Genomic DNA, 56,397 nt, shown 5'->3' with positions numbered 1-56,397 from the left:
AGGTGGTCGCCAACGTCGGGGAGCCCGAGGACGCCGAGCGCTGCGCCGAGCAGACCATGTCCCGCCTCGGCAGCCTGGACATCCTGGTCAACAACGCGGCCACCAACCCCTACATGGGCGATCTCCTCGACCTCGACCTGCCGCGCGCGGAGAAGACCGTACGGGTCAACCAGTACGGCATGGTCGCCTGGACCCGGTGCGCCTGGCGGGCGTGGATGCGGGAGCACGGGGGAGCGGTCGTCAACATCGCCTCCGTCGGCGGACTGGTCGTCGACCCCCACATCGGCTGGTACAACGCCACCAAGGCGGCCATGCTGCACATGACCCGGCAACTCGCCTACGAACTCGGACCGCGGGCACGGGTGAACGCCATCGCGCCCGGGCTGATCAAGACCGAGTTGGCCCGGGCCGTCTGGGAGCCGAGGGAGCCGATCCTCACCGCGAGGCTGCCGCTGCGCCGACTCGGGACCGTGGAGGACGTGGCGCACGCGGCCGTCTTCCTGGCGTCGGAGGCCTCGTCCTGGATGACGGGGCAGACGCTGGTCCTGGACGGCGGGGCGACCGTGCTGCCGATCGGGGTGGAGGGGTGACTCCCGTCGAGGAGCTGTTTTCGCTGGTGGGGCGGACCGCCGTAGTCACCGGGGCGTCGTCCGGACTCGGGGCCCGGTTCGCCACCGTGCTTGCCTCCGCCGGCGCCTCGGTTTTCGCCGCCGCCCGGCGCCTGGAGAAGCTGAAGGAACTCGCCGACGAGGATCCGCGCATCCATCCTGTCGTCTGCGACGTCTCGCGGGAGGTGGACCGTGTGCGGTTGATGGAGACGGCGCTCGACGAGAGCGGCCGGATCGACGTCCTCGTCAACAACGCCGGTGCGCCCGGTGCCGTACGCGCCGAGGACGAGAGCGCCGAGGACTTCGCCGGCGTACTGGAGGTGAACCTCGTGGCGCCCTTCCACCTCGCACGGCTTCTTGCCGAGGCCCAGGTGTCCGACCCCGGTCGTATGCGATCGGTCGTGAACGTCTCGTCCGTCCTCGGCCTGGTCTCCGGCGCACCCCTGGGCGGTGCGGCCTACGCCGCCTCCAAGGCCGGGCTCGTCGGGCTGACCCGGGAACTGGCGGGCCAGTGGGGCAGGTCGGGGGTGCGGGTCAACGCGCTCGCCCCCGGCTGGTTCCGCTCGGAGATGACCGACGGGCTGTTCTCCGACGAGCGCGCCCGACGATGGGTCGAGCGCGGCACGATGCTGGGGCGCGGCGGCGAGCACGGAGAACTGGACGGGGCGCTGCTCTATCTGGCCTCGGACGCGTCCTCGTACTGCACCGGGCATGTACTCACCGTCGACGGCGGGTGGACGGCACGATGAGGGTCACGGTCCACATCGACGGCGACGGTCTGGCGCGGGTCGAGATGTGCCGCGGGGCGGGCAACGCGATCGACCTGGCGATGGCCCGGGCGCTGCTGGACGCCGTCCGGGAGTGCGAGAAAGCGCGGGCCCGGGCGGTCCTGCTCACCGGACGAGGGCGGTCCTTCTGCGTCGGCGGTGACCTCAAGAAGTTCGCCGCGCTGCCGGGCGAGCGCCTGGCAGGACATCTCACGGAGGTCACCGACGCGCTCCACGGGGCGCTGAGGATCCTCACCGGGCTGGACGCTCCGCTGGTCGTCGCGAGGTCCGAGTCCGCGCCGCCGGAACCTGCGCGACCCGAACCTGTGCGACCTGGCTCCGCGCGGGCGGACGGCGCATCACGGGTCTGTCGGTTCCGTGTCGGAGGGCGCGGTGCCGGTGGCCGCGAGGTTCGAGTCCGCGCCGCCGGAACCTGCGCGACCCGAACCTGTGCGACCCGGCTCCCCCGGGTGGACGGCACGTGACGGGTCTGTCGGTTCCGTGTCGGAGGGCGCGGCGCCGGTGGTCGAGGGATCCGGGGCCGCGTCGTTTGAGCCGTCGTGACCCGAGCTCGCGAGGCTCGGCCCGGCGGAGTCGGCCCCGCGTGATGAATCCGCCCGATCTTCGATTCGTAGCCGACTTGAACTTGGGTCTACTCTCGGACGACCGGACGGTGATCGGTACCGGCCGTGGAGGAGAGGGAGAGACGATGGCGAGGGCGCGGATCGTGGATCCGGAGGAGGGGCCCAGGTCGAAGCGTGGCGCGATCCTCGTGGCCGCCGTGGAGCGGTTCGGGGAGGACGGCTACGAGAACACCAAGTGGTCGGAGGTGGCCGACCGGGTCGGCATCGGGCAGACCGCCCTGTACCACTACTTCGAGTCCAAGGCCCACTGCCTGCTCACCATCATGCGCCTGGAACTCCAGCGCTCCCACGACCAGTTCGTCGAGGCCACGAAGGACGAGACGGAGCCGGTGGAGGAACTTCGCGCCGCGGTCCGATCCGCCTTCGCGGTCACCGAGCAGGAGATCCGCCAGATGCGCATCCTGCAGGCCAACATGTCCCTGCTCGCCACCCCGCGGAAGTCCAAGCGTGAGGAGACCGAGCGCGTCGCGGCCCGCCAACTGGTGCAGATGGTCGAGCGGGACTGGACGAGCCTGCTGATGCGCGGCATGGCGAAGGGCGCCTTCCCGGTCCGGGACGCGCACACCCTCGGCCTCGCCGTCCTCGGCATGATCGTCAGTGTGTGGCGCTGGTACCGCCCGACCGGGGCGATCCCCCTGACGGAGATCAGCGAGATGATCGAGGGGTGCGTGGTGCGGATGGCCGCGGAATAGCCTCCGGCCCGCCCCTTGTCGGGGGCGGGGCGGTCGTCTTACAGTCAAACTGAACTGAACTCAGCTTGTTTCTGTTTCTCAGGGGAGAGCGATCAGCAATGGTGCTTCGCGCATACATGGCCCGGATGGACGGCCAGGACCCGGAGAAGGCCCTGGACCTGGTGGAGCCCGGTTTTCGTTTCCTCATCGCCCTGCCCGGCGGCCAGCGGAGCGGCACGTCGCGTGAGGAGTTCGCCGCGTACATAGCGGCGCGCCAGGCCGTGGACCGTACCCATGAGATCAAGCGGTACGCGGTCGACGGTGATGTCGAGACGGCGTACGGCTTCGTCGTCGAGCAGGGTGTGACCACGGGGGCGTTCCTCTCCGCCGTACAGGTCTCACCCGCCGGCCTGATGGCCCGCTACCAGTCCTTCTTCACGCCCGACTTCGACCTCGTGGACCGGCCGTGAGCGCGCCGTCCACGTCCGCCGCGCCGTTCCTGACCACCTGGTTCGGGATACTCGACAGCGACGACGCCGACCGGATCCTCGACCTGATCAGCGACGACTTCTCCTTCTCCATCGTGTTCTCCACCGGGGGCGACACCGGCACCGACTTCCACGGCGGCCGGGCCGCGATGGAGGGCTATCTCGCCCAGCGCGAGGTGGGCGTGCGCACCCACCATCTGCTGACCGCGTCCACCGTCGGCCGGGACGAACTGTACCTCGGCGAGGTGCGCAGGTCGGGCGTACCGGAGGCGACCTTCGTGGCCTCGGCCCGGCTGGACGACGAGGGCCGGGTACGGCGTCTGATGATCGGGCGCTCGCCCGCGGTCCTGTTCACCTGACCGGCGGTCCTGTTCCCCTGAGGAGGCGCGATGTACAACCTGGTCCTGCTGGCCGCCCGGCCGCCCGAGTGGACCCACGAACGGTTCATCGACTGGTGGCGCGGCGAACACGCCGAGCTCACCCGGCAGTTGCCCGGACTCAGGTCCTGGCGGCACACCGACATCGACGCGGCGCTCGAACCGCGCTCGGAGGGCTGGGACGGCGTCTCCGTCCTGGGTTTCGACACCGCCGAAGATCTGCGCAAGGCACTGCGGAGCCCGGAGTGGGCTGCGGCCGTCGCCCAGGTCGGCGACATGCGCGGACGCCGGATCGCCGTCATGGGCGGCGAGATGGAGATGTACACGGACTGAGCACACCGGGGCACGAAGCCCCCTTCGCAAAGAGGCGAGGAAGTGGATGCGGCAGACAGTGCGGGAGTTCTACGACCGGTCCGAACAGGCCGACTTCACAGCCGTCGTCGACGACCACGGACGCCACGGCGCGCGCGAGCTTCTGCGGCGGGCGACCGAGCTGGCCGACGTGATGACCCCCGACGGCACACCGGGCGGCACCGTGCTCCTCCAAGCCGACAACTCGTGGCGCACCGTCGCGGCGACCCTGGCCGTGGGGCTGACCGGCGGGGTGCTGGCCCTGGTCAACCGGCACACGACCGCTGCCGAGTTCGCCGCAGCCGTCGAGGACATCCGGCCGGACGTCCTGATCGCCGAACCGTCCGCGATCGAGGAGTGGGGCGGCATCCCGGCCCTCCCGGACGCGCTGACGGCCGAGGCGCTCGACGGCTGGACGGTCCGCGCCGGCCACGGCCCGCGCGATGTCTCCCGCTGGTCCGGCGGCACCCTCATCGGTCTCACCTCCGGCTCCACCGGACGGCCCAAGGGCGTCGTCCAGTCCGAGAGCGCCCTGCGGTACGCGTGCTCCTGCACGATCGACGTCAACGGCCTGCGTGACGGGGACGCGGTGGCCGCCGTCGTCCCGCTCTCCTCCACGGCCGCCTACTGCTTCGGGGTCTGTCTCTCCCTCATGCTGGGCGGACCACTCGTCCTGTCCGGACGGTGGGACCGCGAGGAGGCGCTCGCGCGGATGGCCGCTCATGACGTCCGGTGGACCATGTGCGTGCCCACCATGGCTCTCCAGATGGGCTCGGCCGCGGCCGGTTCCAAGGTCCTCGACGGGGTCCGCTCGATCACCGTCGGCGGCGGCCCCATGGACCGCGGGGCCCTCGCCCGTGCCGAGCGCTCCCTGGGGACGAGGATCCTGCGCGTCTTCGGCATGTCCGAGTGCCTCGGGCACACCTCGCCCCGGCCCGACGACCCCGAGGAGATCCGTCTCGGCCGCGATGGGCGCCCTTTCCAGGGTACGGACATCAGGGCCGTCGCGCCCGACGGCACCGTCCTCGGGCCCGGTGCGACCGGCCGTGCCCAGGTCCGCGGCCCGTCCCTCTTCCTGGGCTACGCCCGCGACGGCAAGGTCGAGCCGCCGGCCCTGACCCCGGACGGCTACTTCCCCACCGGCGACCTGCTGGTGACCGGCGAGGACGGCGCGGTCACCGTCATGGGCCGCGAGAAGGACGTCATCATCCGCGGCGGACGCAACCTCGACATCACCGAGATCGAACGCGCCGTCGCGGCCCATCCGGCCGTGGCCCGCGCCTGCGTGGCCCCTGTACCGGACCCGCTCCTCGGCGAACGTGCCGCCGTGCTGGTCGTGGTCGAGGACGGCAGCGGCGAACTCGCCCTCGACGAGATCACCGCCCACCTCGCCCGCACCGGCCTCTCCAAGGCCAAGTGGCCCGAATTCGCCTTCACCGTGGGCGAGTTGCCGCAGACGACCGTCGGCAAGCTCGACCGGTCGGGAGCCCGCAGGCTCGCCCACGACCTGCACGCGGGACTGACCGCACATCCCGAACGACACCGGCAACACCCCGAACAGCACCGGCAAGGAGATGCATGACCACCCCCACGACCCGCACCACCCGTTTCGACCGCGGCCGTTGGGCGCGGGGCGGACCCGAGACCGTACGACCCGGGGTCCACCGCATCCCGCTCCCGCTGCCGGAGGACGGACTGCGGGCCGTCAACGTCTACGCGCTGGAGGGGCTGACGGAGGGGCTGGTCCTGATCGACGGCGGCTGGTCGATCCCCGAGTCCCGCAAGGCGCTTGAGGACGCCCTGGCCCAACTCGGCCATGATCTGGGCGAGATCAGCCACATCCTGGTCACCCACATCCACCGCGACCACTACACCCAGGCCGTCGAACTGCGCAGGCTGCTGGGCTCCCGGGTCTACCTCGGCGCCGGCGAGCGGCGTGGACTGGAACTGCTGGGGGAGCTGCGCACGGACGAGCCGGTCAGCTCCCTCGAGACCCTGCGCCGGGCCGGGGCCCACGAACTCGCCGAGCGTGTCGCCGCGATGTACGACGGCGGCTTCGACCCCACCGTCTGGGAGGCACCGGACCGATGGCTGCGAGCGGAGGAACTCCGTTTCGGTGACGCGCGGTTGACGGTCGTCCCGACACCCGGTCACACGCAAGGGCATGTCGTCTACTTCGACCGGGCGAGGGGGCTGATGTTCTCCGGAGACCATGTCCTGCCGCACATCACGCCGTCCATCGGCTTCGAACTCGGGGGCCCCGCACTGCCGTTGGGCGAATACCTGGACTCACTGCACCTGATGACCACGCTCGCCGACGCACAGCTGCTTCCCGCGCACGGTCCGGTCGGCGACAGTGTCCATGCCCGGGTCGGAGAGCTCCTGGCCCACCACGACGACCGGCTGGCCGAGGCGCTGGCCGCCCTCGGCGACCGTACGCGCACCGCGCACGACGTGGCGGGGGAGTTGGGGTGGACCCGGCGCAAGGTGCCGTTCACGGACCTCGGCGCCTTCGACCAGATGCTCGCCGTCAACGAGACGGCGGCGCACCTGGACGTCCTGGTGGCCCGAGGACGGGCCCGGTGCGCGTGGACCGACGGGGTCAACGGCTATACGGCCACCCCGGGTTAGGGCTCTGGGCCCCGGCCCGGCTCAACGCGCCGTCCACCCGCCGTCGACGTACAGCTCGGCCCCGGTCATGAAGCTCGCGTCGTCGGAGGCGAGGAAGGCCACGGCCGCCGCCACCTCCTCGGGCGTGCCGAGCCGGCCGAGCGGCGTCCCCTCCAGCATCGCGGTCAACCTGGGTGTGTCGCGCCACAGTTCGCTTGAGCGGGGCGTCTCGATGAAACCGGGGTGCAGGGAGTTCACCCGGACACCGCGCTTCGCCCAGTGCAGCGCGGCGTTCTTGGTCATCAGACGTACGGCGCCCTTGGCCGCGTGGTACGAGAACTGGCTGCCGAAGCCGCCGACCGTGCCGAAGATCGAGGCGATGTTGACGATCGAGCCGCCGCCGGAGCGTTCGACGGACGGGCCGGCGTGCTTCATACCGAGCCAGACTCCGGTCTGCGTCACGCCGAGGACCCGCTCCCAGGAGTCCATGGTCTCGGTCTCGACCGTGTGCATCGCGGCGATGCCCGCGTTGTTGACGAGCACGGACAGCTCGCCCAGTTCTGCGGTCGCCGTGGCGACGACCTCGCGCCAGGCCGACTCGTCCGAGACGTCCAGGGCCAGCCCCAGTGCGCCGCCTCCGACCTCCTCGGCGAGCTTCTCGCAGCGATCGGCGTCGAGGTCGGTGACCACGACCGCCGCGCCCTCGGCCGCGAGCCGTCGTACGACGGCGTCGCCGATGCCTCCCGTGGCACCGGTGACCAGTGCCGTCCTCCCGGCCAGCCTCGACTGCATCGGAGTCCCTCATTTCTCGTCGGTCCGCGGTTGCTTCGTGGTGGTCCTCAGTCCCGTACGCCGAGCCAGGCGAGGGCGCCGCCGTCGATCACGTACGACGATCCCGTGATGAACGCGGCGTCGTCGGAGGCCAGGAAGCACGCCAACTTGGCGACCTCCTCCGGGCGTCCGAGCCGCTCCACCAACTGCGGTGCGGTCAGCTCACGTTCCAGGGCGTCACGGTCCTCGGCGGCGGCGAAGTACTCGCGGGCGAGGGGCGTTTCGATGACACCGGGACAGAAGCAGTTGCAGCGCACCGGGGCCAGGTCGACGGCGGTGACCTTGGTCAGATGGATGACGCCGGCCTTGGTGACGCCGTAGGCGGGGGCGTTGGGGAAGCCGGTGAGGCCGGAGACGGAGGCGGTGTTGACGATGGCGGGCCCGCGCGGCGAGCGGCGCAGATACGGTGCGGCGAACTTGGTCGTCAGCCACACCGCCTTGAGGTTGACCTCGTAGACCGCGTCCCAGACCTCCTCGGACAGCGAGTCGACGCCGCGGGCCGGTTCGGCCGTGAAGGCCGTCTCGATCACCCCGGCGTTGTTGACCAGGACGTCCAGGCCGTCGAAGCGCTCCACGGTACGCGTCACCATCTCGGCGATGCTGTCGCGGACGCGTAGATCACAGACGACCGGCTCGGCCTGCGCTCCGGCGACGCGCACCAGCTCCGCGGTCTCGGCGGCGGTCTCCTCGTTCCGGTCGGCGACGGCCACCGCGGCCGCGCCCTGCCGGGCCATCTCCACCGCGATCGCCCTGCCGATCCCCTGCCCCGCACCGGTGACGAGTCCGATCCTGCCGTCCAAGGAACCCCTCATGAGTCTGCTCCCGAGCACCCCACCGCTGACCTGAACTGAATTAGCTTCACTTGGGGAGAGTCTAGAGACGCGGAGCGGGAGCGACAAGGCTCGGGACGGGTCCTCCGAGGGGCGGGGGTGAGGCGGATTCGGGTGGGGTCGGTGGGTTCTGGCCGGGTGAGCGGATCGTGTCGTCAGCGCGCCGGTAGTTCGGAGGCCGTGAAGCGCTCGAAGCCCGCGTGGAAGGCCGTGCCCCGGGGGTCGGTCGCGCTGTAGTGGAAGGCGGCCACACCGCAGCCGCGCTCGTCGAAGGCGGCTCCGGTGTAGGAGGCGACCAGGGTGCCGTCCACGGCCAGCTGCACCCTGATCCGGCCCCGGCCGGCCGACGAACAGGTCATCGACATGTCGACCTGCTGCCGGCTCTCCACCTTCAGGCCGAGGTCCGCGAGGTCGACCTCGACGACCCGGTCGTGCTGGAACGCTCCCTTGTACCGGAACTCGCGCACGATCAGGGCCTCCTGACCCGTGGTCAGGTAGGTCGCCCAGCGCGAGCCCTTGCGGTAGTCCCCCGAGCCGTCGCACCACAGGCCGACCCCGCCCTCGCCCCCGTACCACTCCGTCTGGGTGCTCAGCTCCACCGCGAACGAGGACGGCTCGAAGGGCGCCTGCGGCCATACCTCCAGCTCGGTCCTGGGATCCACCAGCATGGTCCCGCCCTTGTGCGTGATCTTCGCCAGGGTCGGGTCCTTGTGCGACCAGTCGCCCGAGTCGGTCAAGTCATCGGTGTAGGAGAGGGGTTGCGAGCCCGCGGAGTTCGTGGATCTCCCGGACGACAACACGGAGGCCGAGCCATGGGCCTGGGGGCCGCCCTCCGTCGCCGAACCCCCCGAGGTGGTGCTGAGCACGATGGCAAGCAGCACTGCCACGGCGGCGCTCCCGGCTGCGAGCCCCCACAGCCGCAGCTGCTTGGAGCTCGTGCCGGGGCGGCCGCCACCGTTCCCGCGTCCGGGCGATTGCGCCGGCTGTGGCTGTGGCTGTGGCTGTGGCTGTGGCGTCCCCGACTCTGCTCGCCCGCCCTCCGTCCACCCCGTCGGCTCGCCCGCGCCCGCGAGCCGGGCGACGAGCTGGGCGGCGGTGGGGCGTTCCGCCGGGTTCTTGCGCAGACAGTCGGCGATGACCGAACGGACCGGCTCCGGTACCCGCGTGAGATCGGCGTCGCGGGTGCACACGGCGACGAGCACCTCGTAGTCGCTCTCCCCGTCGAAGGGATGGCGCCCCGTGGCGGCGAAGTACAGCGTGCCGCCGAGGGAGAACACGTCGGAGGCGGCGGTGACCCCGCGCGACTGGACCTGCTCGGGCGACATGTACGCGGGCGAGCCGAGCACACTGCCCGGTGTGGTGAGCGCCGACTCGAGCAACCCGTCGTCACGGGCGATACCGAAGTCGATGATCCGCGGGCCGTCCGGAGACAGCAGGATGTTGGACGGCTTGATGTCCCGGTGCACCACGCTCACCCGGTGCACCTGCGCCAACGCATGCGCGACGGCCAGCGCCAGGGACTGGAGCCGCCCGGACGGCAGCGGGCCGTTGGCGGCCACATGCTGGTGGATCGTGGGTCCCGGCACGAACTCGCTGACGATGTACGGGTGTCGCCCCGACAGGTCGGCGTCCAGGACCCGCGCCGTGGCCAGCTCACCGACCCGGCTCGCGGCGCCGAACTCCCGGCGTACGCGGGCGAGCGCGACCTCGTCGTACTCCTTGCCCGGCAGCAGGAACTTCACCACGACCTGTCGCCCCGTCCGGTCCCGGGCGAGCCACACCACACCCTGCCCGCCCCGGCCGAGCTCGCGCTCGCAGACGTATCCCCCCACCGACAACTGCATCCGCGGATCCATGCCCCCGCCCCCGCCCCCCAGCCCGCCCCCGGTCCATGGCCGCTCTCCAGCGTATCGGCTCCGCGGAGCCGCGACAGGCCTGTTGGCCGGGTCTCCTGCGGCCAGGACGAGGTGCGCCGCGTCGGTCAGAAGCACGAGGCACCGCATGAGCCGCTGCCGCCACAGTCACGGCCCCTCGGAGATCTCGGCGAACAGCCCCTGGCTGCCCTTCGTGGCGGACACGCTGTCCTACGCTCGGACGATTTGGGGGAGTGCGGCGGACTCGGCCAATTGTGCCGTCACCGTGGCCAGTTCGAACACGGCCCCGGCCGGGAGGTGGCACAGCATGAAGTCCCGGCTGCGCCACGGTGACCGTGCTCTCCGGTCCATTCAAGCTAGGCGGCGACCAGGACGGGCGCGGCCATGGGCGCGTGCTGCTTCTGAAGCGGTGCCGGCACCGGTCGCACGGTCCGGTCGCGGCGGGCGGCGAAGACGTAGAGGCGCAGCACGACGAAGCGGGCTGTGCCGGCCAGGCCGGAGGCGCCGAGGTAGACGATCTGCTCGGTCGGCATGCCGGGGGAGGGCTGGACCATGTGCAGGACCAGCACCGCGGCGCTGGTCGCCAGGTAGGCGGCCGTGGCCGAGCCCGCGGACTGCCAGTGCTCACGCCATCCGGCGCTGCGCCCCTTGCCGAAGGTGAAGCGGGCGTGGAGTTCCGTGCACAGCAGGGTGGAGGCGACGGTGATGACCGCGTTGGACAAAGCCCAGGGCATCGTCATGGCCAGCAGCGGCACCGCGAAGCTGCACAGGACGCCGACACCGCCGCCGAAGACCACGAACCGGACGAAGGACGCCACGGGGCCGGGGGCGGCAGGTGTCGCCACTTCGGGCTTCTTGGTGAGCGACGTCATGGGGCTTCCCTCCGCAGACCGACAGCGCTGTGCCCGCCAACGGGCTCGTTGCTTGACTTACTCAAGCATAACTTGGATTGCTTGAGTTACGCAACTTATTCGGATGGGGCGGTCAGGCGGTCTTGCTGTCGTTGTCCAGAGCGGGTGCGAGGAGATGGCAGAGCGCGTCCGCCAGTAGACGCAGAGGGTCGTCGGTGTCCAGCGGCAGGCCGACGGCGATCCAGGCGGAGAAGAAGGACTCGGTCTGGAGTACGGCCATCAGTGCGCGTTGGCGGGCCTCCGCCGGGTCGATGCCCCGCCAGCGTTCGGGGTGGCCGACGAGGAGGCCGACATAGCGCTCATGCGCCTCGACGTACTGGGTGCGGCCGTCGCCGATGCTGCGCAGGGCCGCCGGAGCCGCCGCGTTGGCGATGCGGCGGATCGGGGCCATCTCCCGCCAGCGGACCTCGGCGTCGTCCAGCCATGCCCGGATGGCGTGCCGGGTCCACCGCGGAAGTGCGGCCAGGTCGGCGTACGCCTCTTCCATCAGGCCGTACACACGCTCCACGAGCGCGTCGACGATGTCGGCCTTGCCCGGGAAGTGGGCGTAGACCGTCACCCGTGTCACCCCGGCGGCCTGGGCGATGTCCTCCATCCTCGCGTCGAGGAAGGACTTCTCGGCGAACACCGTGACGGCCGCGTCGAGCAGTCGGCGATGCGTGAGGATCTTCTGCTCTTCGCGCAGGTTCCTGCGGGGTGTGGACTCCATCGGCACAGTCTCCGCTACACCACGGGGCATGAGTTCACTATACGCGGTGTATGGTGAGTCGCCGTACGTCGTGTAAAGCGAACCTCGCCGTTCTGGCTCGGAGGCCGGTTGATGAGCACCGCAGGGAACGGGGCGGACCCCACGGACACGCCCCTCACCAACCGTGGCCAGGTGCTGAAGGCCCTCAGCGGCCTTCTCCTCGCCCTGTTCGTCTCGACCCTCAGCAGCACAGTCGTCTCCAGTGCGCTGCCGAAGATCATCGGAGCCGTGCACGGGTCGCAGACCCAGTACACCTGGGTCGTCACCGCGACCCTCCTCACCACCACGGCGACCACTCCCCTCTGGGGCAAGCTCGCCGACCTGTTCAGCAAGAAGACCCTCGTGCAGGCCTCCATCGCCGTCTTCGTACTGGGCGCCCTCGCCTCCGGGGCAAGCCGCACCGCGGGGCAGCTCATAGCCGCGCGAGCCCTGCAGGGCGTCGGCGTGGGCGGTGTGCAGGCGCTCGTCCAGATCACCCTCGCGGCCATGATCCCGCCGAGGGAGCGCGGCCGGTACAGCGGCTATCTGAGCAGCGTCACGGCGACCTCGACCATCGGCGGGCCGTTGCTCGGCGGCGTCATCGTCGACACGTCCTGGCTGGGCTGGCGCTGGTGCTTCTTCATAGGTGTGCCGGTCGCCGCCGTGGCCCTGTTCCTGCTGCAGCGGACGCTGAACCTTCCCGTCGTCCGCCGCGACAACGTGAGGATCGACTACGTGGGGGCCACCCTGATCGCCGCGGGCGTCAGCGTGCTGCTCATCTGGGTGTCGTTCGTCGACGACTCCTTCGCCTGGGCCTCCTGGCAGACGGCCGCCATGGTGGCCGGCGGACTGGCCCTGCTCGTCGTGGCGGTGTGGGTGGAGTCGCGGGCCGCCGAGCCCGTCGTCCCGCTCGCCATCGTGCGGCAGCGGACCACCGCCCTGGCGATTCTCGGCAGCCTCTCGGTCGGTACGGCCATGTTCGGTGCCGCGGTCTTCCTCAGCCAGTACTTCCAGCTGAGCCGGGGTCACACCCCCACCGAGGCCGGTCTGCTGACGATCCCCATGATGGCCGGCATCCTGATCGCCTCCACCGTCGCCGGCCGGCTGATCAGCCGGACCGGGAAGATCAAACCGTTCGTCATCACCGGTGCCGGCCTGCTCACGGTGGGCTTCGCGGGGCTCGGCACGATCGACTACAAGACGCCCATGGTCTTCCTGGGCGCTGCGATGCTGTGCGTCGGCATGGGCGTCGGCATGACCCTGCAGAACTTCGTGCTCGCCGTGCAGAACACCGTGGCGCTCAAGGACATCGGGGCGGCCAGCTCCACGGTCTCCTTCTTCCGCTCCCTCGGCGGCACGATCGGTGTCTCGGTGCTCGGCGCCGTGCTGGCCCGCCAGGTCCATGACCAGGTCGCGGACGGCCTGGCCTCGGCCGGGCTGCCGAGCGGCGGGAGCGGCAGCGCCGACGTCGGCGCCCTGCCGCCCGCCGTCCGGCAGATCGTCCGCGCCGCCTACGGCGACGCCACGGCGCAGATCTTCCTCCTCTCGGCCGCCGCGGCCGTGCTCGCCGTCATCGCCGCCGTCCTGCTCAAGCCGGTCGGCCTGCGCAGCAGCCTCGACCTGCCGGGAGAGAAGCCGGAGAGGACGGAGGGGGCGGTGGCCGCCACGGAGGGCGCATGAAGCGGCGAGGGCGGACCTGGGGCCGCGCGCCCGCGCAGGCGTTGCCGTAGGCGCCGTAAACGCCGTGCCGGTCGGCGCCGTTGACGTGATCAGGCGGGAGCAGGGCCAGGCGCGGTGTCGGTGACCCCGACGGGGAGCGTGCGGCGGGGGCGGCCGCCGCCGGGGTCACGGCGGCCGCCGGCACGAACGCGGCGGCCAGGGTCGCTGTCGCCGCGCGCGGATGATTCGGAAGTCCCAGGCACCATGACGCTGGGCCGCACTCGTCTCCCGATCACTCCGGCCCGCTCCCGAGGCCAACTTGGGCCAGCCCCAACGCCGTTGACAGGGCCGGCCCCCGCGCGCGGGAGGACCGACTACGCCGGCGCGGTCTCCCGGAGGCGGGGGAAGAGCGGTTGTGAGAGCGGCAGGACTCCGTCCACCGGGGTCACTTGCTCCGAGATCCGTGCGGCGGCGCCGGGGATGAGGGGCTGCACCTCGTCCGCGAGGACACGGCAGGCCGTGACCAGCGCGGCGAGCACCGCGTCGAGGCGTTCGCCGGCACTGGTGTTGCCCTGCCGTTCCGCCCTGGCCAACTCCCAGGGGCGGGTGGCGTCGACGCAGCGGTTGGCCTCCTCGACGATGCTCCAGGCTGCGTCGGCGGCACCGCGGAAGTCGTAGTCGGCCAGCGCGACGTCGATCAGGCCGGGTGTCCGCTCGCACACGTCGAGCAGGGGCGCCACGGCGAACCGGTCGGTGCCGAGCGAGGGCACCACCCCACCGCGGTAGCGATGGACCATCGTCACGACCCGGTGGACGAGGTTGCCGAGCCCTCCGGCGAAGTCCGTGTCGGCGCGCGCGACGAGCCGGTCGGTGGTGAAGTCGGCGTCCCCGACGCGCGGCACCTCGCGCAGCAGCCACCAGCGCACCGCGTCCGTGCCGTACGCGTTGGCCAGGGCGACCGGATCGACGGTGGTCCCGCCGGACTTGCTGAGCTTGCGGCCGTCGACCGTGAGGTAGTCGTGGACCAGGACGTCGGTGGGCAGCGGCAGCCCGGCCGACAGCAGGATGGCCGGCCAGTACACGGCGTGGAAGCGCACCACGCCCTTGCCGACCAGGTGGACGCGACGATCGCCGGCCACCCACCACCGCTCGTACGCGGGGTCGTCGGTCCCGTAGCCGAGGCTGGTGACGTAGTTGCCGAGCGCGTCCCACCACACGTAGACGACCTGGGACGGGTCGTCGGGCACGGGAATGCCCCAGCCGCGGGCGCGGGTGTGCGAGCGGGAGACGGAGAAGTCGTGCAGCCCGCCGGCGATCAGGGCGAGGACCTCGTTGCGACGGGCGGCGGGCTCGACGCGCAGGGTCCCGTCGCTGATCAGCTCGTGGAGATGGCCGGCGTAGCGGGACAGCCGGAAGAACCAGTTCTCCTCCCGGACCGTTTCGGGTGCGGTTCCGTGCTCGGCGCACCGGCCGTCGACCAGTTCGTCCTCGGTGTAGAACTGCTCGCAGCCGACGCAGTACAGGCCCTCGTACCCCTTGATGTACAGGTCGCCCGCCGCGGCGCACCGCCGCCACAGCCGCTCCACGCCGACGCGGTGGCGGGGGTCGCTGCTGGTGCGGATGAAGTCGTCGTACGACAGCGCCAGCGGGTCCCGGAGCGCGGCGAAGGCCTCGGCGTTGCGGTCGACCAGCGCCCGTACGTCGACGCCCTCGGCCTCCGCGGCCAGCACGTTCTTGAGGGAGTTGTCGTCGGTTCCGCTGAGCAGCCGCACCTGGTCGCCTCGTCGGCGTCGGTGCCGGGCCAGCGTGTCGGCCTGCACCAGCTCCAGGGCGAAGCCCAGATGCGGGCGTGCGTTGACGTATGGAATGGTCGTGGTGATGAAGTGGCGTCGTGCGGTCATCGGTCCTCCCAGCCGGGCGGCGAGGCCGGGTCCGCACAACGCGTCGAGGCCCCGTCCCGGGGCCTCGGATTCGGTACGCGTCCGTGCTCAGCAGCCCCGTGAGCGGGGCATCATCCGGTGCTGAGGCGAAGGCGTGATCATGGCGTCGAGGGTAGCAAGGAGGAGGCGGACCGAGCAGGTGGTTTTCCCGCGCTGTCACTCCGTGAGGGTGAGTACGAGCGCTCCGCTGTAGGTGGTTCCGGGAGTGAGGGCGGTGGCGGTGCCGTCGACCGTGAAGGTGAGCGCCTCGCCGGACGCCGCCCGGACCTGCGCGTTCTTGTCGACGACCAGCTTCGTCAGGTACGACGTCCCGGTCACCGTCCACACCGATCCGGCGCCCAGCCTCACGATCACGCCGTTGTTGATCGCGGGCTGCGGGGTGTTGGTGACGTGGTTGATCTGCCGCCACTCGGCCGAGGAGATGGTGGAGACGGCGTGCCGGGAGGCCGAGGAGGAGATGACGCCCTCGACGTGGCTGCGCAGGAAGGTGGCGATCAGGTTCTTGCCGGCGCGCATCGCGTTGTAGAAGTCGCCCGTCAGCGCGATGTCGGTGAAGGAGGCGGTGGCGTCTGCGGTGTGCCGGGCGGTGGTGTCGAAGGCGGTGTCCCTGGCCGGGTCGCCGGTGGGCTCGGTGTAGACGCCCGTCATGGAGCCGGGGTCGTCCGTCTCCATGATCTGTACGAGGACGCCGTTGCCGGCGTGGAGTTGGGCGCCCTGCGAGCCGTCCACGACGATCGACATCTGTCTCCCCTTGTCGAGGAACATCGTCTCGGCGGTGGTGAAGCGGGTGCCGCCGCTGATCTCCACCTTGCCGCCGTCGCCGCTGTGCCACATCACCCCGAAACCGCGGGAGTCGACGACCGAGGGCCTGGGCTCGATCGCGGCCAGTTCCTGCTCGGTCAGTTCCAGTGTGAGGTAGCTGTTGAGCGTGGCCACGGCGTCGCGGGTGCTGTCGGTGAAGTTGACGGAGCCGCCGGTGGAGATGGCGGCGAAGGTGGCCACGTCGAAGTGGGTGCCGAGGAAGATGTCCTGCTGGGTGCCGCCGTCGGCGTAGGTGCCGTAGCCGGAGTCGCCGGTGATGGTGACGGTGGAGTTGATCGCGGCCAGCAGTGAGTTGCGGACCGAGTCGGTGGACAGGACACCCCAGGACTCGGAGGAGACACTGGAGTTGACGTAGGTGGCCGTGGTGTTGTCGCCGAGGACGTTGGTGGCGCGCACGTTGCCGGACAGGCCCAGCATCCACGGCACCGTCATCATGTTCGCGCCGAAGCCGGGCTCGTAGTCGCCGGGCAGTACGCCGTCGCGGGTGCGGATGCCGGAGTTCTTGACGATCACGTTGGCGCCGTCGCGGGCGATGACGCCGGTGCGCACCACACCTCGGTTGTCGATGTCCGCGCCGTCCACGACCAGCCGGGTGCCCGTCCCCGCGCCGGTGACGGCGGCGCCGTAACCGGCGAAGTCCAGACGGCCGTTGCCGTCGAAGGCGATCTCCGGACCGTCGAGGGTGTACGAGGCGCCGTCGGCCACGAAGAAGCCGTTGAAGGCCTCGCCGGTGGAGCCGAGCGAGACGCCCCTTGCGTAGGCGTCGGTGAGGGTGCCGCCCCGCACGCTCGACAGCACCGAGTTCGCGGTGACGACCCCGTCGGCGCCGACGTAGACGCCTTGGCGCAGATGGAAGGTGGCACCCGCGAAGGACACGAGATGCTCGGCGGCCGGGGTCACGACGACGTCTCCACTGTAGGTGCCGGCGGCGATCAGGGTCGTCCAGCCGTACGTGCCGTCCAGGACGGAACCCGTCTCCACCCCGTCCACGGTCAGCGACAGGATGTACCCGTCCGGGGCGGTGAGCACGGCGCCGTCCTCCACGACGAGTTCGTCGAGCCGGGTGATCTCGGTGACCTCCCAGGTCTCGCCGGAGGCGACGGTCTTCCGCAGCCCGGTCGCCGCACGGGCGGCGGTCGGCATGAGCAGCGTGGGCGCCGCGACGAGGCTTCCGACGGCGAGCAGCGCGCGCACCCGCGACCGCATGGTCACTCCGCGCTGTGCGAGCGCCTGTTCCTTGGTGTGGGGGGTGACCTCGGACATGCACAACTCCCTTGTTCGCCACGGCCGTTCGTGGGGTGATCGGCGCAAGTGGTGTGGGAGGGAGTGAAGCAGTGACCGTGGGGCACGCAGAAGGGCGCGACCCCTGTGAATCGGCCTACGGGGCATGGGCGTTGGGGATACGAGCCATGACGAGGTCGGCGTGGAGGCGACGGTCAGGGGCCGATGCGGGGATCCACATGGATCTTGGGGCCGGGTCCGGCGTCGGCCGGTCGTTCACCGGCGAGCACCGGACCGACCTCGTCCAGGCCCACCGTGGCGGCGACGAGAGGGCGGGGGTCGACGGCTCCGTCGGCGTACGCCCGGATCGTGGCCTCCAGGCCCGGGGAGGCGGACAGGATGCCCACCGCCGTCACGTCCCTCAGGACGAGCGCGCGGGTGTCGAGCCGGCTCGGCTCACCGGCCAGCCCGATGTACACCACTCGACCGGCCGGTTCGACCATCTCCAGGGCCCTGCCTGGCAGATGGGCCGCGTTCGAGGCGTCGACGACCGCGTCGAAGGGCAGGTCGGGGACGGAGCCCTCCGGCCACACATGCCGGAAGCCCAGATCGCGGGCGAAGGACGGGGAGGCGTCGGTGGGGCCCATGAGATGGACCTCCGCACCGGCCGCACGCAGGAACATCGCCACCAGCAGCCCTATCGTCCCCGAACCGAGGACCAGGGTGCGGTCACCGGGATTCGGCGCGGCGGCCCGGGCGGCGCGCAGCGCGTTGCCGCCCGGCTCCACCAGGGCACCCAGCGCGGCGTCGACGGAGTCGGGCAGGGCGTGCAACGAGGAGGCCGGTACGGCCAGTTGCTCCGCCAGAGCACCGGCCCGCGCCCCGCGGATGCCGACCTCCTGCCGTTTCTCGCACACGTGCTGGTGGCCTCGCAGACAGCGGCGGCAGCTGCCGCAGCCGAGCATCGTGTCCCCCATGACACGTCGGCCGATCCAGGCCGGGTCGACGCCCTCGCCGACCGCCGCCACCCGGCCGGCCCACTCGTGGCCCGGTCGCATCGGGTACGTCGAGTGTCCCTGGTGGAGATAGGCCATCGCCCCGGTGAAGAACTCCATGTCCGTCCCGCACACGCCCACCCGCTCGACGTCGACGACGACCTCACCGGGACCGGCCACCGGTGCCGGCACCTCCTGGACCACGTACGCGCCGGGGGCGGTGAGCACGAACGCGCGCATGAGACGCCCGCTCACCGGGCCTCGCCCAGCCCGCCGAGCAGGCCGCGGATCTCGTCGAGCGCGCCGACCAGCGAGCCCAGCGGCGTCCGGTACGCCAGCGCGGTGACGCTCACGGCTCCGGACGGGATCGTGGGCGAGGACAAGTACAGGGGCAGGGCAAGGCAGTTGACCCCGGCCTCGTTCTCCTGGTCGTCTGCGCCGTACCCGCGCTCGCGGGTGGCGACGAGCTCATGGTGCAGGGCCGCCGCCGTGCACAGCGACCGTGGCGTACGGCGCTCCAGGTGAGTGCCGCCGATCCACGCCTCGACCTCCTCGAGCGTGCCCAACCGCCTTGCCAGCAACAGCTTTCCGACGGCCGTGGTGTGGGCGGGAGAGCGCCCGCCGATCGTCGACGTCAGCCGGACGGCACCGGTGGGCGGGTCGACCTTGGCGCGGTGGACGACCTCACGGCCGTCGAGCACCGCGTAGTGCGCGGTCTCACCGAACCGGTGCGCCAGCACCTCGAGGACGGGACGGACGCGGACGTGCTCCGGCCGGGCCTCGTGATGGGCGAAGGCCATCCGCAGGAACTCGTCGCCGAGCACATAGCGCCCGCGGACACCCTGGGCGGCGAGTCCCGCCCGGCGCAGGGCACTCAGCGCCCGGTGCACGGTCGGCTTGGGGCTGCCGATCGCCCGGGTCAGTTCGTCCAGACCCACCCCTTCGGGGTACCGCGCGAGCTCCTTCAGGACCGCCAGCACCCGGTCCGACCCCACAAGTCGGCTGCCTCCGGCGGCGGTTGAACCGTCCGTGCCGGGGGCTGTCGAGACGTCGTACGTCTGCGTATGCTCCATGATGTTCCAGAATTTAGACCGTCGTACCGATTGTCGGAAGAGGCTCAAGGGTGACGCTCCGCAGCGCACAGTGGTACGCGGGTCAGGACCGCAACGCCTACATCCACCGGGCGTGGATGCGACGGGGCGCGCCCGACGACGCCTTCACCGGCCGGCCGCAGATCGCCATCGCCAACACCGCCTCGGACCTGACCCCTTGCAACGCCCATCTGAACGAGGTCGCGGCCTCGGTCCGGGACGGCGTCCACACGGCCGGCGGCATCCCGCTGGACCTGCCGGTCGTGTCGCTCGGCGAGACCCAGGTGCGGCCCACCGCCATGCTCTGGCGCAACATGGCCGCGATGGCCACCGAGGAGATGCTGCGGGCCAACCCCATCGACGGCGTCGTGCTGTTGGGCGGCTGCGACAAGACGATCCCGTCGTTGCTGATGGCCGCGGCCTCGGTGGATCTGCCCGCGGTCGTCGTGCCCGGCGGTCCGATGCTCACCGGGACCTTCCGCGGAACCCCGCTGGGCTGCGGCACCGATGTCTGGCGGCTGTCGGAGGAGGTGCGGGCCGGCACGCTCTCCCAGGAGCAGTTCACCCGCTCCGAGTCCGCGATGATCCGCAGCCGCGGGCACTGCAACACCATGGGCACCGCCTCGACCATGGCTCTGGTCGCCGAGGCCCTGGGCACGGTCGTCCCCGGTACGGCCGGAACTCCCGCCCCCGACAGCCGACTTCTTCAGGCCGCGCACCGCACCGGGCGACTCGCGGTCGAGATGGTGGGCGCCGACCGTCGGCCGGGCACCTTCCTGACCAAGGGCTCCTTCCACAACGCGATCGTCTCGCTGGCGGCGATCGGCGGTTCGACCAACGCGGTCGTCCATCTCCTGGCGATCGCGGGCCGGTTGGGCATCGAGCTGACGCTCGACGACTTCGACCGCATCGGCTCCCGGGTGCCGGTCCTGGTGGACCTCCAGCCGGCCGGCCGCTTCCTCATGGAGGACTTCCACCGCGCCGGGGGCCTGCTCGCCGTCCTGCGCGAGGTGCGCGACCTGCTCGACCCGGACGCGCTGACCGTCACCGGCGAACCGTTGGTCGACCACCTGGACGACGCCGAGATCTGGGACGGCGAAGTCATCCGCCGGCGCACCGAGCCGTTGGTCGCCCAGGGCGGCATCGCCGTACTGCGCGGCAACCTCGCTCCCGACGGCGCGCTCGTCAAACCGGCCGCCGCCTCCCCGCATCTGCTGCGCCACCGCGGCCGGGCGGTGGTCTTCGACTCCATCGAGGACTTCCACGCCCGGATCGACGACCCGGACCTCGACGTGGACGCCGACTCGGTCCTCGTCCTGCGCGGCTGCGGCCCCAAGGGCTACCCGGGCATGCCCGAGGTGTCCAACATGCCGCTGCCGAAGAAGCTGCTCGAACAGGGCGTCCGGGACATGGTCCGCGTCTGCGACGGACGAATGAGCGGCACCGCCTACGGCACCGTCGTCCTGCACGTGGCACCCGAGGCCGCGGCCGGCGGCCCGCTCTCGCTCGTCCGCACCGGGGACGTCATCGGCCTCGACGTCGAAGCCCGCCGTATCGACGTCGACGTACCCGCCGACGAACTCGCCCGCAGAACCCCGAACAAGGCCACCGTCACGGGCTACGCCAACCCCCGGCGCGGCTGGGAACGCCTCTACGTCGAGCACGTCCTGCAGGCGGACACCGGCGCGGACCTTGACTTCCTCGTCGGCTCCAGCGGCTCCGAGGTGAGCCGCGAGTCGCACTGACCGGGACCGGGCTCCGCCGATGCGCGGCGGAGCCCGGTCGGCGAGGTCAGGCGGTCTGCAGGGTCAGCCCGTACCGGCTGAGTATCTCGTTGACCGGCTGGTACCAGGTCTCACCGCCGGAGGTGCAGTCGCCCCAGCCGCCGGAGGTGACGCCCTGGGCCTGGTCACCGCTGATGAACGAGCCCCCGGAGTCGCCCGGCTCGGCGCACACACTCGTCTTCGTCAGCTGGTAGACCGTGCCCTGGCTGTAGTTGACCGTCTCGTCCTTGGCCTCGACCGTGCCGCAGTGCCAGTGCGAGGTGGAGCCGGAGCGGCAGATCGAGGCACCGACGGGAGCCTCGGCCGAGCCCCGCACCAACTGGTCGGAGACCGTGCCCCAGCCGAGCACCACCGGCACGGTCCACCAGCCGCTGCCGACGCTCACCCAGGCGTAGTCGTTGTCCGGGAACGACGAACCCTGGAAGTCGCCGACGTACGAGCCGTCCCAGCCGTACACCGCGCCGGTGTGCTGGTCGCAGTGCCCGGCGGTGACGAAGCCGCCGTACACCGAGAAGCCGATGGAGCAGCGGACGTTGCCGGTGTAGTAGGGGTCGCCGCCGACGGTGCCGGCGGAGAAGGTCCGGGGCGCGGCGGCGGTGGCCTCGACGGTGACCGGGCCCGCCTTCCGGGCCTGCGCCAGGAAGTGCCGGACATCGTTGTCAGCGCGGCGGGCGGTGACGACCTCCACGACGACGCTGTTGGCCTCGGGGTCGACGTACCAGCTGCTGACGCCGGCGGGTGCGGACAGCTTGTCGATCCGGGCCTTCGCCGCGTCGAGCTGCCGCGCGCTGTGCTCGACGAGCCGTACGGTCGCACCGGTCGCGCGTACGGCCGTGGTGTCCGCGCCACGGGTGACGGCGACGGTCAGTCGGCCGTCCGCCGCGTCGAACCAGGAGCCGCCGTAGGAGGCCCCGGCCGCGCGCTTGGCCTTCCGTTCCACGGTCGTCGCCGTCTTCTCGGCGGCCAGTCGTGCCTCGGCCTGGCTCTTGGTCAGGCCCAGATCGTGCTGCATCGCGGAGAGCAGTGACGCCGACGCGGGTGCCTCGGCGGAGGGGGTGGGGGAGTCGTCGGCGGAGGCGGGCAGGGTGCTCGCGGCCGCCCAGGTACCGAGCAGGAGGAGTGCGGACAGTCCGGTGCGCATGGCTGTGGTGCGTCTCAAGGGAGTGCCCCTTCGTTGTTCCAGCAAGGTGGGGTGGAACAGCAGAACTGCGAGAGCGCTCTCAACGCGTGCGCGGCAGAGCCTAGCGGGTGATCATGGTCAGGTCTATGCCAATTCCCGGAGTGGGTGGTGTGACTTGTCCGATTCTTGAGGGACGCGCACGCTGGGTCTGTGAGGACCTCACCGTGTGAATAGAGTAAAAATGGCCACTTACGATCAGGGAGACGGTCACCGCGAGTGGCCGGCCGAGGTCGCAACGGTCACCGTCGGGCCGGACGGCATCGTCACGGGGTGGAGCGAGGGCGCCCATCGGCTGCTCGGCCACCCCGCCCGGAAGGTCGTAGGACGCGCCGCGGCCGATCTGCTCGTCGACCCCGAGGCACGGGGGCCCTCCTTCGCCGGCGCGCGGGAATGGCGCGGTGGGGCGACCCTGCGGCACCGCGACGGCCACCGCGTCGACGTGACCCTGCACGCCCAGCCGTCACTGGACGGCGAAGGCACTGCACAGGGACTCGTGGTGACCGTCACCGCCGCTCCCGCCGAGCCGGTGCCCGACCGGGAGATGGTCGAGTGGGCGTTCTCCCAGGCCTCGATCGCGCTCTGCACCCACACCACGGTGTCCGGATCCTGGCAGCTCAACTCGGCCGCGAAGAACGACGAGCAGGTCACCGAGCGGCACTCGGGCACCCTCGCCGACGAGGGCTTCCTGCACTGTGTCGGCCGGGTCGCCGACGAGGCCACTCCGATGCGCTACGAACACATCGCCCCCGACCCGTCCTTCGCCCCTGCCCGCCACCGGGCCTCCCTCGTAGAGCTCTGGCCGGTCCGGGACCCCGCCACCGGGGAGGTCGTCGGTGTGGGCACGGCCGCCTTCGACAGCAGTGACCAGCACTCGGCCCGTCAGCGCCTCGCCCTGCTCCAGGAAGCGGGCGCCTGCATCGGCACCACACTGGACGTGCCCCGGACCGCCCAGGAACTCGCCGACCTCGCCGTCCCCAGACTCGCCGACTTCACCAGCGTCGACCTGCTCGACTCGGTACTGCGCGGGGACGAGCCGGTGCCCGGACCGGTCGACGCGGCCGTCGTGCTGCGCAGGGTCGCGCACCAGTCCTCCGCCGCACGTGACAAGGTGCCCGAGGCCGCCATCGACCTCGGAGGGAGCGACACCTACCCGCCGTTCTCCCCGCCCGCCCGCTCTCTGGCCACCGGGCAACCCGTGCTCAGCGGCGCCGACGACCCCGACTTCGTCCGCTGGATCGCCGGGCATCGCACGCGCACCGCCCGGGTCGAGGAGTACGGCTTCCACTCCGTCATGGCGACCCCGCTGCGCGCCCGGGGCAGCACGCTCGGCGTCGCGGTCTTCGTGCGCGGCGAGGGCTCCCCGCCGTTCGAGCCGGACGACCTGATCCTCGCCGAGGAACTCGCCGGCCGGGCCGCCGTCGGCGTGGACAACGCGCGCCGCTACACCCGCGAGCGCACCAACGCCCTCACCCTGCAGCGCAGCCTGCTGCCCCGGGACCTGCCCAAGCAGGCGGCCGTCGAGGTGGCGTACCGCTATCTGCCGGCCGGGACCAGCGCGGGGGTGGGCGGCGACTGGTTCGACGTCGTCCCGCTGTCCGGCACTCGCGTCGCCCTGGTCGTCGGCGACGTCGTCGGGCACGGCATCCACGCCTCCGCCACCATGGGCCGGCTGCGCACCGCTGTGCGCACCCTCGCCGACGTCGACCTGCCCCCGGACGAACTCCTGACCCACCTCGACGACCTGGTCACCCATCTCTCCTCGGACAAGGACGAGATCTCCCCGGAGGAGCCGTACATCGTCGGCGGCGAGATCGGCGCGACCTGTCTGTACGCCGTCTACGACCCGGTTTCCCGCGTCTGCACCTTCGCCAGCGCGGGCCATGTCCCGCCCGCCGTCCTGCTGCCCGACGGCACGGTCAGTGTCGTCGAGCTCACTCCCGGGCCGCTGCTCGGCGTCGGCGGGCTGCCCTTCGAGTGCACCGAGCTGGAGCTGCCCGAGGGCAGCCTGCTCGCCTTCTGCACGGACGGCCTGATCGAGGCCCGTGACCGCGACATCGGCCTCGGTCTGGAACGGCTCTGCGAGGCCCTGACCGGTCCCGTGTCCTCGCTGGAGGCCACCTGCGACACCGTCCTCAAGGCCCTGCTGCCGCAGAGCCCCGCCGACGACGTGGCCCTCCTGCTCGCGCGCACCCGGGCCCTGCACGCCGACCAGGTCGCCGCCTGGTCGCTGCCGGCCGATCCCGCGATCGTGGCCGACGCCCGTGCCCAGGCCTCCCGGCAGCTCGCGATCTGGGGTCTTGAGGACGCCTCGTTCGTCACCGAGCTGGTGGTGAGCGAGCTGGTCACCAACGCCATCCGCTACGGCGCCGTACCGATCGGCCTGAGGCTCATCCGGGACCGGACCCTGATCTGCGAGGTCTCCGACGCCAGCAACACCGCCCCGCATCTGCGCCGGGCCCGCACCTACGACGAGGGCGGGCGCGGGCTGCACATGGTCGCCCAGCTCACCCAGGGCTGGGGTACCCGCCAGAGCCCCGTCGGCAAGACCATCTGGGCCGAACAACCGCTCCCGGCGGGCTGACCATGGTGGGGCACACAGGCAACGACGGTCCCGGCGGCACCCACACGCTCGGACTGCTCTACCCGCCGGCCGGCCGGGCCCGCGACTACACCACGATGCAGCTCGCCTTCATCGGAGGAGTCGCCGAGGCGGCCACGACACACGGCTACGACCTGTTGCTCGCGCCCGCCCGCACCCACGAGGACCCCTCGTTCCGGCGGATGCTCGCCGACGGGCGGGTCGAGGGCGTGATCGTCATGGAGGTCCGCCGGGAGGACGACCGCGTCGAGCACCTGGCCGAGGCGGGCTTCCCCTATGTCGCCATCGGCCGCAACGACCGCGCCGACGAGACCGGCTGGGTCGACCTCGACTTCGCCGGCCTGGCCCGCCGCTGTGTCCAGCACCTCGCCGACCTGGGCCACACCCGGATCGCCTTCGTCAACCGGTCGGCGGAGCTGTTCGACAGCGGGTACGGCTTCGCCCGGCTCGGCGACGAGGGCTACACCGAGGCCATGAAGAGGCTGCTGCTCACCCCCCGCGCCTATCTCTGCGGCGACGACCTCGCCTCGGGGGAGGAGGTGGTGGAGCGGATCCTGCGGGACGACCCGGCGACCACCTCCCTCGTCACCCAGAACGAGGCGGCCCTGGAGGGCGTCTACCGCGGGCTCACCCGGCACGGTCGCAGCGTGCCGCGCGACTTCTCGGTCGTCGGCGTGGCGGCCAGCCCCTGGGCCGAACAGGTGAACCCGCCGCTGACCGCCGCGGAGATACCCGCCAAGGAGATGAGCCGGGTCGCCGTCGACCTGATGGTGCGGCGTCTGGGCTCACCCGACGCGTCTCCCCGGCACGTCCTGCTGAAGCCCCTGATCACCCTGCGCGCGAGCACGGGGCGCTGTCGACCGGTACCCGGGTCGGAGCCCGAGCCGGAATTCCCCGATTTCGACATAGATTTCTGATACGTCGGTTTCTGTACCCCGATCGCCGACCCCTCGGGAGCAGCACATGTCGTACCCCGTCGACCGCCGCGGCTTCCTGCGCACCACGGGCACGGCCGCCGCCGCCCTGGGCCTGGGCGGCGCCCTGGCCTCCTGCGGCTCGACCAAGTCGGGCCCGGTGACCCTCACCTGGTGGGACTACTTCACCCTCGACAACTTCCAGCCCGGAATGCAGCGCCTCATCAGCGACATCGAGGCCGGTGTCCCGGACGTGAAGATCGAGCGACGGACCTTCCCCTTCGCCGAGCTCGACCGGCAGCTCGCCCTGGCCGCGATCTCCGGCGACCTGCCCGACATCGCCATCGTGGACAACGTCGCCATGAACACCCTCGGCGGCAGCCATCTGCTCGCCGACCTCACCGACAAGGTCAAGAAGTGGGGCCAGGCCGACCAGTACTACAAAGGTCCCTGGGACGGCTGCCAGGTCGGCGGAAAGACCCTGGGCATCCCCAACAACAGCAACTGCCTCGCCCTGTACTGCAACACCCGCCTGCTCAGGTCCGCCGGTGTGAAACCCCCCACCACCTGGGACGAACTGGCCTCCGCGGCCCACCGGCTGACCAGCGGCGACCGCCACGGCCTGGCGCTGAGCGCCATCAAGACGGAGGAAGGCGTCTTCCAGTTCCTGCCGTTCCTGTGGCAGGCGGGCGGCGACCTGGACACGTTCACCACCTACGGCGCCACCGCGCTCTCCTTCCTCCACGACCTGATCGCCAAGGGCTCCCTGTCCGAGCAGTGCGTGGGCTGGACCCAGCAGGACGTCAACACCCGCTTCCTCGACCAGCGCGCCGCCCTGCAGATCAACGGCCCCTGGCAGATCCCGACGCTGAAGAAGGCGGGCTTCGACTGGAGCGTCGTGGCCCTGCCCCGGGACAAGGCGGCCGCCACCTGTCTGGGCGGCGAGAACTGGGTGGTGACGGCGAGCAGCAAGCATCTGGACAAGGCCTGGCAGGTCCTGGAGTACACCCAGCGCCCCTCGGTCCTGGTGCCGTACCTGGTGTCGTTCGGCGACCTGCCCTCCCGCAAGGACCTGGCGGGCCAGGGCACCTGGGCCTCCGACCCGGCCCTGCGGCTCTTCCTCAGCCAGCTGCCCGTCGCCCGCCCGCGCCAGTACGGCGCCCACTACGCCGAGGCCTCGCAGGCGGTCGCGGAGGCGGAGCAGGCCGTGCTCACCGGGACCGCGTCCCCGTCGGCGGCGGCGAGGGTGGCGGCGGTCAAGATCGACAAGGCGCTGGGCAGGTAATGCCCCGGACCCTGTCCCCGTCCGCACACCGCCGGCGCGCGGGCTGTCTGTTCTGCCTTCCGGGCCTGGCCTTCCTCGGCCTCTTCCTGGCCTACCCGCTGCTCTACACCGTCTGGACGTCCGTCCACGACGTCGAACTGGGCCAACTGCTGGGTGGGGAAGAGCGGTTCAACGGTCTCGACAACTACCGCGCCGTGCTCGACGACCCCGCCTTCTGGCACTCCGTACGCCTCTCCCTGCTCTTCACCCTGGCCTCGCTGCTGCTCCAGTTCACCCTCGGCTTCGCCCTGGCCCTGCTCTTCGCCCGCCCGTTCCCGTTCAACGCCCTGCTGCGCTCGCTCCTGCTGATCGCCTGGCTGCTGCCCCCGGTGGTCAGCGGCACCCTCTTCCGCTGGATGCTGGACGCGGACTCCGGCGCCTACAACGCCCTGCTGCGCGCGGCCGGTCTGGGTGCCCTGTCCCACGACTGGCTCACCGATCCGTCCACCTCGCTCGCGGGGGTGATTCTCGCGAACGTCTGGGTCGGCGTGCCCTTCAACATGCTGCTGCTCCTGGTCGGACTGCACACCATCGACCCCGCACTGCACGAGGCCGCCGCCCTCGACGGTGCGAACGCCTGGCAGCGCCTGCGCCACATCACGCTCCCGCTGACGCGGCCGGTCTCGGTCACCGTCCTCCTCCTCGGCCTCGTCTACACCTTCAAGGTCTTCGACATCGTCTTCGTGATGACGGGCGGCGGCCCCGTCGACGCCACCCGCGTGCTCACCCTCTACGTCTACGAGGTCTTCTTCACGTTCTTCCGGTTCGGCCACGGCGCCGCCGCCGGCCTGCTGCTGCTCGTCGTACCGCTGCTCGTGGGCGTGTTCTACGTACGGCGGCTGCGGCGGGAGGAAGAGACGACGGCGGGAGGCGCCGTATGAAACCGCCGCGCCACCGCTGGCTGTTCACCTTGACCGCCACCGTCATCACGGCGGTCTTCCTGCTGCCGGTGTACTGGATGGTGAAGACCAGCCTCACGCGCCCGGACCGCATCCAGGCCGCGCATCCGCAGTGGGTGCCCGCCCCCGTCACCGGTGAGAACTATGCGACGGCACTGGGCTATTCGGGTCTGACCAGGGCCCTGCTCAACAGCCTGGTCATCTCCAGCGGCGTGGTCGCGCTCACCCTGCTGCTGGGCGTCCCGCTCGCCTACGCGCTCGCCCGCATCCGCATGCGTGGCTCCGGCACGATGGTCCTCGCCCTCCTGGTCGCCCAACTCCCGCCCGCCATCGTGCTGGCGGCGCCGTTGTTCATCCTCGAACGCCGGGCCGGACTCGCCGACAGCTATCTGGGCCTCGTCTTCGCCGACACGACGCTCACCCTGCCCTTCACGGTGATCGTGCTGCGGCCCGTACTGCGCGCTGTTCCACCGGAGTTGGAGGAGGCCGCCCAGATCGACGGCTGCGGAGTGCCGGGCGTGCTGCTGCGTGTCGTCCTGCCGCTCATGGTCCCCGGCGTGGTCGCGGCGGCGGGCCTGTCCTTCCTCATCGGCTGGGGCGAGTTCCTCTTCGGCCTCACCCTCGCCGAGGGGCCGGACATCCAGCCCGTCACCGTCCTGCTCAACTCCTTCGTCGGCCAGCACGGCACCTCATGGGGCGCCCTGATGGCCACCGCCACTCTCATCAGCATCCCGGTGGCCTGCGTCTTCGCCGTCTTCCAGCGCTTCATCGTCGGCGGACTCACCGCGGGCAGCGTCAGGGGCTGACCAGAGTCACCTCCCCCTCAGCCCAACGGCTGGCTGATGTTGACCATCCAGGGGACGCCGAACCGGTCGGTACACATGCCGAACTCGTCGCCCCACATCTGCTTCTCCAGGGGCATGGTCACGGAGCCGCTTGCCGAGAGCTTCTCCCAGTAGCCGCGCAGCTCGGCGTCGTCGTCACCGCTGAGGCTGATGGTGAAGTTGTTGCCCGCCGTGCGCTCCATACCGGGCGGGGTGTCCGCGCCCATCAGGGTGAAGCCGCTCGGGGTCTCCAGCATCCCGTGCATGATCTTGTCGGCGATCGCGGCGTCCTGCTGGCCGAACGAGCCGAAGGTGTTCAGCGCCAGGTCGCCGCCGAAGACCTCCTTGTAGAACTCGAAGGCCTGGCGGGCGTCGCCGTCGAAGCTGAGGTACGGGTTCAGTCGCGAGGGCATGGGATCCTCCTGCCGTCGGTGCAATTCATCCGTTTCGCCGCAGACTAACGCGAGCCACTGACAACGGCCTGTCTGCGGGAGAACCCCCAGGTGGGGCGAGCATGGGGCAGGGGGCCGCGGGATGATCCGCGGCCCCCTGCGCGCTCTGCGTCCTACGCCTCCTCGTCCCCGGCGGCTCCGGCCGCCGGTAGCCGGTCGCGGATCTCGTCCATCACCGACGAGTCGGTCAACGTGGTGACGTCACCGAGTCGGCGATGCTCGGCGATGCCGGGAGCAGGAGCCGTGGTTGGCGTGCTCATGCGAGACAGCCTCCTGTCGTCCGAGGGCACGTAGGTGCACATCAACCCTGGTGAGCCGGGTAACCGAGGCAAACCATGGCGGTCCCCCGCGGAGGCAACGGTTTCCCACATACGCCGAACGGCGCTTTTCGTGCGCCGAGCGGCTGTTCTGACGCGATGAACGGTCGTCGCGACGACACGGAGAGCACGTGTGTTCCGGGCCGTTACCGACGGAGCTTCACCTTGTGGACCGCGGTGACGCCGAGGGCCGCGAGGGCGATCTGGATGAGCCACTCGATCCAGTCGACGCCCTTGGTGTCGGCGACGCCGAGGCCGGATGCGATGCCGGCTCCGATGAACGCGGCGACGATGCCGACGAGGATCGTCCACAGGATGCCGATCCGCTGGCGGCCTGGTACGGCGAGTCGGCCGAGAACGCCGAGCACGATGCCTATGACGATGGCGCTGATGACGCCTGAAATCTCCATGAGCGGTCTGTCACCCCTCGGTTGTCGGTGCCTTTCGAGTGCCCGTTCGATGGGGTGTCACTCCTGGAGCCAGGTACTCGACCGGGGTGACATCCGGCTCATGGTGCGTGGTGTCGCGGCGCAGCCGGGCGAGGTGCACCGCGGCCGCGACGAGCACACCCAGCGCGATGGTGAGCACGGCGGAGCCCAGCAGCGTCTGCCGGCCGCCGATGGCGCTCACCACCGGGCCGCCGAGCAGCATGCCGAACGCGGTGGACGGCGTGGTGAGGGCGGTGCGCGTGGCGAGCACACGGCTGAGTACATGGGGTGGGCACGCGCGTTGGAAGAGCGCCGTGCAGATCGCGGTGAACGGGCCGTAGACCAACCCGCCGACGGCGAAGCCGACCAGGCCGGGCAGGGTCCCGTCGGAGAGCCCGAGCGGCAGCAGCGCGGCTCCCCAGCCGACGATGATGACCACCACGACGCCCCACAGAGGCCGGTTCCGCAGCAGCCCGGCACCGAGCCCACCGGCCACCGCACCGACGCCGAACACGGTCCAGAAGGCACCGAGCAGACCGGGCGAGCCGTGCAGTTCGGTGGCGACGTGGATGGGGAGGGCGACCTCGACGGGGCCGTAGAGGAAGAAGAACACGCAGGTGACGGCCGTGAGCCCGAGCAGCCGAGGTTGCCGGACGATGGTGCTCCAGCCGCCTGCCGCCGGGCTGTCCGCGTCCGTCGCCGAGGGGCGCGCCGGCGGCCGGTCCGTGGCAGTCCGGCCCGCCGCCCCCGGCACCACGGCCGTCGTCCCGTTCGCCGTCCGCGACAGAACCCACCGGCAGCACACCGCCAGCACCGCGAAGCTCGACGCGTCGGCCCCGATCACCCAGCCGGGTCCGACCAGCGCCGTCACCGCCCCGGCCAGCGCCGGCCCGACCACGACGGCCGCCGTGGTGAACGTCGACACCAGGGCGTTGCCGGCGATGCGGTCCTCGTCCGGGAGCAGTTCGGCGATCAAGGTGTACGTGCCGGCGTTGCCCCAGGCGTGCAGCAGGGAGGAGACCGCGAGGAGGGCCACGTATCCGGACGGGGAGAGCGTGCCGGCGACGGCGCACACCGCGATCGTCCCCAGCACCACCGCTCGCAAGGTCGCGTCGACGCAGACCAGGCGGGCACCGGCGAAGCCCCGCACCAGCCGCCCGAACAGCGCTGCCCCGATCGTGGCGGGCAGCGAGTACGCCGCCACGGCGAGCCCGGTCCACACGCCCTCTCGACCGGGCGGTGCGATCTCCACGGCGAGCCAGGCCACCGCCACCAGGCTCATCCCGTCGCCCAGCGCCGACACCAGCATCCCCGGCAGCAGCCGCCGCAGCACCGGCTGTCGCATGATCCGCCCGTACGCCCCGAAGCGCGGCCCGCTCATCGGCTCCACCCCTTCCCGGTCCGGGCCATCGTGCAACCTCGACCCGGGTTGATGTCCAGCCCCGCCGCTATGACGGACGGGCGGCGCCGCATGTGACACGGCACGCTGTCCCGGCTTCCCGCCGAATGGCCAACTCCCCATTGGCATCGCCCCGTTGCTCCGCCTAGCGTGATGATCGGGACGGTGCCGAGCCGTCCGGCAGAGCGAGGGGATGGCCTCATGGCGAGGCTCGACGGATTGCTGGCCCTGGTCGCGGCGCGGCGGGCCGAGTTCGAGGAGAAGCGGTACGTGCCGGCGGACGTGATCGGCGAGTTCAAGCGCGCCGGGATCTACCGTGCCGGTGTGCCGAGGCGGTTCGGCGGGGACGCCCTGCCGCCCGCCGAGTTCCTGCGCCTGGTCGAGCGGATCTCCGCGGTCGACGGCTCGGCCGGCTGGGTCGCGAGCTTCGGCTCGTCCGCCGTCTACCTCGCCGCGCTTCCGCCGGACACCCAGGCCGAGTTGTACGGCGACGGCCCCGACGTCGTCTTCGCCGGAGGCCTCTTCCCGGTGCAGCCCGCCCGGCGCGTGGAGGGCGGCTACCGGGTCTCCGGCCGCTGGAGGTTCGCGAGCGGCTGCAGGGGCGCGGACGTCCTCGGCGTCGGCATCCGGGCCGGCGAGGAGCGGGCCGGTCGGCCGCTGACCGCCGTACTCCGCCCCGACCAGGTGGAGATCGCCGAGAACTGGGACGTCATCGGGCTGCGTGGCACCGGCAGCCACGACCTCGTCGTCGACGGGGCGGTCGTCCGCGAGGAGTGGACCTTCGTCCGCGGCGGACCGGCCACCGTCGACGAACCGCTCTACCGCTACCCGACCGTCGCCTACGCCGCCCAGGTCCTCGCCGTCGTCGGCCTCGGTGTCGCCCGCGCCGCGCTCGACCACGTCATCGCCGAGGGCGCCCGCCCCGGCCACACCGGCGCCCCGAAGCTCGCCGAACGCGCCGGACACCGCATCGCGATCGGTCGGGCAGAGGCCCAACTCCGTTCCGCACGCGCCTTCTTCTACGAGACGACCGACGAGGTGTGGGCGACCGTCGAGGCGGGAGACCCCGCGACCACCGAACAAGCCAGCCTGCTGCGCCTGTCCGCCGCCCATCTCGCCGGGATCTCCTTCGAAGTCGCCCGCACCGCCTATCAGTTGGGTGGCATCGACGCCATCTCCACCGGCGGTCCCCTGGAGCGCCGGCTGCGCGACGCGTCCGTCGTCCCGCAGCACGCCTTCCTGCAGGAGGGTGTCTACGACGGCGCGGGCGCCGTCCTGTTGGGCGCGCAGCCCTTCCCCGGTTACCCCTGATGTGCTGTGAGGCCTCTGTGACCGGTGTTGCACACTGTCCCCATGACACGCATGAGGAAGATCGCAGCCGCGCTGTTAGCTGCCTCCGCCGCGCTGCTCGCGATACCCCCCACCTCCGCCTCCGCCACCCCCCAACGCCCTCTGTTCCGCGAGAACTTCGACCGCCTCCCCCTGGGCCCGGTCACCGCTGGACACGGCTGGACCACCGACACCTCCAACGGCTCACTCACCGTCGAGCCCGGCGCCACCGGCCATGGCCGCGAACTGCGCCTGCACACGGAGGGCAACGGCCGTGCCTTCCTCGTCCTCTCCGACCTCGCTCCTCCCGGCAACAGCTTCTGGGCCCGGCTGCGGCTGCGGGTGGACCGGTTCCCCACGGCTCCCGACTGGGCGCACTGGACCCTCGCGGAGGCCTCCGGCTCCGATCTCCCCACGCTCGTCAGGCCGTTGGGCGGCCAGTACGTTCCCACCGAGAAGGCCGACTTCTTCGGAGTGGGTTCCGACCTCGGCCCCACCGGTGACTGGACCGCGTGGCGAACCTCCGCCCCTGCCACGGCCGGGAGTTGGAGTTGCGTCGAGTTCCACCTCGACGCCACCGACAACCGCGTCACCGTCTATCTGGACGGCAAGGAACAGTCCGACCTGACGGTCTCCACGAAACAACACGGCGGCACGGCGGACGACTTCGTCTTCCCGCACTTCGACAAGCTCAAGCTGGGCTGGCAGTTGTACCAGGCCGACCCCACGCCGTCGTCGTACGACCTGCGGATGGACGACGTAGCGCTGAGCACCCGGCGCGTGGGCGGGTGTGCCTCATGACGGGCGGTCCGTCGCGCAGAAGCGTGTTGGGCGGGATGGCCGCGGGAATCGCCCTGGCCGCCGCTGCGGTTCGCCCGGCCGGCGCGACCGGGTGGGGCCAGGAGCCGTATGTGCCGCTGCCCGTCGGTCCCGGCGGCGGACCGGCGGGGTCGGACCAGGTCCATGTGCTCAAGGTCGGTCCTGACACCGCGTCCACGGTTCTGGTCCTGGTCCCGGGGATGTTCGGCGCGGCCAACGACTTCCGGCTCGCCGCCCGGGACCTCGTCGCGGCCGTACCCGGGCTTCAGGTGTGGGCGTTCGACCGGCGCGAGGAGAACCTGGCCGACCGTTCGGGGTTCTTCACCGCCGACCCGGCCGGGTACTACCTGGACGGCCACTACCGCTCACAGGACCCCGACGCATCGGGCTTCGCGGGCCGTTGGGGCCTCGCCCGCACCCTGGAGGACCTGCGCCACGTCGTGCGGACCGCCGCCCGGGGTGGTCGGCGGGTGGTACTCGGCGGGCACTCCTGGGGTGCGACCACGGCGATGACGTATGCCGCCTGGGACTTCGACGGACGCCCCGGGTACCGGGATCTCGCCGGGCTCGTGGTGGTCGACGGCGGGGTGCGCGGGGCGTTCGACGGGACCGGGGAGCCGGTGCAGGACTCGCCCGAGGAGGTGCGGGAGCGGCTCGCGGCCATCGACGGCGGGGCGGTCTTCGACCTGACCCTCAGCGCCGTCGGACTGGGCGAGCGGGCCGAGAGCACCCAGATCTGGTACCAGCTCGCGGGCTGGTACGCACACCGCGACCCGGAGGGCCGCTCGGTCCTCCAGCCCCGGATGCCCGACGCGCTGCGACCGCCGGTCCCGGTCACCAACGCCGGTCTCCTCGGCACCCTGGTGGACACCGGATTCGGCTGGCCGAACGACATCAGCGTGCACTCGGGGCACCTGGCCGACACCGGTGACGTCCGCGGCTGGGTCGACACCGGTATCACACCCGTCGAGCGGGTCGCGACGGCGTACGCGGGCGGCCCGCTACCGGGCGTGTGGGAGTGGTACTGGCCGGCCCGGCTCTCGGTGGATCTCGACGTCGCCGACGCCTACGCCGACACCGACCTGACCCGCTCCCTGGGACTGCGGCTGCTGCACGCCGCCGACCTGGACGTCCCGCTCTACGTCTTCCAGACGAGCTACGCCAAGGGGACGATCGAGTCGGCTGCCCGCGAGGTCGTGGCCAACTCCCGTATCCCGTACGCGACATACGAGACGGACAACGGGATGAACCACCTCGACCCGCTGTTCGCCGCCACCGGGAACAACACACTCACCCGCACCCTCGCACCGTTCCTCGCCGGACGGCCGGTCACTGCCGGGCCCTGACCAGCCCGGCGTCGTACACCGTGACCACGGCCTGTATGCGGTCGCGGGCCCCGATCCTGGCGGGGACGCGGCCGGTGATACCGCGGTACCACCGGCCACGAGGCCGCCGTCATACCTCTCGGTGGTCGATGCCGAGCAGGCTCGCCGCGGCCCGGAAGTCGGCGCCGTGATGGCCGACCGCGAGGGACCAGTGATGGCCCACGCCCGTGGCGCTCCACGCGTCGACCCACTCGCCGGGGTCGCGGCCGAAGTCGACGCGGCTGGTGGTGTTGCCGATCTCCAGCAGCGGGCCGGGGACGACGGTGCCCTCGGAGGTGATGAACGACAGGCTGCCGTCCGCGTCCTGGCCGAGGCCGAGGAGGGTGACCGGGCCGTGCCGGACGTCGAACTCGACGCTGACGCCCCAGCCGCGCTTGCCGTGGTAGACGCCCAGCCCGCGCAGCAGCGGGTCGCGGGCGCTGACGGCGAGATGGGCGGGCCCGTCGTGTCCCATCTCCACCACTCCGTCCTCGAAGTTGAGCGCCTGGATCTCGGTGAAGGAACCCCCGGCGCCCATGCTCTGCGAGGCCAACTGGGCGACGCTGGTGCGCAGTTCGTACTCTCCGGCCGCCGGTACGCCCCGGGCGGTGAGCAGGGAGGCGCCCAGGATCATGCCGGCACCGAGGCGTTCGTGCAGCTCGCCGTCCAGACCGCGGTGGTAGTAGGCGAGCGTGTCGAGTCCGAAGTCCTCGACGAGCCGGTCGAGCGCCACGGACACGGTCGCGCCCCACGTGAAGTCCTCGTCCACCACGCTCTCGTCGAGGGTGAAGACCCGACGGGCCAGCTCCATGCGGGCGCGGGTCTCCGCCTCGGTGACCTTCTCCACCCGATGGCGCAGGTCGTCGAACTCCAGCACCTCGACATGCGAGCCGAAGGTCGCGGGCAGCAGGGTCAGATCGGTCGACACGTCGAGCATGCCGGGATACAGATGCCCCATCAGACCGTGCCGCGCGTGCCGCAGCGCCGCCCGTACATGGGCCGCGCGTATCCACTGCTCGATGCGCCGCCACGCCGACTCCTGCCGCAGCCAGCCCGACACCGACCGGAAGGGGATGCCGGCCCGGCGGAAGACATTGCCGACCTCCGGCACCGAGCACTGTGCGCAGTACGCCAGCCAGGCCCCCGTGTCGAAGGAGGCGTGGTCCATCCGCTCGGACGGCTGGAGGTCGACGACCAGCACCGGGGTGTGCGAGCGCCGCGCGATCGGCAGCACCATCGACGAGGTCAGATACGTCGTCAGGAACAGTACGATCAGATCGCAGTCCGTACGGCGGAGTTGCTCGGCCGCTGCGGCGCCGTCCTGGGCGTCGGAGATGAATCCCACGTCGGTCACCTCCGCGTCCATTTGCTGCAGGCGTTCGGTGACGTAGGCGGCCGACTCCTTCAACTGCGGCAGCAGGTCGGGGAATTGGGGCCAGTACGTGCCGAGCCCTCCGGCGACCAGGCCGATCCGGGGGCGGCGGCGGTGCACCGGAGGGAGCAACTCCCGCAAGGGCATGGAGTGTTCGGCGGTTGTCATGACTGTGCCTGCTCCTTCGGATTCACGCCCGGGCCACACCCAGATCCGCCGGCGCGGCGGCGGCCTGAGGCGAACGGCGGATGAGGACTCGGACGATGTACACGCCCGCGACCGCCGACGCCGCCATACAGGCGGTGATCGACCAGAGCAGGGCGGAGGCGCTGTACTCCATCAGGGCCGGCGTGACGAACGCGACGCCGGCGAAGACCCCGCGCGAGAGGGCGTAGGTGAGGCCCTGGGTGGTGCCCCGGGTGTCCGGGGGCAGCGTGAGCTGAGACCACACCTTGTAACTGGCCTCGCCCGCGAACGGGTTGGAGATCTGGTAGAGCACGAAGAAGACCAGCATGCCGACGAGCGCGCCGGCCGTGAGGGAGGCGACGCAGAAGGCGAGGATCTGGACGACCGTGAACACGTAGAACAGCCGGTCCCGCAGGGAGGTGTCGGCGATCCGGACGAAGACGAAGGTCAGCACCAGTGCGATCGGCAGGAAGGCCAGGTTGATGCCGGTGGCCAGACTCTGGGAGGCGCCGCTGACCGTGACCAGCAGATAGGTGCCGAACTGGCCGAAGGTGTTGGCGCCGATGCCCCAGGTGACGTAGTAGGCGAAGGTGGCGGCCATCGGGAGCAGCGCGGCGCGGTTCATGATGTTCTTGAGTTCGATGCCGCGCGGGGCCTCCAGCGCGGCGGCCTCCCGCGCCACCTCTGCGTCCGACGGTTCGTCGGCCAGCTCCAGCCGGGAGCGTAGCTGCCAGGTGACCAGTGCGGCGACGGCCAGATGGCCGGTGATGAGCCGTGCCCCGGTCATGCCGGTGTCCGACAGGAGGTAGCCGAGGAAGATGACGACGACGATGCCCGCCACCCACATGACCTGCGTGAAGGACACCAGGCGGGCCCGGCCTTCGGCGGGTGCCGCGTCCGAGACCACGGCCAGGGACGTCGGCAGATCGGCACCGGCCGCGAGGCCCGCCACGAGCACGCCGACGAACAGCACGATGTCGTTCGGCGCGAGCGTGATGACGATCGCGCCCAGCGCGTAGCAGAAGATGTCCCAGTTGTAGACGCGGCGACGGCCGAACATGTCGGCCAGCCGTCCGCCGACCAGGGAGCCCACGGCGATGCAGCCGGTGACGATCGCGCTGATCGCGCCCGCCATCCACACGCCCATGTCGTAACTGTGCCGGTAGATCGCCAGGTTGACGGCGATGCTGACGATGAGGGCGGCGTCGAGATAGGAGGCCATGCCCGACAGGGCCGCGACCTTCCACAACCGCCAGGGGATGGGTTGTTCCGAGCGCTGGGGGGAAATCGGGGTTCGGACCATGATGCGACTCCGTCGTCGTCTGGGGATGGGCCGAGAGCGGAGGGGGACGTCGCGGCGCTGAGGCCGATGCGCAGTGAATATAGGGATGGAAAAACGTTCCAACAACCCCTCATGCGCCCATTCGCAGGAAGACGCGCAAGCCTCCTTCCCGCCTCCCGGATCCGGTGCCAACATTCCAGGTTGTCGACCACATGGCCCGCGTAAAACGTTTTTGATCCCGTGAGGATGCCCCGGCCGAACCCGGACGTACTCGGAAGGACCGCATTCGTGATCTCCTCCGCGCTGCAGCAGCTGTTCGACGACCCACCCCGGGACTTCGGCCCCACCCCGCTGTGGTGGTGGTCGGGTGCGAGGGTCACCCGCGAGCGCCTCGCCTGGCAGCTGCGCCGGTTCGCCGAGGGCGGCATCCACAATCTCGTGGTCATCAACCTGGCACCGGCCGGACCGAGTTTCGGCGCCCCGGCCGACGAACCGGCGTGGTTCGACGAGGAGTGGTGGGCCCGCTTCACCGACGCCTGCGAGATCGCCCGGGACCTGGGCATGCGGATGTGGTTCTACGACCAGATCGGGTTCTCCGGCGCCAACATCCAGGGCGGCATCACGCGCCTGCACCCCGAGGCGGCCGGCCTCGCCCTGCGCTTCCACAGGGCGACCGTCTCCAACGGCGTGGTGGAGCTGGGGAGTTCGGAGACCCTGGTCGGCGTCTACGGCACCGACGGGCGGCGGCTGCCCGTCAACGCGGCGGCCGAGGGCAGTGAGGTCGACCTCGTCACCGCCGTCCCCACGGCCTTCGACTACCTGGACCCGGACGCCGGCGGCCTGCTCCTGGACGCCGTCCACCACGAGTTCGACCGCCGCGTCCCCGACCACCTGGGCAGCGTCATCGCGGGCAGCTTCCAGGACGAACTGCCCGGCACCAACTCCTGGAGCCACCGCCTCCCCAAGGAGTTCCTCGCCCGCCGCGGCTACGACCTCCTCGACCATCTGCCGGCCCTCTTCCGTGATCTTCCGCAGGCCGCGGAGATCCGCGCCGACTACTACGCGGTCCGCGCCGAACTCACCGAAGAAGCCCTGTTCAAGCCCCTCGCCGCCTGGCACGAAGAACGCGGCATGCTCCTGGGCTGCGACCAGAGCCACCCCGCCCGCTGCGGCTACCCGGCCCAGTCGACGCAGATCTACACGGACTACTTCCGCACCCACCGCCGGCTCAGCGCGGCCGGCAGCGACCACCACGGCGACTCCAAGGTCCACTCTTCGATGGCCCACCTCTACGGCCATGAGCGCGTCTGGATCGAGGCGTTCCACTCCTCCGGCTGGGGCGGCACCCTGGAGGACACCTACGACTGGCTGCTGCCGTTCCTGCGCAGCGGCGCCAACCTGTACAACCCGCACGCCAGTTACTTCGGCACCGCGGGCGGCTGGTTCGAATGGGCGCCGCCGTCCACCGACTGGCGACAGCCCTACTGGCAGCAGTACCCGGCCTTCTCCCGGGCGGTGGCCCGCATCTGCTCGATCATGTCCTGGGGCACCTACAGCGCCGACGTCGCGGTGCTGCACCCCACCGCCACCATGCAGGCCCTCATCCCGCTGGACGCGCCGATCAAGCACTTCGGCGACGGCCGCCTGGGCGAGGGCCATGCCGACGTCGACGAGACCCAGCGGCACTACCTGGACCTGTGCGGCACCAACAACTGGCTACGGCCCCGGATCGGCGCCCTCGACCGCCACGGCATCTCCTTCGACGTCATCGACGACGCCTCGGTGCAGCGGGGCAAGGCTGCCGAAGGCGCCCTACGCGTTGGGGAGTTGGCGTACCGCGCGGTGCTGCTGCCCTCGGCGAGCGTCCTGGAGGAGCACACGGCACGACGGCTGACCGAACTGCTCGACGCGGGTGGGCGGGTGGTCGCCGTGGGCCGTCTGCCCGAGACCGCCGCCGGGAGGGGCGGTGACGACTCCGCCGTAGCGGCGCTGAGTGCTCATCCGCGGCTGGAGCGGGTGCGCGACAGCGCGGCGGGAGCGGCTGCCGTGGCAGGGGTCACCGGGTACGCGAGGGGTGAAGTGCCGCTGCTGGTCCGGCGGTTGGGCGGCGAGGCGGTCGCGCTGGTGACCGGAGCCTTCCCGGACGCCCGCACCCATCCGCCCCGGGGCAACCACACCGTCGACCCCGCGCGCTACGCCCGCACCACGACCGTCACCGTACGCGCCCCGATCGCCGAGGCTGAGGTCTGGAACCCGGCGACCGGCACCCGTCACCCCGCACACGTCACCGTCTCCGAGGGTGACTCGGTCATCGAGGTACCCCTGGACGGCGCCCCCGCCGCCCTCGTCGTATGGCGCGAGGGCATCCCGGCGACCCGGCCGGCGGCGCGACCGCACGCGACGATCCGCACCATCGACCTCTCGACCGGGTGGCAGGGCCGCCTTGTCCCCACCCTGGACAACACCTGGGGCGACCTCGCACTGCCCGCGGGCTCGTCCGTCGACGAGCCGCAGATCTGGACCATGCGCTGGACCGAGACCGGTGCCGACTGGGAACGGACGCGGGCCACGTACGGCAACCGGGTGCGCGTCCTTCCTCCGGTGCCCGCCTCCAAGGCTCCCGAGCCGCTGGACCGCGCGGGTGTCACCCGGGTCCTCACCGGTGAACAGCCCCTCGCGGACGACAACTGGGCCGTGGCGCTGTTCTCGTCGAGCCGCGGGATGCCGGACCCGGACGGTCTGCTGGGCAACAAGGGCCTGGTTCCCGAGGAGTTCGTGCGCGTCCCGGTCCCCGGCAGCGGAACCGTCGCCCGGGTCAGGGCCATGGTCGAGACCGATCACCGCGGACCGGCCGACCTGCACATCGGTGCCGCGGCGACCAAGCGGGTGTGGTGGAACGGCGAGCGGCTGGAGACGGGAAGCGGATACCTGGGGTCGGCCGGAGTGGAGGTGGACCGGCCGCGCAACGTCCTGGAGTACGAACTCTCCGACGCCCAGGACCGACCCTCGCAGATCTCCGCCACATCCCATGCTCCGCTGGGCAGTTACTTCTGTCTGGCGAGCCCGGACGGCTTCGCGGCACGTCCGCAGTTCATGAGCCTGCCCGACGACGTGCGCCCCGAGGGCGGCGTCACCTATCGGGGTCGGTTGCGTCTGGCGCACGACGACCCGCGGGCCGTGCTCGTGGTGGGGGCCGCGGTGGGCGTCACCGTGCTGCTCGACGGCGTTGTGGTGGCACGGCAGGAGAAGGTGCAGTACTACGAGTCCGACTGGGGCGCGGTGCCGATGTTCTTCCGGCACGAACTGGCCCTCGGCGAGGGCGATCACGTGCTGGAGGTCGTCGCCGACAGCGTCCGTGCGAGGGACGCGGTCTTCGTCGACCTCGTGGCGGGCGGGACCGCGCTGGTGAGCGGGACCGAATGGGAGGCGCGGACGGGGGAGTGGCGCGGACGTACCGTCGAACACCTCGGCAGATGGGGGGAGTTGCAGCACTGCCATGCGGCGGTACGACCGCACCCGCTGCCGGATACCGAGTGGCTGACCGGCGCTCCGGTGCTCGGGACCGCCGTACTGCCGTGGCGCTCCACCGACGACGTCCGCGAGACGGCCCAGCGTTTCCGGTTCACCGTGCCGCCGGGAACCGTGTCGCTCGTCCTGCCGCTGGAGCTCCCAGCCCGGGTGAGGCGGGCGGGCGGCTCCGAACTGGTGGTCCGCGGAGGGACGGTGACGCTGGACCAGCCCTTGTCGGAAGCCACGGACATCGAGGTCGTCACCGCACCCACGGCCGTCCTGCGCGGCGGCTCCGCCTGGCGCGGGCCCGTGCGCGTCCGTACCGTACCGGCGCCGTTGGCCCTGGGGGACTGGCGGCAGTCGGGGCTGGGCAGTTGGAGCGGCGGGGTGACCTACTCGCGCAGGCTGGAGGTGCCCGCCGGGCCGGACCCGGTGCTGGATCTCGGGCGGGTGCGCGGAAGCGTCGCGGTCGTCGTCGACGGGGAGCCGGTCGGCGAGGCGTTCTGTGCCCCGTACCGCTTCGAGTTGCCGGGCACCGCCGGGCGCACCGTCCGGCTCGACGTGACGGTCCACAACACCCTCGCCCCGTATCTCGCCGAAGCCACCCCGACGGCCTGGGCGTTCGACTCGCAGCTGTCGTCCGGATTGCTGGGGCCGGTCACGCTCCGGATCCCGGGCTCAGGCGTCGGAGAGTGACCGCGTGGAGTCCCGTAGCACCAGTCCGGGTGCGAACACCCTTGTCTCATGGGCGTGTTCGGCCCGCGCCTCCACCTCGTCGAGGAGCATCTCCACGGCCGCCCTGCCGAGATCCTCGACCGGCTGGCGGACCGTCGTGAGGGTCGTGCCGACGAAGCTGGCGATGTCGAGGTCGCCGTAGCCGACGACCTGCACGTCCTCGGGCACCTTCACACCCCGCTCGGCGAGGCCGCGGCACAGCCCGGCGGCGAGGAAGTCGTTGGTGCAGAAGACCCCGTCGGGCAACTCGTCGAGCCTGCGGGCGATCTCCAGGCCGTACGCCACCGTCATCTCCTCTGCGACGACCTGGCCCAGGCGTGCCTCGCGTCGGCTGCGCACGGCCTGCCGGGCGCCCTGGTGACGGTCGGCGCACTGCCGGATCGACCGCTCCCCGTTCACGACGAGGATGTCGCGTGCCCCGCACTCCAGCAGGTGCTGCACGGCGATACGGCCGCCGGTGATGTCGTCGACGGAGACGGAGCAGCCCTCCTGTGCGGGCATCGCGCGGTCCGCGAGGACCAGGGGGATACCGCGCTCCCGCAGCCGCGTGAGCCGGGTGGGGTCGGCGCTGAGCGGAACCACCACGGCGCCGACGGCCCGCTGTTCGACCAGCATCGTGAAGTAGCCCTGCTCGCGCTCCGGGGCGTCCCCGCTGTGGCAGAGGACGAGGGAGTAGCCGTGGTCGTAGGCGGCGTCGGCGGCGCCCCTGGCGATGCGGGCGTAGAAGGAGTTGGTCACGTCGGGCAGCACCAGTCCGATCGAGGACGAGTGCCCTGTCCGGAGGCCGGCGGCGCCCGGGTGGGGGACGTAGTCGAGCGCCGCGACCGCGTCCCGGACCCGCTCGGCGGTGCGGGCGTTGACGCGCTCTGGGCGGTTGAGGACGTTCGACACCGTCGACACCGAGACTCCGGCGGCGGCTGCGACGTCCTGGATACGGGCGGGGCGAACCGGAATGGCGTCCACCCCCTCGCTGTGACAGCCGCGCCACCAGGCACGACGTGGTCCTTGTAGGCGGGCGCAAGTCTACCCCGGCGGCGGTTGCATCGTTTTGCGTCGGGCGGTTCCCCGACGCGACCGACCGAGCATCGGCGTTCCGCAGAAATAGTATCGAGTTCTCCCGTGAGAATACTTGCCTACCTCAAAAAGAGAATGTAATTTCCGGCGCGTACTCCCTCACCTGTCTCGGACTGCGGTGTCCGAGTTTCCCGAGGAGGCATCTTGCGCAGGTTGCTCATCGGCACGGTCAGCGCGGTCGCGGTGTTGCTGGCCGGCTGTTCCTCGCACTCCGACGCCACCGGCGAGGAGACGAGCGGTACCCCGGCCGCGGGCGCCTCCGCCAAGGCCTCGTCCGACTTCGGCACGCTGAAGAACGTGTGCGGTCCCGGCACCGCCAAGTCCTCCGCCGTCCAGGGCGTCACGGCCGCCTCGATCCAGGTCGGGGTCCTGACCGACCTCGGCTTCACCAAGAACTCCGAATTCCCGGACGCCGCCAAGGTGTTCACCTCCTGGTGCAACGCCGCGGGAGGCATCAACGGCCGCAAGCTCGTCCCGGTCACCCGCGACACCAAGCTCATGCAGGTCCGCGAAGAGGTCCTGGCCGCCTGCAAGGCGGACTTCGCCCTGGTCGGCGGCGGCGCCGCGCTGGACGGCCTGGGGGTGACCGACCGGCTCACTTGCCTGCTGCCCGACTTCCCGGCCCAGTCCACCCAGGCCGTCGGCTCCGACCTGCAGGTGCCAGCCACCGGCGCCGGGGTCGGTTACTTCCCCTACGCCGGCTACTACGCCTGGCTGCTCAAGGACAAGTACCCCGACTCGGCCCGGAAGGTCGGCATCATCGCCGGCGACAGCCCGGTCAGCAAGACCTTCGCCGCCCAGTACACCGAGGGCATCGCCGGCCTAGGCGGCAAGGTCACCTACAACGACCTCTATCCCGCGGCCGGTGTCTCCGACTGGACGCCGTACGCCCAGAAGATCAAGAGCAAGGGCGTCAAGGGCCTCACCTTCCTCGGTGACTTCGCCAGCCTCGCCAAACTGGAACAGGCCCTGACCGCCATCGGCTACGCCCCCGACTGGATCGACGCCAACAGCAACGCCTACGGCCCCGCCTTCCCGCAACTCGCGGGCACCGCCCTGGCCAAGCAGCACAACTACGCCGAACTCTCCGCGACCGCACCGCTGGAGAGCGCCGCCGCCACCCCGGCGACCCAGCAGGTCATCGACCTGTTCAAGAAGTACGCCCCCGGCAAGCAGGTCACCTACCCGGTGCTGCGCGCCTTCTCCGCCTGGCTGCTGTTCGCCACGTCCGCCCGCGACTGCGCCACTGTGACCCGTAAGTGCGTCTACGAGAACGCGATCAAACAGACCGCCTGGACGGGCGGCGGGCTCCAGGCCCCGGCCGACCTGAGCCGGAACAACATCCCGCCCAAGTGCTACTCCATCGTCGAGACCACGACGAAGGGCTGGCAGCCGGCCGACTTCAAGCCCGACACCGGCCCCTACCGCTGCGACGCCCCCGCCTACAAGTACAAGGGCGACTACGGCAAACCCGCCACCCTCGCCTCCGTCGGCAAGTCCCTCTCCGACCTCACCTGAACGACGTACAAGGGGAAGTCCTCGACCGCGATCGCCTGCACCGCGTCGCCCACCGCCGTTCGGGAAACCCGGCCACCGGCGCGCGGTGATTCCGGTGAGGATGAGGTCGATCCCGGCGAGGAACTCCGCTCGGTCGTCGTGCTCCCGCATCTGGCGGGCGATGGTGCGGGTGAACGGGTACTCGGCGGCGTCGAGTTCGGCCCATGCGGTGGCCACGGCGCCCAGGAACTCGGCCCGGTCCGTGTCCGGCTGGAGCGTCTCGCCGACGATGGCGTTCTGACCCGCCACTCCGAGGATGTAGTTCACCTCGTGGACGCCACGGTGAACTGGGCCGCGTCAGGCACGCGCAGCGCCTGGACCTGGCGCCCGACGCGTTCGAAGACCCCCAGCATCGGCGGCTGCCACGATGCGCGGGCGAGCTGTGCGCCGACCCAGGGGTGGGCGTCGATCGCGTCGAACACGCCGAGTGCGAGGGCGCGGACAGCCTCCTGCGGCGTCGCGTCGGCGTTGTCGGCGGGGACGGTGGTGGCCATGACCGCGTCGGTGGCGGCGGCAAGGAGCTCGGCCCTACCGGTGACATGCCAGTAGATCGCCCCGGGCCCGGTGCGAGCCGCTCGGCCGGCGCGCGGAACGTCAGACCACCCTCGCCCACCGTGTCGAGTAGCTCGATGGCGGCGTCGACGATGCGCTCCCGGGAGAGCGGTTCCTGACGCCGTTCCGAACGACGTGTCCTGATTGCCGTGCCGCCACCCTAGAGCGCCTTGGAACGGCGTTCCAGCTTGACAGTTGCTGGAACGCCGTTCCAATCTGGATGCACTGGAACGCCGTTCCAGTCATCGTCCGCCGCGTGTCCGCCCAGCGGTCAGGCCCTGTTCCCCCGCAGCATCGCCGCCGCCGTCGAAGGCGACCAACTCAACGAGTCCATGTTCGGCGACGACACACCCCATGGCCTGATCAACATGTTCAACGACCATGAACAGACCCGGTGAACGGGCCGATCCCTCACCCGGCGTCGATGACCACCGCCTTCACCCGCGGCCCGGCGGTGCGCCCGCGTCACGCCGGTGCCGGGGTCCGCTCGGCGGCCCGCTCCAGCCGTACGATCACGCTCTTCGACGTCGGTGTGTTGCTGATGTCGGCCACGCTGTCGAGCGGTACCAGGACGTTGGTCTCCGGGTAGTAGGCGGCGGCCGAACCCGGGGGAGTGGGGTAGGAGACCACGCGGAAGGCGTCGGCGCGGCGCTCCGAGCCGTCGGACCAGACGCTGATCAGGTCGACGAGGGCGCCGTCCTCAAGGCCGAGGTCGGCGAGGTCCGCCGAGTTGACCAGGACGACGCGCCGGCCGCCCTTGATGCCCCGGTAGCGGTCGTCCATCGCGTACGGGATGGTGTTCCACTGGTCGTGTGAGCGCAGCGTCTGCAGGACCAGGTGGCCCTCGGGCGCCTGGAGCATCGTGAAGTCGTTGACGCTGAAGACGGCCTTGCCGCTGGGCGTGCGGAAGGTGAGGGAGTTGACCGGGTTGGGCAGACGGAAGCCGCCGGGCTGTCGTACGCGCTCGTTGAAGTCCTGGAATCCGTCGACGACCTGGGCGATGCGGTCGCGGACGCGGTCGTAGTCCGCCTCGAAGTCCGCCCAGGGGATGGCCGGTTCGGACCCCAGGACCTTGCGGGCGAGGCGGGTGATGATCGAGACCTCGCTCAACAGGTGCGGCGACGCCGGGGCGAGACGGCCGCGGGTGGCGTGGACCTCGCTCATGGAGTCCTCGACCGTCATGAACTGCTCCCCGCCCGCCTGGACGTCACGGTCGCTGCGGCCGAGCGTCGGCAGGATCAGCGCCGTGCGTCCGCACACCGCGTGGGACCGGTTCAGCTTGGTCGAAATGTGCGCCGTCAGACGGCAGTTGCGCAGGGCGCGCTCGGTGACGTCGCTGTCGGGGGTCGCGCGGACGAAGTTGCCCGCGACGCCGACGAACACCTTGGCGCGTCCGTCGCGCATGGCCCGGATGGAGTCGACGGAGTCCAGGCCGTGCTCGGCCGGCGGGGTGAACGCGAACTCCCGTCCCAGCCGGTCCATGAAGGGCTGCGGCATCCGCTCCCAGATGCCCATCGTGCGGTCGCCCTGCACATTGCTGTGTCCGCGCACCGGGCACACGCCCGCTCCCGGGCGGCCGATGTTGCCGCGCAGAAGAAGGAAGTTGACGACCTCCCGGATCGTGGGCACACCGTGCTTGTGCTGTGTCAGACCCATCGCCCAGCAGACGATGACACTACGGCTGGCCAGGACCCGCTCATGCACCTGCTCGATCTCGTCCCGGGTCAGCCCGGTCGCCTCCAGGACGGCATCCCACGAGGTCTCCCGGATGTTCGCCACGAAGGCGTCGTAGCCCGTGGTGTGCGCCTCGATGAACTCCCGGTCCAGGACGGTGCCCGGCTCCTTGTCCTCCGCCTCCAGCAACAGCAGGTTCAGCGCCTGGAACAGGGCGAGGTCGCCGCCGGGCCGTATCTGCAGGAACTGGTCGGCGATCTGTGTACCGCGCCCGATGACGCCACGCGCCTTCTGCGGGTGCTTGAAGCGCAGAAGTCCCGCTTCCGGCAAGGGATTCACGGCGACGACACGGCCACCACGGCGCTTGGTCTCCTCCAGCGCGGACAGCATGCGCGGGTGGTTGGTGCCGGGGTTCTGCCCCACGACGAAGACGAGATCGGAGTCGTAGAGGTCGTCCAGGCTGACGCTGCCCTTGCCGATGCCGAGGGTCTCGCCCAGGGCCGAACCGCTGGACTCGTGGCACATGTTGGAGCAGTCCGGCAGGTTGTTGGTGCCGAAGGCGCGCGCGAACAGCTGGAGCAGGAAGGCCGGTTCGTTGGCGAGGCGGCCCGATGTGTAGAAGAGCGCCTCGTCCGGGTGGTCCAGGGCACGCAGCTCGCCGGCGAGCAGGTCGAGGGCCTCGTCCCAGCCGATCGGTTCGTAGTGCGTGGCACCCTCGCGCAGCACCATGGGCTCGGTCAGCCGGCCCTGCTGGTTGAGCCAGTAGTCGGACCTGCGGCTCAGCTCGTCGACCGAGTGCTGCCGGAAGAAGTCCGCGGTCACCCGACGCGAGGTGGCCTCGTCGCCGATGTGCTTGGCGCCGTTCTCGCAGTACTCGTTGCGATGCCGGTGTCCCGGCGCGGGCTCGGGCCAGGCACAGCCCGGGCAGTCGAAGCCCTTCGCCTGGTTGATGCCGAGCAGGGTCAGTGCGGTGCGCTTGGGCGAGGTCTGGCCCAGGGCGTACTTCAGGGCGTGGACGACGGCGGGCGCGCCGGTGGCCCAGGTCTTGGGAGCCGTGACGGACAGCTCCGCCTCGTCCGGATCATACGGCTCGTCGAAGTCCCGCATCGAGCGTCACGCCCTCTCTGCTCATGTGACCCCTCACTGTTCGTCGGTGTGTCGGGCCAGGTCAAAGCGGTAGTTCCTATCGCTTGAGAGGCCGCACCGATCACCGCTGCGTGATCGACGCCTCCGGCGCGGGAATCCCGTGCACGGTGGATCATTGGAGAGTGCTGCTGCGCCAACTCGAGTACCTCGTCGCCCTCGCCCGCGCCCGCCACTTCGCGAAGGCGGCACAGGCCTGCTACGTCTCCCAGCCGACCCTCTCCGAGGGCATCCGCAAGCTGGAGGACGAGCTGGGCATCCCCCTGGTCCGGCGCGGTCGCAGGTTCGACGGCTTCACTCCGGAGGGCGAGCGGGTCGTCGTATGGGCGCGGCGCATCCTTGCCGACCGGGACGCGATGCAGGGCGAGATCCAGGCCCTGCGGGCGGGGCTGACCGGCCGGCTGCGCATCGGCACCGTCCCCACCGCGTCCACCGCGGTCGCCCTGCTGACCCAGCCGTTCTGCGCCGCGAACCCCCTCGCCACCGTCCAGGTCTTCGCCGACCTGCAGGCCGTCGACATCGTCAACAGACTCCGTACGTACGAGCTCGACGCCGCCGTGACCTACCACAGCTCGGTCGTCGGACAGGACTTCAAGTTCGTCCCGCTCTACCAGGAGCGCTACGTCCTGCTGACCCGGCTCTCGGCCCCGGATCCCGGCCCGGTCGAGGTCTCGTGGGAGGAAGCGGCCCAGTACCCCCTGTGCCTGCTGCACCCGATGATGCAGGGGCGCCAGGTCCTGGACGCGGTGTTCGAGACGGTGGGGGTCCCGGTGACGCCGAGGGTCGAGACCGACTCGATCGCGGCCCTGTTCGCCCAGGTCAGAGCCGGTCACTGGGCGAGCGTCGTACCGCACACCTGGCTGCATGTCTTCGGCGTCCCCGCGGGCATGCGCGCCGTCCCCCTGGTCCGCCCGGTCCGCACGGAACGCATCGGCCTAGTGCTCCCGGCCCGCGAACCCGTCTCGGTGATCGGCCAGGCCCTGATCGACGTCGCCGGCCGGGCGGGCATCGCCGCCGCACTGGAACAGCTGCCCGACTAGGGCCGCACGGGGATGCCGTTCCGCCACCGCCCTGCAGGAACCGGGACGGGAGCCCACTCGTCTCCTCGTCAAGTGGGGTTTGTGAGAGGGGAGTTGGGCATGGCGGCAGAGAACATCGACGGTGTCGTGGACGGGCTTGCCGGGATTGTGCGGGAGGCCGAACGCGACGGCGACCGGGTCGGGTACTTCGCGGCGCTGTACCGACAGGTGACCGTCGAGATCCGCTCGGCCATTCACGGTGGCCTGTTCGAGGACGGCGCCCGAATGGACCGTTTCGACACGCTCTTCGGCAACCGCTACTTCGACGCGCACGACGCATGGCGTCGCGACCGGAGCGGGCCGCGGTGCTGGCGCGAGACGTTCGGGCTGCTCGACGACACCGACACCATCATCGTCCAGCACCTGATCCTCGGCGTGAACGCGCACATCAACCTCGACCTGGCCGTCGCCGCCGCGGGGACCAGCCCCGGCGAGGACATCCAGGCGTTGCGGCACGACTTTCTGCTGATCAACGACATCCTCGCCCGGGTGGTGCTGGCGGTACAGGACTCGGTCGACGCCCTGTCGCCGTTCATGTCGCTGCTGGACAGGGTCGGAGGCCGCACCGACGAGCGCATCCTCGACTTCAGCATCGTCCAGTCCCGCGAGGAGGCGTGGTACAACGCCGTCCTGCTGGCCGGCCAGAACGAGGCGGAGCGCGCGGCCACCATCGAGCGACTCGACATCCGGGCCGCCGTGCTCGCACGGTTGATAGCCCGACCGGCCGGTCTCGTCCGCCCGGCCCTGGAGCTGATCCGACGCACCGAGAGCGGCGATGTCCCGGCCGTCATCACTCACCTGGACAGCGCCATGGAGCGAGCCTCCACCCGGCAGGTGACGGGGTGAGGCCCGGCCGGTCGGCCTCCGGCATCCCGCCGCTGAAGTCGGCGCCGGCCGACTGATCGTGGGGTGGCACCCGACCGGTGGCCGGGCGCCGACCCACCTCGGATCAGGCCGGTGTCATGACGGTCCGGCCGAGATGCCGGGCGAAGAAGCGGACCGCGCTGTCGGCCTCGAACCTGGGCAGCTCCTTGTGCCGGCCCGCATTGGCGTGCAGCGTCTTCTCCTTCGAGGCGAAGGCGTCGAACAGCGCCAGACCGGACTCGCGCGGGATGTGCTCGTCGTCCCACTGGAGCGTGAACTCGACCGGGACGGTGATCCGCTTCGCCGTCTCGGCCAGGGCATCGGGCCAGTGGTGACCGAAGACCGCGGCGGTGATCCTGGGATCGGCCGCCACGAACGGCACACCGATCGCCGTACCCATGTTGAGTCCGTAATAGCCGACCGGCCCGTCGGCGCCGATCTCCGGGAGCTCCTGGAGGGCGTCCAGGGTCGCCCGCCACTCCGGTACGGCGCGCTCCGCGAGGTGCGCGTTGTAGCGGACGACGATCGGGCCGACGGGCTCGCCGGCCGCCATCGCCCGCTGCATCACGGCGATCTCCTGCTCGTCGTGCGCGGTGCGCGGCCGGTCGCCGTGCCCGGGCGCGTCGACGCAGGCGACATGGAAACCGGCGCCGGCCACGAGGAGGTGCGCCCGGCCGGTCATGGCCGGCCACTTCTTGTGGGTGCCGCCGCCGTGCCCCATCAGTACGAGGGGTGCGCGGTCGGAGGCGGACGCGGGTGACCAGAGCACGCCGGGGATCTCGCCGAGGGTGAAGTCGCGTTCCACGACGCCGTTCGACGACGTCTCAGTGGTGAAGCGCAGAGAATGCATGGCTGTTGCCTTTCGGGAGTGCCTTGTTGTCGAGGCGCTCCCGGCGGCAAGACCTATGTCGGTCGCCCGGCCGTGACGGAGAGAGGGAGCACCCACTCGGATACAGCGTTCATGGGTCTCACCTCCTCGCGTGACGTTCACGGCGTGCCGCACGTTACCGACCGAAGGCCGTCCCGCCCAACTCATTTTTCCGATCAGATGGAGGTCCGCACCGTGACAGCCGTCGTCCGCCGTCGCGCTCGGGCGTCGGTCTCGGCGATCTTCTTCGTGCACGGTGGGGTGTTCGCCTCCTGGGCGGCGCGTATTCCCGCGGTGGAGGGTGGACTACGGCTGCCCCCAGGGCTGTTGGGCTTGGTACTGGCCGGCCCTGGCCTGGGCGCGTTGGCCGGCAGTCGGCTTGGCGGTCTGCTGGTACGGCGCCTGGGCAGCCGCGCGGTCAGTGGCCTGGCACCCGTATGGCTGAGCGTGCCGCTGGGACTCGTCCCGACGGCGCACACGGCGGCGCCACTGGCGGGCCTGCTGGTGCTGCTCGGCGCCGCCGACGGATGCACGTCGGTGGCGATGAACGCCCAAGCCGTGGTGGTGCAGCGGCACTACGGACGGGCGGTGCTCAACTCGATGCACGCCATCCGCAGCATCGGCGCCGTGACCGGGGGCCTGGCCGCCGTGGCCATGACGGCCCTCGGCCTGTCCTCCACACCCCAGTCCGTGTCGGTCGCGGCTGTCCTCGCCGCGATATCGGCGGGTGCGGCCTGCGGGCTCGAACCGGACGAGCCCCCGCCCGCCGAGCACGGAAACGACGCGCACGAGCCCCCGCCCGCCGAGCGCGTCGAGGACGTGGACGAGCCTTCGCCCGTCAAGCACGGAGAGGACGGTGTGCCGCGCACGGATGCCCACCGCGCCACCGTCCTCACCCTCATGCTGATGACCTTCCTCGCCGCCCTGGTGGAGGACGCGCCCGCCTCGTGGAGCGGCGTCTATCTGCGCCACATGGGCGCCGACTCCGCGACCGCCGCCGCCGGATACGCGGCCTTCTCGGCCGGCTCGGTCGCGAGCCGCCTCGTCAACGACCGCCTGGTCGACCGCATCGGCTGGACCCGCCTGATCCGGGCAGGCACGCTGGCCTGCGCCGCCGCACTCGGCGTGGCGCTGCTCCTCGGGCGACCCGTGATCACCCTTGCCGCGCTGGTCGTCGCAGGGGCGGGGATCAGCGCCGTGTTCCCGGGCGCCTTCACGGCCGCGGGCACGCTGCCGGGCTCGGCACTGGTCATGGGCCAGGTCGGCTTCGCCGGGAACCTCGGCTGGCTGCTGGTCTCCCCGATCATCGGTGGCGTGGCCGCACTCGTAGGACTGCCGACCGCGCTGGGCCTGCTGGTCGGCGCGGCCGTGTCGATCGCCGCTCTCGCGCCGGTCACCGGAAGGCCGTCAGATTGCGCGCGACCCACTCACCGAAGGGCCGGGCCGGACGGCCGAGCACGGCCTCCACGTCGGGGCTGACCAACTGCTCGGCCGGCAGCGGGAGTCCGAGGATGTCCAAGGTGCCATCGATGACCTCCTCCGGCATGAACTGTGCGAGATGGGCATGGGCCTCGTCGCGGGAGAGCTCGACGAAGGTCACCTCCTCTCCCAGCGACTCGGAGATCACCGCGGTCTGTTGCCGCGGGCTGATCGCCTCGGGGCCGGTCAGTTCGTAAGTCCGTCCCGCGTGACCGTCCTCGCGCAGTGCGGCCGCCGCGACCTCCGCGATGTCGGCCGGGTCGACGACGGGCAGCGCCACGGTTCCGAACGGGGCGAAGACCGAGCGCTCGGCACGCACCGACTCGGCCCAGGCGAAGGCGTTGGAGGCGAAACCGCCCGGCCGCAGGATGGTGACGTCCGTTCCGGACGCGCGCACGGCGTCCTCGAAGGCGCGCAGGCGGGTGTGCGAAGGCGCTCCGGGGCGAGTGGAGTTGATCTGGGAGGACAGCAGGACGATCCGTCCCACCCCCGCCGCCTCGACCGCGTCCAACAGGGCTTTCGGGCTCTCACCGTGAGCGTTGAGCTCACCGCCCAGCAGGATGAACAACGCGTCGGCGCCCCGCAGAACGGGCCGCATGCTCGCAGCGTCCCCTGGATCGGCCCGGGCCTGACGGACCCCGGTCGGCAGCCCGGCGGGCCGCGGCTGTCGCGACACGGCCACGACCTCCTCGTCCGCCTCGGTCAACAGCGGCACCAGCGTCCGCCCGATGTTGCCGGTCGCACCCGTCACCACGATCATCGGAACCCCTAAGTTAGTTAGCTAACTGACTAAGAACGACCGTAGCACGGCCCCTTGCCCCTGCCTATAGTTGGTTGGGTGACTGACTCAGTGGCACCCAGGGTGGCGCGAGCGGCCGGCAAGCGCCGTCGCCTCACGGCCGCGGCGGCCCAGGTCCTGCACGAGCAGGGTGTCGAACGGACCACCCTCGCCGACATCGCGCGCGTGGCCGACGTCCCGGTCGGAAACGTCTACTACTACTTCAAGACCAAGGACGAACTGGTCCGGGCCGCCCTGTCTGAGCACCGTTCACACCTGGACGAACTCACCGGCCGGCTGGACGAGTTGCCCGATCCCCTCGACCGCCTCAAGGGTCTGATCGGGGCCTGGGTCGGCCTGCGTGACACCGCCGCCCGCCACGGCTGCCCCACCGGCACTCTCGCCGCCGAACTCGACAAACGTGCCGACGGGATCCTCGACGTGGAGGCAGGCGCCGTCATCCGGCGCCTGCTCGACTGGGCCGCACAGCAGTTCCGCGCCCTTGGCGTGCCCGACCCGGACGACCACGCCGTCACCCTCGTCTCCGCCTACCAGGGCATGTCGCTCCTGGCCAACGCCCTGCGCGACCCGGACATCATGACCCGCGAGGGTGCCCGACTCCTGCGCTGGCTGGACTCCTTGACCGACCTCCCCGCGAAGTCCCGCGCCCAGGACCGGTAGGAGGCCTCGGCCGCGTCGTCCACCACGGCCGGCAGCTGGTGTACAGGGTGGTCCGCGCGGCCGTCGGCGCGTCGAGCTCGCGGGCGGCCCAGCGGGTGAGCTTCAGTTCCGGGTGGGCCCTGATGTCGTTGTCGCGCCGCACCGTGTTGCGGGCCTCGGCGAGCATCGCGCCGTCCGGCCCCACCAGCAGCGAACCGTACGGTGCGTCGCCCAGTTCCCGTGGGTGGCGACGGCGGTGAGCGCCCGCCGGGCCGCCCGGGCCTGCGGGTCTCCTCCGGGGTGCCGTGGTAGGGGTCCAGCAGCACGGTCCCGGCGCCGAGCCGGAGCGGCCGGTCGAGGTCGTCGACAATCCGGTCGAGGGAGCCGACACCGGTAGGCCGCTTGGGGTCCTCGACCGGGGAGAGCGACCTTCGGCGGATGCCGGCCGGTTGCGGGACCACGACACCCCCGGCGCGCCGGAAACCTTCGGACCACGCCCCTTCGGCGACCTCGGGACGACCGACCGGGCCTCGCCCTCACCGTGCCGCCCCACTCGTTCGTGACGGTGCGGGTGAAGCTGAGCTGATCTCCCGCCCTTCCCTTGCCTCCTCATCCTTGACCCCCGCCCGGCGCTCCATGATGCTGTGTTGCGACACGTGAGATGCGTGCCGTAATGAGCAACATCAGCTTCAGGTCTCGTATCAGCCGAGGAGTGGCCATGACTCACCAGGTCCGTGCTGTCGTCGCGCGGGGGAAGGGCGCCCCCGTCAGCCTGGAAACGATCATCGTGCCCGATCCCGGACCGGGCGAGGCTCTGGTCAAGATCCAGGCCTGCGGGGTCTGTCACACCGACCTGCACTATCGCGAGGGCGGGATCAACGACGACTTCCCCTTCCTCCTCGGCCATGAGGCGGCCGGCGTCGTGGAGTCGGTGGGGGAGGGTGTCACGGACGTGGCGCCCGGCGACTTCGTGATCCTCAACTGGCGTGCCGTGTGCGGGAACTGCCGGGCCTGTCTGCGCGGACGGCCCCAGTACTGCTTCAACACCCACAACGCCAAGCAGAGGATGACCTTGCTGGACGGCACCGAGCTGTCCCCGGCCCTGGGTATCGGCGCCTTCGCGGAGAAGACGCTCGTCGCCGCCGGACAGTGCACCAAGGTCGACCCCGCCGCCTCGCCGGCCGCCGCCGGTCTGCTCGGCTGCGGTGTGATGGCCGGTATCGGTGCCGCCATCAACACCGGCAACGTCGGCCGTGGTGACACCGTCGCCGTCATCGGCTGCGGTGGCGTCGGCGACGCGGCGATCGCCGGCGCGCGCCTGGCCGGCGCGGCGAAGATCATCGCCGTGGACCTCGACGACCGCAAGCTCGCCACCGCCAAGAAGCTCGGCGCCACCCACACCGTCAACTCCAAGGAGAACGACGCGGTCGAGGCGATCCGAGAGCTGACCGGCGGGTTCGGGGCCGACGTCGTGATCGAGGCCGTCGGCCGTCCGGAGACGTACAACCAGGCCTTCTACGGCCGCGACCTCGCCGGGACCGTCGTCCTGGTCGGGGTGCCCACCCCGGAGATGAAGCTGGAGCTGCCGCTCCTCGACGTGTTCGGGCGCGGCGGCTCGCTGAAGTCCTCCTGGTACGGCGACTGCCTGCCCTCGCGCGACTTCCCGATGCTGATCGACCTCTATCTCCAGGGCCGCCTCGACCTGGACGCCTTCGTCACGGAGACCATCGCCCTCGACGAGGTCGAGAAGGCCTTCGAGCGGATGCACGGCGGCGATGTGCTGCGCTCGGTGGTGGTGCTCTGATGGCCGCCCGCATCGAACGGCTCGTGACCTCGGGGACCTTCTCGCTGGACGGCGGTACCTGGGACGTCGACAACAACGTGTGGATCATCGGGGACGATCACGAGGCGATCGTCGTCGACGCCGCTCATGACGCCGATGCCATCGCGGAGGCGGTGGGCGACCGGCGGCTGACGGCCATCGTGTCCACCCACGCCCACAACGACCACATCGACGCCGCGCCCGAACTCGCCGCGCGCACCGGCGCCCCGGTCCTCCTCCATCCGGACGACCTGCCGCTGTGGAAGCAGACCCACCCGGACCGGGCGCCCGACGCCGAGCTGGCCGACGGGCAGACGCTGGCCGTGGCCGGCATCGAGCTGACCGTGCTGCACACCCCGGGGCACGCGCCGGGAGCGGTCTGCCTGTACGCGCCGGCCCTGGCAGCGCTGTTCAGCGGGGACACGCTGTTCGCGGGCGGACCGGGGGCGACGGGGCGGTCGTACAGCCACTTCCCCACCATCGTCGAGTCGATCCGGGAGAGGCTGCTGACGCTGCCCGGCGACACCGTCGTACACACCGGTCACGGTGACACGACCACCGTCGGGGCCGAGGCCCCGCACCTCCAGGAGTGGATCGACCGCGGTTTCTGACCGCTCTCGTCACCCTCCGCTCGCATGCGCCCGTCGGTGGCTTCTGGCCGCGCCGCAGGGAAACCAGGGGGGCGCCGGTGTATGGCGCTGGGTCTTGGTGAA

At 71.1% G+C, this 56,397-nt stretch carries 48 protein-coding genes and 3 pseudogenes (1 of these 51 only partly in view); 28 read left to right on the top strand and 23 right to left on the bottom strand.

What is annotated here, in order from left to right; translation table 11 throughout:
* The 9 genes from ACWC09_RS33735 to ACWC09_RS33695 all read left to right on the top strand — a co-directional run.
* Positions 1 to 590: the 3' portion of an SDR family oxidoreductase gene (locus ACWC09_RS33735; RefSeq protein WP_450854726.1), read on the top strand. Its footprint begins 187 nt before the window's first position; the window shows 590 of its 777 coding nt (coding positions 188–777); its start codon lies off the left edge, out of view; it ends in the stop codon at positions 588 to 590.
* Positions 587 to 1,357: an SDR family NAD(P)-dependent oxidoreductase gene (locus ACWC09_RS33730; RefSeq protein ID WP_450854725.1), complete on the top strand. Its 771-nt coding sequence runs from the start codon at positions 587 to 589 to the stop codon at positions 1,355 to 1,357. Before ACWC09_RS33735 ends, ACWC09_RS33730 begins: the two co-directional genes overlap by 4 nt.
* The gene (locus tag ACWC09_RS33725; RefSeq protein ID WP_450854724.1) at positions 1,354 to 1,860 is read left to right on the top strand and encodes an enoyl-CoA hydratase/isomerase family protein; all 507 of its coding nucleotides are present in this window, start codon (positions 1,354 to 1,356) and stop codon (positions 1,858 to 1,860) included. Before ACWC09_RS33730 ends, ACWC09_RS33725 begins: the two co-directional genes overlap by 4 nt.
* 224 nt (positions 1,861 to 2,084) lie before the next feature.
* On the top strand, positions 2,085 to 2,711 hold the full coding sequence (locus ACWC09_RS33720) for a TetR/AcrR family transcriptional regulator (protein WP_450854723.1): 627 nt from the start codon (positions 2,085 to 2,087) through the stop codon (positions 2,709 to 2,711).
* A gap of 98 nt (positions 2,712 to 2,809) precedes the next feature.
* On the top strand, positions 2,810 to 3,160 hold the full coding sequence (locus tag ACWC09_RS33715; RefSeq protein WP_450854722.1) for a nuclear transport factor 2 family protein: 351 nt from the start codon (positions 2,810 to 2,812) through the stop codon (positions 3,158 to 3,160).
* Complete coding sequence (locus ACWC09_RS33710) at positions 3,157 to 3,537, top strand: nuclear transport factor 2 family protein (protein ID WP_450854721.1); 381 nt, start codon at positions 3,157 to 3,159, stop codon at positions 3,535 to 3,537. The genes ACWC09_RS33715 and ACWC09_RS33710 overlap by 4 nt, the downstream gene beginning before the upstream one ends.
* A 30-nt stretch (positions 3,538 to 3,567) precedes the next feature.
* Positions 3,568 to 3,888, top strand: a complete 321-nt coding sequence (locus ACWC09_RS33705; protein ID WP_450854720.1) for an EthD family reductase — start codon at positions 3,568 to 3,570, stop codon at positions 3,886 to 3,888.
* A 46-nt stretch (positions 3,889 to 3,934) separates the two neighbouring features.
* Complete coding sequence (locus ACWC09_RS33700) at positions 3,935 to 5,488, top strand: class I adenylate-forming enzyme family protein (protein ID WP_450854719.1); 1,554 nt, start codon at positions 3,935 to 3,937, stop codon at positions 5,486 to 5,488.
* Positions 5,485 to 6,537, top strand: coding sequence for an MBL fold metallo-hydrolase (locus ACWC09_RS33695; protein WP_450854718.1), 1,053 nt, complete (start codon positions 5,485 to 5,487; stop codon positions 6,535 to 6,537). The genes ACWC09_RS33700 and ACWC09_RS33695 overlap by 4 nt, the downstream gene beginning before the upstream one ends.
* Before the next feature lie 21 nt (positions 6,538 to 6,558).
* Here ACWC09_RS33695 and ACWC09_RS33690 read toward each other — a convergent pair whose 3' ends face one another.
* The 5 genes from ACWC09_RS33690 to ACWC09_RS33670 all read right to left on the bottom strand — a co-directional run bounded on the left by ACWC09_RS33690 (position 6,559) and on the right by ACWC09_RS33670 (position 11,671).
* On the bottom strand, positions 6,559 to 7,308 hold the full coding sequence (locus ACWC09_RS33690; protein ID WP_450854717.1) for an SDR family NAD(P)-dependent oxidoreductase: 750 nt from the start codon (positions 7,306 to 7,308) through the stop codon (positions 6,559 to 6,561).
* A 47-nt stretch (positions 7,309 to 7,355) separates the two neighbouring features.
* The gene (locus ACWC09_RS33685; RefSeq protein ID WP_450854716.1) at positions 7,356 to 8,159 is read right to left on the bottom strand and encodes an SDR family NAD(P)-dependent oxidoreductase; all 804 of its coding nucleotides are present in this window, start codon (positions 8,157 to 8,159) and stop codon (positions 7,356 to 7,358) included.
* A gap of 173 nt (positions 8,160 to 8,332) precedes the next feature.
* Positions 8,333 to 10,021: a serine/threonine-protein kinase gene (locus tag ACWC09_RS33680; protein WP_450854715.1), complete on the bottom strand. Its 1,689-nt coding sequence runs from the start codon at positions 10,019 to 10,021 to the stop codon at positions 8,333 to 8,335.
* Between the two features lie 386 nt (positions 10,022 to 10,407).
* Positions 10,408 to 10,923, bottom strand: coding sequence for a GtrA family protein (locus ACWC09_RS33675; protein WP_450854714.1), 516 nt, complete (start codon positions 10,921 to 10,923; stop codon positions 10,408 to 10,410).
* Positions 10,924 to 11,035: 112 nt separating this feature from the next.
* On the bottom strand, positions 11,036 to 11,671 hold the full coding sequence (locus tag ACWC09_RS33670; protein ID WP_450854713.1) for a TetR/AcrR family transcriptional regulator: 636 nt from the start codon (positions 11,669 to 11,671) through the stop codon (positions 11,036 to 11,038).
* Positions 11,672 to 11,782: 111 nt separating this feature from the next.
* Here ACWC09_RS33670 and ACWC09_RS33665 point away from each other — a divergent pair, with 111 nt between their 5' ends.
* A complete protein-coding gene (locus ACWC09_RS33665; RefSeq protein WP_450854712.1) occupies positions 11,783 to 13,369 on the top strand; it encodes an MFS transporter in 1,587 nt (528 codons plus the stop codon).
* A gap of 353 nt (positions 13,370 to 13,722) precedes the next feature.
* Here the strand turns inward: ACWC09_RS33665 and ACWC09_RS33660 are convergent, their stop codons facing one another.
* The 4 genes from ACWC09_RS33660 to ACWC09_RS33645 all read right to left on the bottom strand — a co-directional run bounded on the left by ACWC09_RS33660 (position 13,723) and on the right by ACWC09_RS33645 (position 19,399).
* A complete protein-coding gene (locus ACWC09_RS33660; RefSeq protein WP_450854711.1) occupies positions 13,723 to 15,249 on the bottom strand; it encodes a methionine--tRNA ligase in 1,527 nt (508 codons plus the stop codon).
* 195 nt (positions 15,250 to 15,444) lie between these two features.
* On the bottom strand, positions 15,445 to 17,373 hold the full coding sequence (locus ACWC09_RS33655) for a hypothetical protein (protein WP_450854710.1): 1,929 nt from the start codon (positions 17,371 to 17,373) through the stop codon (positions 15,445 to 15,447).
* A 173-nt stretch (positions 17,374 to 17,546) separates the two neighbouring features.
* Positions 17,547 to 18,566: a zinc-dependent alcohol dehydrogenase gene (locus ACWC09_RS33650; RefSeq protein WP_450854745.1), complete on the bottom strand. Its 1,020-nt coding sequence runs from the start codon at positions 18,564 to 18,566 to the stop codon at positions 17,547 to 17,549.
* A gap of 11 nt (positions 18,567 to 18,577) precedes the next feature.
* Entirely contained in the window at positions 18,578 to 19,399 is an 822-nt protein-coding gene (locus tag ACWC09_RS33645) for an IclR family transcriptional regulator (protein WP_450854709.1), read from the bottom strand.
* Between the two features lie 50 nt (positions 19,400 to 19,449).
* Between ACWC09_RS33645 and ACWC09_RS33640 the strand changes: the two genes are divergently transcribed.
* Positions 19,450 to 21,162 (top strand): IlvD/Edd family dehydratase, encoded by a 1,713-nt coding sequence (locus ACWC09_RS33640; protein ID WP_450854708.1) that lies wholly within the window; start codon positions 19,450 to 19,452, stop codon positions 21,160 to 21,162.
* 46 nt (positions 21,163 to 21,208) lie between these two features.
* Here ACWC09_RS33640 and ACWC09_RS33635 read toward each other — a convergent pair whose 3' ends face one another.
* Positions 21,209 to 22,342 (bottom strand): S1 family peptidase, encoded by a 1,134-nt coding sequence (locus ACWC09_RS33635; protein WP_450854744.1) that lies wholly within the window; start codon positions 22,340 to 22,342, stop codon positions 21,209 to 21,211.
* A 220-nt stretch (positions 22,343 to 22,562) separates the two neighbouring features.
* On the opposite strand from ACWC09_RS33635, the gene ACWC09_RS33630 reads away from it, so the two are divergent.
* The 5 genes from ACWC09_RS33630 to ACWC09_RS33610 are packed head-to-tail and all read left to right on the top strand — an operon-like array spanning position 22,563 to position 28,923.
* Positions 22,563 to 24,962, top strand: a complete 2,400-nt coding sequence (locus ACWC09_RS33630) for a SpoIIE family protein phosphatase (protein WP_450854707.1) — start codon at positions 22,563 to 22,565, stop codon at positions 24,960 to 24,962.
* 2 nt (positions 24,963 to 24,964) lie between these two features.
* Positions 24,965 to 25,897, top strand: coding sequence for a LacI family DNA-binding transcriptional regulator (locus ACWC09_RS33625; protein WP_450854706.1), 933 nt, complete (start codon positions 24,965 to 24,967; stop codon positions 25,895 to 25,897).
* 46 nt (positions 25,898 to 25,943) lie between these two features.
* On the top strand, positions 25,944 to 27,179 hold the full coding sequence (locus tag ACWC09_RS33620; RefSeq protein ID WP_450854705.1) for a sugar ABC transporter substrate-binding protein: 1,236 nt from the start codon (positions 25,944 to 25,946) through the stop codon (positions 27,177 to 27,179).
* Positions 27,179 to 28,099, top strand: a complete 921-nt coding sequence (locus ACWC09_RS33615; protein WP_450854704.1) for a carbohydrate ABC transporter permease — start codon at positions 27,179 to 27,181, stop codon at positions 28,097 to 28,099. Before ACWC09_RS33620 ends, ACWC09_RS33615 begins: the two co-directional genes overlap by 1 nt.
* The gene (locus ACWC09_RS33610; protein WP_450854703.1) at positions 28,096 to 28,923 is read left to right on the top strand and encodes a carbohydrate ABC transporter permease; all 828 of its coding nucleotides are present in this window, start codon (positions 28,096 to 28,098) and stop codon (positions 28,921 to 28,923) included. Before ACWC09_RS33615 ends, ACWC09_RS33610 begins: the two co-directional genes overlap by 4 nt.
* Before the next feature lie 17 nt (positions 28,924 to 28,940).
* Here ACWC09_RS33610 and ACWC09_RS33605 read toward each other — a convergent pair whose 3' ends face one another.
* The 4 genes from ACWC09_RS33605 to ACWC09_RS33590 form a co-directional block, all read right to left on the bottom strand.
* The gene (locus tag ACWC09_RS33605; protein WP_450854702.1) at positions 28,941 to 29,354 is read right to left on the bottom strand and encodes a VOC family protein; all 414 of its coding nucleotides are present in this window, start codon (positions 29,352 to 29,354) and stop codon (positions 28,941 to 28,943) included.
* A 152-nt stretch (positions 29,355 to 29,506) separates the two neighbouring features.
* Positions 29,507 to 29,653, bottom strand: a complete 147-nt coding sequence (locus tag ACWC09_RS33600; RefSeq protein ID WP_450854747.1) for a hypothetical protein — start codon at positions 29,651 to 29,653, stop codon at positions 29,507 to 29,509.
* Between the two features lie 203 nt (positions 29,654 to 29,856).
* On the bottom strand, positions 29,857 to 30,120 hold the full coding sequence (locus ACWC09_RS33595; RefSeq protein WP_450854701.1) for a GlsB/YeaQ/YmgE family stress response membrane protein: 264 nt from the start codon (positions 30,118 to 30,120) through the stop codon (positions 29,857 to 29,859).
* A gap of 10 nt (positions 30,121 to 30,130) precedes the next feature.
* Complete coding sequence (locus ACWC09_RS33590) at positions 30,131 to 31,519, bottom strand: MFS transporter (RefSeq protein WP_450854700.1); 1,389 nt, start codon at positions 31,517 to 31,519, stop codon at positions 30,131 to 30,133.
* Between the two features lie 219 nt (positions 31,520 to 31,738).
* Between ACWC09_RS33590 and ACWC09_RS33585 the strand changes: the two genes are divergently transcribed.
* From ACWC09_RS33585 to ACWC09_RS33575, 3 genes are read left to right on the top strand one after another with little or no spacing between them, the layout of a single operon-like run.
* A complete protein-coding gene (locus ACWC09_RS33585; RefSeq protein WP_450854699.1) occupies positions 31,739 to 32,848 on the top strand; it encodes an acyl-CoA dehydrogenase family protein in 1,110 nt (369 codons plus the stop codon).
* 42 nt (positions 32,849 to 32,890) lie between these two features.
* Entirely contained in the window at positions 32,891 to 33,667 is a 777-nt protein-coding gene (locus ACWC09_RS33580; protein ID WP_450854698.1) for a hypothetical protein, read from the top strand.
* Positions 33,664 to 35,031 carry an alpha/beta hydrolase gene (locus tag ACWC09_RS33575; RefSeq protein WP_450854697.1) on the top strand — a complete coding sequence of 456 codons (1,368 nt, stop codon included), beginning with the start codon at positions 33,664 to 33,666 and terminating at the stop codon, positions 35,029 to 35,031. The genes ACWC09_RS33580 and ACWC09_RS33575 overlap by 4 nt, the downstream gene beginning before the upstream one ends.
* Here ACWC09_RS33575 and ACWC09_RS33570 read toward each other — a convergent pair.
* The 3 genes and pseudogenes from ACWC09_RS33570 to ACWC09_RS33560 all read right to left on the bottom strand — a co-directional run.
* Positions 35,015 to 35,104 (bottom strand): annotated as a pseudogene (locus tag ACWC09_RS33570) (DNA-binding response regulator); the annotation flags it as partial. The gene ACWC09_RS33575 and the pseudogene ACWC09_RS33570 sit on opposite strands and share 17 nt — an antisense overlap.
* A gap of 36 nt (positions 35,105 to 35,140) precedes the next feature.
* The gene (locus ACWC09_RS33565) at positions 35,141 to 36,589 is read right to left on the bottom strand and encodes an arabinose isomerase (protein WP_450854696.1); all 1,449 of its coding nucleotides are present in this window, start codon (positions 36,587 to 36,589) and stop codon (positions 35,141 to 35,143) included.
* A gap of 22 nt (positions 36,590 to 36,611) precedes the next feature.
* Positions 36,612 to 37,910: an MFS transporter gene (locus ACWC09_RS33560; RefSeq protein ID WP_450854695.1), complete on the bottom strand. Its 1,299-nt coding sequence runs from the start codon at positions 37,908 to 37,910 to the stop codon at positions 36,612 to 36,614.
* Between the two features lie 267 nt (positions 37,911 to 38,177).
* Between ACWC09_RS33560 and ACWC09_RS33555 the strand changes: the two genes are divergently transcribed.
* On the top strand, positions 38,178 to 42,095 hold the full coding sequence (locus ACWC09_RS33555; RefSeq protein WP_450854694.1) for a glycosyl hydrolase: 3,918 nt from the start codon (positions 38,178 to 38,180) through the stop codon (positions 42,093 to 42,095).
* On the opposite strand, the gene ACWC09_RS33550 is transcribed toward ACWC09_RS33555, so the two are convergent.
* A complete protein-coding gene (locus ACWC09_RS33550; protein ID WP_450854693.1) occupies positions 42,078 to 43,097 on the bottom strand; it encodes a LacI family DNA-binding transcriptional regulator in 1,020 nt (339 codons plus the stop codon). The two genes, ACWC09_RS33555 and ACWC09_RS33550, sit on opposite strands and share 18 nt — an antisense overlap.
* A 255-nt stretch (positions 43,098 to 43,352) precedes the next feature.
* Between ACWC09_RS33550 and ACWC09_RS33545 the strand changes: the two genes are divergently transcribed.
* Positions 43,353 to 44,726 (top strand): ABC transporter substrate-binding protein, encoded by a 1,374-nt coding sequence (locus tag ACWC09_RS33545; RefSeq protein WP_450854692.1) that lies wholly within the window; start codon positions 43,353 to 43,355, stop codon positions 44,724 to 44,726.
* A gap of 78 nt (positions 44,727 to 44,804) precedes the next feature.
* On the opposite strand, the pseudogene ACWC09_RS33540 reads toward ACWC09_RS33545, so the two are convergent.
* Positions 44,805 to 45,462 (bottom strand): annotated as a pseudogene (locus tag ACWC09_RS33540) (TetR/AcrR family transcriptional regulator); the annotation flags it as partial.
* A gap of 25 nt (positions 45,463 to 45,487) precedes the next feature.
* Here ACWC09_RS33540 and ACWC09_RS33535 point away from each other — a divergent pair.
* The gene (locus ACWC09_RS33535) at positions 45,488 to 45,715 is read left to right on the top strand and encodes a hypothetical protein (RefSeq protein WP_450854691.1); all 228 of its coding nucleotides are present in this window, start codon (positions 45,488 to 45,490) and stop codon (positions 45,713 to 45,715) included.
* A 67-nt stretch (positions 45,716 to 45,782) separates the two neighbouring features.
* Here the strand turns inward: ACWC09_RS33535 and ACWC09_RS33530 are convergent, their stop codons facing one another.
* Positions 45,783 to 48,098, bottom strand: coding sequence for an FdhF/YdeP family oxidoreductase (locus ACWC09_RS33530; protein ID WP_450854690.1), 2,316 nt, complete (start codon positions 48,096 to 48,098; stop codon positions 45,783 to 45,785).
* Between the two features lie 161 nt (positions 48,099 to 48,259).
* On the opposite strand from ACWC09_RS33530, the gene ACWC09_RS33525 reads away from it, so the two are divergent.
* Complete coding sequence (locus tag ACWC09_RS33525) at positions 48,260 to 49,174, top strand: LysR family transcriptional regulator (protein ID WP_450854743.1); 915 nt, start codon at positions 48,260 to 48,262, stop codon at positions 49,172 to 49,174.
* Between the two features lie 99 nt (positions 49,175 to 49,273).
* Complete coding sequence (locus tag ACWC09_RS33520; RefSeq protein ID WP_450854689.1) at positions 49,274 to 50,059, top strand: DUF5995 family protein; 786 nt, start codon at positions 49,274 to 49,276, stop codon at positions 50,057 to 50,059.
* 103 nt (positions 50,060 to 50,162) lie between these two features.
* Here ACWC09_RS33520 and ACWC09_RS33515 read toward each other — a convergent pair whose 3' ends face one another.
* On the bottom strand, positions 50,163 to 50,927 hold the full coding sequence (locus ACWC09_RS33515) for an alpha/beta hydrolase (protein WP_450854688.1): 765 nt from the start codon (positions 50,925 to 50,927) through the stop codon (positions 50,163 to 50,165).
* A 213-nt stretch (positions 50,928 to 51,140) separates the two neighbouring features.
* Between ACWC09_RS33515 and ACWC09_RS33510 the strand changes: the two genes are divergently transcribed.
* The gene (locus ACWC09_RS33510; protein ID WP_450854687.1) at positions 51,141 to 52,424 is read left to right on the top strand and encodes an MFS transporter; all 1,284 of its coding nucleotides are present in this window, start codon (positions 51,141 to 51,143) and stop codon (positions 52,422 to 52,424) included.
* On the opposite strand, the gene ACWC09_RS33505 is transcribed toward ACWC09_RS33510, so the two are convergent.
* Positions 52,339 to 53,184 (bottom strand): NAD(P)H-binding protein, encoded by an 846-nt coding sequence (locus ACWC09_RS33505; RefSeq protein WP_450854686.1) that lies wholly within the window; start codon positions 53,182 to 53,184, stop codon positions 52,339 to 52,341. The two genes, ACWC09_RS33510 and ACWC09_RS33505, sit on opposite strands and share 86 nt — an antisense overlap.
* Positions 53,185 to 53,262: 78 nt before the next feature.
* Between ACWC09_RS33505 and ACWC09_RS33500 the strand changes: the two genes are divergently transcribed.
* Positions 53,263 to 53,883: a TetR/AcrR family transcriptional regulator gene (locus tag ACWC09_RS33500; RefSeq protein ID WP_450854685.1), complete on the top strand. Its 621-nt coding sequence runs from the start codon at positions 53,263 to 53,265 to the stop codon at positions 53,881 to 53,883.
* Positions 53,884 to 53,908: 25 nt separating this feature from the next.
* On the opposite strand, the pseudogene ACWC09_RS33495 reads toward ACWC09_RS33500, so the two are convergent.
* Positions 53,909 to 54,100: pseudogene (locus tag ACWC09_RS33495) on the bottom strand (nucleoside deaminase); the annotation flags it as partial.
* A gap of 480 nt (positions 54,101 to 54,580) precedes the next feature.
* Between ACWC09_RS33495 and ACWC09_RS33490 the strand changes: the two are divergent.
* On the top strand, positions 54,581 to 55,666 hold the full coding sequence (locus tag ACWC09_RS33490; RefSeq protein ID WP_450854684.1) for an S-(hydroxymethyl)mycothiol dehydrogenase: 1,086 nt from the start codon (positions 54,581 to 54,583) through the stop codon (positions 55,664 to 55,666).
* A complete protein-coding gene (locus ACWC09_RS33485; RefSeq protein WP_450854683.1) occupies positions 55,666 to 56,295 on the top strand; it encodes an MBL fold metallo-hydrolase in 630 nt (209 codons plus the stop codon). The genes ACWC09_RS33490 and ACWC09_RS33485 overlap by 1 nt, the downstream gene beginning before the upstream one ends.
* The last annotated feature ends 102 nt before the right edge of the window (positions 56,296 to 56,397 follow it).

This window comes from Streptomyces sp. NPDC001617 (assembly GCF_053596855.1).
This window is presented reverse-complemented; position numbering and strand designations above follow the sequence as displayed.

What these genes read in the sequence shown, in the direction of transcription:
- ACWC09_RS33725 (WP_450854724.1), top strand. Translation starts at nt 1,354, where the DNA reads ATGAGGGTCACGGTCCACATCGACGGCGACGGTCTGGCGCGGGTCGAG.
- ACWC09_RS33720 (WP_450854723.1), top strand. Translation starts at nt 2,085, where the DNA reads ATGGCGAGGGCGCGGATCGTGGATCCGGAGGAGGGGCCCAGGTCGAAG.
- ACWC09_RS33715 (WP_450854722.1), top strand. Translation starts at nt 2,810, where the DNA reads ATGGTGCTTCGCGCATACATGGCCCGGATGGACGGCCAGGACCCGGAG.
- ACWC09_RS33705 (WP_450854720.1), top strand. Translation starts at nt 3,568, where the DNA reads ATGTACAACCTGGTCCTGCTGGCCGCCCGGCCGCCCGAGTGGACCCAC.
- ACWC09_RS33700 (WP_450854719.1), top strand. Translation starts at nt 3,935, where the DNA reads ATGCGGCAGACAGTGCGGGAGTTCTACGACCGGTCCGAACAGGCCGAC.
- ACWC09_RS33695 (WP_450854718.1), top strand. Translation starts at nt 5,485, where the DNA reads ATGACCACCCCCACGACCCGCACCACCCGTTTCGACCGCGGCCGTTGG.
- ACWC09_RS33690 (WP_450854717.1), bottom strand. Translation starts at nt 7,308, where the DNA reads ATGCAGTCGAGGCTGGCCGGGAGGACGGCACTGGTCACCGGTGCCACG.
- ACWC09_RS33685 (WP_450854716.1), bottom strand. Translation starts at nt 8,159, where the DNA reads ATGAGGGGTTCCTTGGACGGCAGGATCGGACTCGTCACCGGTGCGGGG.
- ACWC09_RS33680 (WP_450854715.1), bottom strand. Translation starts at nt 10,021, where the DNA reads ATGCAGTTGTCGGTGGGGGGATACGTCTGCGAGCGCGAGCTCGGCCGG.
- ACWC09_RS33675 (WP_450854714.1), bottom strand. Translation starts at nt 10,923, where the DNA reads ATGACGTCGCTCACCAAGAAGCCCGAAGTGGCGACACCTGCCGCCCCC.
- ACWC09_RS33670 (WP_450854713.1), bottom strand. Translation starts at nt 11,671, where the DNA reads ATGGAGTCCACACCCCGCAGGAACCTGCGCGAAGAGCAGAAGATCCTC.
- ACWC09_RS33665 (WP_450854712.1), top strand. Translation starts at nt 11,783, where the DNA reads ATGAGCACCGCAGGGAACGGGGCGGACCCCACGGACACGCCCCTCACC.
- ACWC09_RS33660 (WP_450854711.1), bottom strand. Translation starts at nt 15,249, where the DNA reads ATGACCGCACGACGCCACTTCATCACCACGACCATTCCATACGTCAAC.
- ACWC09_RS33655 (WP_450854710.1), bottom strand. Translation starts at nt 17,373, where the DNA reads ATGTCCGAGGTCACCCCCCACACCAAGGAACAGGCGCTCGCACAGCGC.
- ACWC09_RS33650 (WP_450854745.1), bottom strand. Translation starts at nt 18,566, where the DNA reads ATGCGCGCGTTCGTGCTCACCGCCCCCGGCGCGTACGTGGTCCAGGAG.
- ACWC09_RS33645 (WP_450854709.1), bottom strand. Translation starts at nt 19,399, where the DNA reads ATGGAGCATACGCAGACGTACGACGTCTCGACAGCCCCCGGCACGGAC.
- ACWC09_RS33635 (WP_450854744.1), bottom strand. Translation starts at nt 22,342, where the DNA reads ATGCGCACCGGACTGTCCGCACTCCTCCTGCTCGGTACCTGGGCGGCC.
- ACWC09_RS33630 (WP_450854707.1), top strand. Translation starts at nt 22,563, where the DNA reads ATGGCCACTTACGATCAGGGAGACGGTCACCGCGAGTGGCCGGCCGAG.
- ACWC09_RS33625 (WP_450854706.1), top strand. Translation starts at nt 24,965, where the DNA reads ATGGTGGGGCACACAGGCAACGACGGTCCCGGCGGCACCCACACGCTC.
- ACWC09_RS33620 (WP_450854705.1), top strand. Translation starts at nt 25,944, where the DNA reads ATGTCGTACCCCGTCGACCGCCGCGGCTTCCTGCGCACCACGGGCACG.
- ACWC09_RS33615 (WP_450854704.1), top strand. Translation starts at nt 27,179, where the DNA reads ATGCCCCGGACCCTGTCCCCGTCCGCACACCGCCGGCGCGCGGGCTGT.
- ACWC09_RS33610 (WP_450854703.1), top strand. Translation starts at nt 28,096, where the DNA reads ATGAAACCGCCGCGCCACCGCTGGCTGTTCACCTTGACCGCCACCGTC.
- ACWC09_RS33605 (WP_450854702.1), bottom strand. Translation starts at nt 29,354, where the DNA reads ATGCCCTCGCGACTGAACCCGTACCTCAGCTTCGACGGCGACGCCCGC.
- ACWC09_RS33600 (WP_450854747.1), bottom strand. Translation starts at nt 29,653, where the DNA reads ATGAGCACGCCAACCACGGCTCCTGCTCCCGGCATCGCCGAGCATCGC.
- ACWC09_RS33595 (WP_450854701.1), bottom strand. Translation starts at nt 30,120, where the DNA reads ATGGAGATTTCAGGCGTCATCAGCGCCATCGTCATAGGCATCGTGCTC.
- ACWC09_RS33590 (WP_450854700.1), bottom strand. Translation starts at nt 31,519, where the DNA reads ATGAGCGGGCCGCGCTTCGGGGCGTACGGGCGGATCATGCGACAGCCG.
- ACWC09_RS33585 (WP_450854699.1), top strand. Translation starts at nt 31,739, where the DNA reads ATGGCGAGGCTCGACGGATTGCTGGCCCTGGTCGCGGCGCGGCGGGCC.
- ACWC09_RS33580 (WP_450854698.1), top strand. Translation starts at nt 32,891, where the DNA reads ATGACACGCATGAGGAAGATCGCAGCCGCGCTGTTAGCTGCCTCCGCC.
- ACWC09_RS33575 (WP_450854697.1), top strand. Translation starts at nt 33,664, where the DNA reads ATGACGGGCGGTCCGTCGCGCAGAAGCGTGTTGGGCGGGATGGCCGCG.
- ACWC09_RS33565 (WP_450854696.1), bottom strand. Translation starts at nt 36,589, where the DNA reads ATGACAACCGCCGAACACTCCATGCCCTTGCGGGAGTTGCTCCCTCCG.
- ACWC09_RS33560 (WP_450854695.1), bottom strand. Translation starts at nt 37,910, where the DNA reads ATGGTCCGAACCCCGATTTCCCCCCAGCGCTCGGAACAACCCATCCCC.
- ACWC09_RS33530 (WP_450854690.1), bottom strand. Translation starts at nt 48,098, where the DNA reads ATGCGGGACTTCGACGAGCCGTATGATCCGGACGAGGCGGAGCTGTCC.
- ACWC09_RS33520 (WP_450854689.1), top strand. Translation starts at nt 49,274, where the DNA reads ATGGCGGCAGAGAACATCGACGGTGTCGTGGACGGGCTTGCCGGGATT.
- ACWC09_RS33515 (WP_450854688.1), bottom strand. Translation starts at nt 50,927, where the DNA reads ATGCATTCTCTGCGCTTCACCACTGAGACGTCGTCGAACGGCGTCGTG.
- ACWC09_RS33505 (WP_450854686.1), bottom strand. Translation starts at nt 53,184, where the DNA reads ATGATCGTGGTGACGGGTGCGACCGGCAACATCGGGCGGACGCTGGTG.
- ACWC09_RS33490 (WP_450854684.1), top strand. Translation starts at nt 54,581, where the DNA reads ATGACTCACCAGGTCCGTGCTGTCGTCGCGCGGGGGAAGGGCGCCCCC.
- ACWC09_RS33485 (WP_450854683.1), top strand. Translation starts at nt 55,666, where the DNA reads ATGGCCGCCCGCATCGAACGGCTCGTGACCTCGGGGACCTTCTCGCTG.